The 55846-nt window shown below is 70.9% G+C and carries 52 protein-coding genes and 1 tRNA gene (1 of these 53 cut by a window edge); 23 read left to right on the top strand and 30 right to left on the bottom strand.

Features of this window, described 5'->3' with window-relative positions; genetic code table 11:
• Both RUR49_RS23160 and RUR49_RS23155 read left to right on the top strand, forming a co-directional pair.
• On the top strand, window positions 1–368 hold the end of the coding sequence (locus RUR49_RS23160; protein ID WP_409148817.1) for an ABC transporter ATP-binding protein. 1450 nt of this gene lie to the left of the window's left edge; only the last 368 of its 1818 coding nucleotides appear in the window; its start codon lies off the left edge, out of view; it ends in the stop codon at window positions 366–368.
• Between the two features lie 309 nt (window positions 369–677).
• Complete coding sequence (locus tag RUR49_RS23155) at window positions 678–2105, top strand: NAD-dependent succinate-semialdehyde dehydrogenase (RefSeq protein ID WP_409148816.1); 1428 nt, start codon at window positions 678–680, stop codon at window positions 2103–2105.
• A 48-nt stretch (window positions 2106–2153) separates the two neighbouring features.
• Here RUR49_RS23155 and RUR49_RS23150 read toward each other — a convergent pair whose 3' ends face one another.
• Window positions 2154–3167: a LysR family transcriptional regulator gene (locus RUR49_RS23150; RefSeq protein WP_409148815.1), complete on the bottom strand. Its 1014-nt coding sequence runs from the start codon at window positions 3165–3167 to the stop codon at window positions 2154–2156.
• Between the two features lie 158 nt (window positions 3168–3325).
• On the opposite strand from RUR49_RS23150, the gene RUR49_RS23145 reads away from it, so the two are divergent.
• Genes RUR49_RS23145 through RUR49_RS23135 form a run of 3 tightly spaced genes read left to right on the top strand, consistent with a single transcriptional unit; the run spans window position 3326 to window position 5919 of the window.
• Window positions 3326–3994, top strand: coding sequence for a cysteine hydrolase family protein (locus RUR49_RS23145; protein ID WP_409148814.1), 669 nt, complete (start codon window positions 3326–3328; stop codon window positions 3992–3994).
• 21 nt (window positions 3995–4015) lie between these two features.
• Window positions 4016–4987 carry a carbohydrate kinase family protein gene (locus RUR49_RS23140; RefSeq protein ID WP_409148813.1) on the top strand — a complete coding sequence of 324 codons (972 nt, stop codon included), beginning with the start codon at window positions 4016–4018 and terminating at the stop codon, window positions 4985–4987.
• Window positions 4984–5919 (top strand): pseudouridine-5'-phosphate glycosidase, encoded by a 936-nt coding sequence (locus RUR49_RS23135; protein WP_409148812.1) that lies wholly within the window; start codon window positions 4984–4986, stop codon window positions 5917–5919. Before RUR49_RS23140 ends, RUR49_RS23135 begins: the two co-directional genes overlap by 4 nt.
• Window positions 5920–5927: 8 nt before the next feature.
• Here RUR49_RS23135 and RUR49_RS23130 read toward each other — a convergent pair whose 3' ends face one another.
• Entirely contained in the window at window positions 5928–6761 is an 834-nt protein-coding gene (locus RUR49_RS23130) for a sulfite exporter TauE/SafE family protein (protein ID WP_409148811.1), read from the bottom strand.
• A 138-nt stretch (window positions 6762–6899) separates the two neighbouring features.
• Between RUR49_RS23130 and RUR49_RS23125 the strand changes: the two genes are divergently transcribed.
• From RUR49_RS23125 to RUR49_RS23110, 4 genes are all read left to right on the top strand, one after another.
• Window positions 6900–7307 carry a carboxymuconolactone decarboxylase family protein gene (locus RUR49_RS23125; protein WP_409148810.1) on the top strand — a complete coding sequence of 136 codons (408 nt, stop codon included), beginning with the start codon at window positions 6900–6902 and terminating at the stop codon, window positions 7305–7307.
• A gap of 418 nt (window positions 7308–7725) precedes the next feature.
• Window positions 7726–7881 (top strand): DUF5993 family protein, encoded by a 156-nt coding sequence (locus RUR49_RS23120; protein WP_409148809.1) that lies wholly within the window; start codon window positions 7726–7728, stop codon window positions 7879–7881.
• Between the two features lie 8 nt (window positions 7882–7889).
• Window positions 7890–8453, top strand: coding sequence for a disulfide bond formation protein B (locus tag RUR49_RS23115; RefSeq protein ID WP_409148808.1), 564 nt, complete (start codon window positions 7890–7892; stop codon window positions 8451–8453).
• Window positions 8454–8541: 88 nt separating this feature from the next.
• Window positions 8542–9393, top strand: a complete 852-nt coding sequence (locus tag RUR49_RS23110) for a glycosyltransferase family 92 protein (protein ID WP_409148807.1) — start codon at window positions 8542–8544, stop codon at window positions 9391–9393.
• A gap of 28 nt (window positions 9394–9421) precedes the next feature.
• Here the strand turns inward: RUR49_RS23110 and atzF are convergent, their stop codons facing one another.
• Window positions 9422–11224: an allophanate hydrolase gene (atzF, locus tag RUR49_RS23105; protein ID WP_409148806.1), complete on the bottom strand. Its 1803-nt coding sequence runs from the start codon at window positions 11222–11224 to the stop codon at window positions 9422–9424.
• Window positions 11225–11551: 327 nt separating this feature from the next.
• On the opposite strand from atzF, the gene RUR49_RS23100 reads away from it, so the two are divergent.
• The 8 genes from RUR49_RS23100 (at window position 11552) to RUR49_RS23065 (ending at window position 20735) form a co-directional block, all read left to right on the top strand.
• Window positions 11552–12865, top strand: a complete 1314-nt coding sequence (locus RUR49_RS23100; RefSeq protein ID WP_409148805.1) for a hypothetical protein — start codon at window positions 11552–11554, stop codon at window positions 12863–12865.
• A 73-nt stretch (window positions 12866–12938) separates the two neighbouring features.
• A complete protein-coding gene (locus RUR49_RS23095) occupies window positions 12939–14018 on the top strand; it encodes a PotD/PotF family extracellular solute-binding protein (RefSeq protein WP_409148804.1) in 1080 nt (359 codons plus the stop codon).
• An 89-nt stretch (window positions 14019–14107) separates the two neighbouring features.
• Window positions 14108–14998 carry an ABC transporter permease gene (locus tag RUR49_RS23090; RefSeq protein WP_409148803.1) on the top strand — a complete coding sequence of 297 codons (891 nt, stop codon included), beginning with the start codon at window positions 14108–14110 and terminating at the stop codon, window positions 14996–14998.
• Window positions 14999–15005: 7 nt separating this feature from the next.
• On the top strand, window positions 15006–15785 hold the full coding sequence (locus RUR49_RS23085; protein WP_409148802.1) for an ABC transporter permease: 780 nt from the start codon (window positions 15006–15008) through the stop codon (window positions 15783–15785).
• Complete coding sequence (locus RUR49_RS23080) at window positions 15772–16833, top strand: ABC transporter ATP-binding protein (RefSeq protein ID WP_409148801.1); 1062 nt, start codon at window positions 15772–15774, stop codon at window positions 16831–16833. The genes RUR49_RS23085 and RUR49_RS23080 overlap by 14 nt, the downstream gene beginning before the upstream one ends.
• A 3-nt stretch (window positions 16834–16836) precedes the next feature.
• Window positions 16837–17436 (top strand): cysteine hydrolase family protein, encoded by a 600-nt coding sequence (locus RUR49_RS23075; protein ID WP_409148800.1) that lies wholly within the window; start codon window positions 16837–16839, stop codon window positions 17434–17436.
• Between the two features lie 51 nt (window positions 17437–17487).
• Entirely contained in the window at window positions 17488–19782 is a 2295-nt protein-coding gene (locus RUR49_RS23070) for an MGH1-like glycoside hydrolase domain-containing protein (RefSeq protein WP_409148799.1), read from the top strand.
• Window positions 19779–20735: a PfkB family carbohydrate kinase gene (locus RUR49_RS23065; RefSeq protein ID WP_409148798.1), complete on the top strand. Its 957-nt coding sequence runs from the start codon at window positions 19779–19781 to the stop codon at window positions 20733–20735. The genes RUR49_RS23070 and RUR49_RS23065 overlap by 4 nt, the downstream gene beginning before the upstream one ends.
• A 5-nt stretch (window positions 20736–20740) precedes the next feature.
• Here RUR49_RS23065 and RUR49_RS23060 read toward each other — a convergent pair whose 3' ends face one another.
• The 6 genes from RUR49_RS23060 to RUR49_RS23035 all read right to left on the bottom strand — a co-directional run bounded on the left by RUR49_RS23060 (window position 20741) and on the right by RUR49_RS23035 (window position 27099).
• Window positions 20741–21673 carry a nucleoside hydrolase gene (locus RUR49_RS23060; RefSeq protein WP_409148797.1) on the bottom strand — a complete coding sequence of 311 codons (933 nt, stop codon included), beginning with the start codon at window positions 21671–21673 and terminating at the stop codon, window positions 20741–20743.
• A 270-nt stretch (window positions 21674–21943) separates the two neighbouring features.
• Window positions 21944–22939: a branched-chain amino acid ABC transporter permease gene (locus RUR49_RS23055; protein WP_409148796.1), complete on the bottom strand. Its 996-nt coding sequence runs from the start codon at window positions 22937–22939 to the stop codon at window positions 21944–21946.
• A complete protein-coding gene (locus tag RUR49_RS23050; protein WP_409148795.1) occupies window positions 22936–23787 on the bottom strand; it encodes a branched-chain amino acid ABC transporter permease in 852 nt (283 codons plus the stop codon). Before RUR49_RS23050 ends, RUR49_RS23055 begins: the two co-directional genes overlap by 4 nt.
• Before the next feature lie 10 nt (window positions 23788–23797).
• Window positions 23798–24511: an ABC transporter ATP-binding protein gene (locus RUR49_RS23045; RefSeq protein WP_409148794.1), complete on the bottom strand. Its 714-nt coding sequence runs from the start codon at window positions 24509–24511 to the stop codon at window positions 23798–23800.
• 478 nt (window positions 24512–24989) lie between these two features.
• A complete protein-coding gene (locus tag RUR49_RS23040) occupies window positions 24990–25832 on the bottom strand; it encodes a sugar phosphate isomerase/epimerase family protein (RefSeq protein ID WP_409148793.1) in 843 nt (280 codons plus the stop codon).
• 277 nt (window positions 25833–26109) lie between these two features.
• A complete protein-coding gene (locus tag RUR49_RS23035; protein ID WP_409148792.1) occupies window positions 26110–27099 on the bottom strand; it encodes a fatty acid desaturase in 990 nt (329 codons plus the stop codon).
• A 291-nt stretch (window positions 27100–27390) separates the two neighbouring features.
• Here RUR49_RS23035 and RUR49_RS23030 point away from each other — a divergent pair, with 291 nt between their 5' ends.
• Together RUR49_RS23030 and RUR49_RS23025 are read left to right on the top strand one after the other, a co-directional pair.
• Complete coding sequence (locus RUR49_RS23030; protein ID WP_409148791.1) at window positions 27391–28743, top strand: HdeD family acid-resistance protein; 1353 nt, start codon at window positions 27391–27393, stop codon at window positions 28741–28743.
• 48 nt (window positions 28744–28791) lie between these two features.
• Window positions 28792–29946 carry an MFS transporter gene (locus RUR49_RS23025; protein ID WP_409148790.1) on the top strand — a complete coding sequence of 385 codons (1155 nt, stop codon included), beginning with the start codon at window positions 28792–28794 and terminating at the stop codon, window positions 29944–29946.
• A 22-nt stretch (window positions 29947–29968) separates the two neighbouring features.
• Here RUR49_RS23025 and RUR49_RS23020 read toward each other — a convergent pair whose 3' ends face one another.
• Window positions 29969–30394: a VOC family protein gene (locus RUR49_RS23020; protein ID WP_409148789.1), complete on the bottom strand. Its 426-nt coding sequence runs from the start codon at window positions 30392–30394 to the stop codon at window positions 29969–29971.
• 68 nt (window positions 30395–30462) lie between these two features.
• Here RUR49_RS23020 and RUR49_RS23015 point away from each other — a divergent pair, with 68 nt between their 5' ends.
• Window positions 30463–31134, top strand: coding sequence for a helix-turn-helix domain-containing protein (locus RUR49_RS23015; protein ID WP_409148788.1), 672 nt, complete (start codon window positions 30463–30465; stop codon window positions 31132–31134).
• Window positions 31135–31183: 49 nt separating this feature from the next.
• Here the strand turns inward: RUR49_RS23015 and RUR49_RS23010 are convergent, their stop codons facing one another.
• The 7 genes from RUR49_RS23010 to RUR49_RS22980 form a co-directional block, all read right to left on the bottom strand.
• Complete coding sequence (locus tag RUR49_RS23010) at window positions 31184–33925, bottom strand: tetratricopeptide repeat protein (RefSeq protein WP_409148787.1); 2742 nt, start codon at window positions 33923–33925, stop codon at window positions 31184–31186.
• A 150-nt stretch (window positions 33926–34075) separates the two neighbouring features.
• Window positions 34076–34966, bottom strand: coding sequence for a Hint domain-containing protein (locus RUR49_RS23005; protein WP_409148786.1), 891 nt, complete (start codon window positions 34964–34966; stop codon window positions 34076–34078).
• A gap of 134 nt (window positions 34967–35100) precedes the next feature.
• A complete protein-coding gene (locus tag RUR49_RS23000; protein WP_409148785.1) occupies window positions 35101–36015 on the bottom strand; it encodes a Hint domain-containing protein in 915 nt (304 codons plus the stop codon).
• Between the two features lie 162 nt (window positions 36016–36177).
• Window positions 36178–36900 (bottom strand): ABC transporter permease, encoded by a 723-nt coding sequence (locus RUR49_RS22995; protein WP_409148784.1) that lies wholly within the window; start codon window positions 36898–36900, stop codon window positions 36178–36180.
• A 13-nt stretch (window positions 36901–36913) separates the two neighbouring features.
• The gene (locus RUR49_RS22990) at window positions 36914–37627 is read right to left on the bottom strand and encodes an ABC transporter permease (RefSeq protein WP_409148783.1); all 714 of its coding nucleotides are present in this window, start codon (window positions 37625–37627) and stop codon (window positions 36914–36916) included.
• Window positions 37628–37736: 109 nt separating this feature from the next.
• Entirely contained in the window at window positions 37737–38531 is a 795-nt protein-coding gene (locus tag RUR49_RS22985) for a transporter substrate-binding domain-containing protein (RefSeq protein ID WP_409148782.1), read from the bottom strand.
• Window positions 38532–38656: 125 nt separating this feature from the next.
• On the bottom strand, window positions 38657–39700 hold the full coding sequence (locus RUR49_RS22980) for a succinylglutamate desuccinylase/aspartoacylase family protein (RefSeq protein WP_409148781.1): 1044 nt from the start codon (window positions 39698–39700) through the stop codon (window positions 38657–38659).
• A gap of 168 nt (window positions 39701–39868) precedes the next feature.
• Here RUR49_RS22980 and RUR49_RS22975 point away from each other — a divergent pair, with 168 nt between their 5' ends.
• Both RUR49_RS22975 and RUR49_RS22970 read left to right on the top strand, forming a co-directional pair.
• A complete protein-coding gene (locus RUR49_RS22975) occupies window positions 39869–40426 on the top strand; it encodes a LemA family protein (protein ID WP_409148989.1) in 558 nt (185 codons plus the stop codon).
• 29 nt (window positions 40427–40455) lie between these two features.
• A complete protein-coding gene (locus tag RUR49_RS22970) occupies window positions 40456–42438 on the top strand; it encodes a DUF2207 domain-containing protein (RefSeq protein ID WP_409148780.1) in 1983 nt (660 codons plus the stop codon).
• Window positions 42439–42469: 31 nt separating this feature from the next.
• On the opposite strand, the gene RUR49_RS22965 is transcribed toward RUR49_RS22970, so the two are convergent.
• From RUR49_RS22965 to RUR49_RS22920, 10 genes are all read right to left on the bottom strand, one after another.
• Window positions 42470–42901 (bottom strand): tellurite resistance TerB family protein, encoded by a 432-nt coding sequence (locus RUR49_RS22965; RefSeq protein ID WP_409148779.1) that lies wholly within the window; start codon window positions 42899–42901, stop codon window positions 42470–42472.
• Window positions 42902–42972: 71 nt separating this feature from the next.
• Entirely contained in the window at window positions 42973–43620 is a 648-nt protein-coding gene (locus RUR49_RS22960) for a nicotinate-nucleotide adenylyltransferase (RefSeq protein WP_409148778.1), read from the bottom strand.
• On the bottom strand, window positions 43617–44924 hold the full coding sequence (locus tag RUR49_RS22955; protein ID WP_409148777.1) for a glutamate-5-semialdehyde dehydrogenase: 1308 nt from the start codon (window positions 44922–44924) through the stop codon (window positions 43617–43619). Before RUR49_RS22955 ends, RUR49_RS22960 begins: the two co-directional genes overlap by 4 nt.
• Window positions 44918–46126, bottom strand: coding sequence for a glutamate 5-kinase (gene proB, locus RUR49_RS22950; protein WP_409148988.1), 1209 nt, complete (start codon window positions 46124–46126; stop codon window positions 44918–44920). Before proB ends, RUR49_RS22955 begins: the two co-directional genes overlap by 7 nt.
• Window positions 46123–47166 (bottom strand): GTPase ObgE, encoded by a 1044-nt coding sequence (gene obgE, locus RUR49_RS22945; protein ID WP_409148776.1) that lies wholly within the window; start codon window positions 47164–47166, stop codon window positions 46123–46125. Before obgE ends, proB begins: the two co-directional genes overlap by 4 nt.
• A complete protein-coding gene (locus tag RUR49_RS22940; RefSeq protein ID WP_409148775.1) occupies window positions 47163–47747 on the bottom strand; it encodes a GNAT family N-acetyltransferase in 585 nt (194 codons plus the stop codon). Before RUR49_RS22940 ends, obgE begins: the two co-directional genes overlap by 4 nt.
• Complete coding sequence (locus RUR49_RS22935; protein WP_409148774.1) at window positions 47744–48394, bottom strand: GNAT family N-acetyltransferase; 651 nt, start codon at window positions 48392–48394, stop codon at window positions 47744–47746. Before RUR49_RS22935 ends, RUR49_RS22940 begins: the two co-directional genes overlap by 4 nt.
• Window positions 48395–48557: 163 nt before the next feature.
• Entirely contained in the window at window positions 48558–48827 is a 270-nt protein-coding gene (rpmA, locus tag RUR49_RS22930; RefSeq protein WP_409148773.1) for a 50S ribosomal protein L27, read from the bottom strand.
• 32 nt (window positions 48828–48859) lie between these two features.
• Entirely contained in the window at window positions 48860–49189 is a 330-nt protein-coding gene (rplU, locus tag RUR49_RS22925; RefSeq protein ID WP_409148772.1) for a 50S ribosomal protein L21, read from the bottom strand.
• Window positions 49190–49635: 446 nt separating this feature from the next.
• The gene (locus tag RUR49_RS22920) at window positions 49636–50238 is read right to left on the bottom strand and encodes a gamma-glutamylcyclotransferase family protein (protein ID WP_409148771.1); all 603 of its coding nucleotides are present in this window, start codon (window positions 50236–50238) and stop codon (window positions 49636–49638) included.
• 1072 nt (window positions 50239–51310) lie between these two features.
• On the opposite strand from RUR49_RS22920, the gene RUR49_RS22915 reads away from it, so the two are divergent.
• A tRNA-Ser gene (locus RUR49_RS22915) sits at window positions 51311–51400 on the top strand.
• A gap of 828 nt (window positions 51401–52228) precedes the next feature.
• Here RUR49_RS22915 and RUR49_RS22910 read toward each other — a convergent pair.
• Genes RUR49_RS22910 through RUR49_RS22900 form a run of 3 tightly spaced genes read right to left on the bottom strand, consistent with a single transcriptional unit; the run spans window position 52229 to window position 55475 of the window.
• Window positions 52229–52795 carry a hypothetical protein gene (locus RUR49_RS22910; protein WP_409148770.1) on the bottom strand — a complete coding sequence of 189 codons (567 nt, stop codon included), beginning with the start codon at window positions 52793–52795 and terminating at the stop codon, window positions 52229–52231.
• Complete coding sequence (locus RUR49_RS22905; RefSeq protein ID WP_409148769.1) at window positions 52795–55263, bottom strand: DUF3987 domain-containing protein; 2469 nt, start codon at window positions 55261–55263, stop codon at window positions 52795–52797. The genes RUR49_RS22910 and RUR49_RS22905 overlap by 1 nt, the downstream gene beginning before the upstream one ends.
• A 2-nt stretch (window positions 55264–55265) precedes the next feature.
• Window positions 55266–55475, bottom strand: a complete 210-nt coding sequence (locus RUR49_RS22900; RefSeq protein WP_409148768.1) for a helix-turn-helix domain-containing protein — start codon at window positions 55473–55475, stop codon at window positions 55266–55268.
• Window positions 55476–55846 lie beyond the last annotated feature (371 nt).

Below are 55846 nucleotides of genomic sequence, written 5' to 3'. Positions count from 1 at the left end.
TGTTCATCTCCCACGACCTCGCGATGGTGCGGAAGGTCTGCACGCGCATCGCGGTGATGTATCTCGGCGAGATCGTCGAGCTCGCCGACAACCACGACCTGTTCTTCGACCCGCAGCATCCCTACACGAAGGCGCTGCTCTCGGCCGCGCCGACGCTGGAGGAGAAGCCCTTCGACGCGACGAAGTACATTCTGGAGGGCGAGCCGCCGAGCCCGATCGACATCGCCCCCGGCTGCTCGTTCGCCTCCCGCTGCCCGTCGGCCTTCGGTCGCTGCCGGGTGGAGACGCCGAAGCCGATCCCGACGAGGAGCGGCTTCGCGGCGTGCCACCTGCTCGATCCGGCGGGGAACGTCGAGGCGGCGGCTTAGGCGACGGGCACGCCACGTCCTCCCCCTGCCAGGGGGGAGGACAGCCGCGCCGTAGGCGCGGCAGGTGGGGGCCCGTCAATCCTAACTGGCGCGCAGTTTGGATTGACGGGCCCCACCCTGACCGCTGCGCGGTCTGTCCCTCCCCCTGACAGGGGAGGGACGCGTCGCGCCAGGGGAGGACTTCGGCCCCCCGCCCCCTGGCAAGGCAGAGCCGCGTCGCGGCAGGGAGGACTTTCCGCCCCCGACGCGCTAAAAGAAGGGCACCGACGGCTTCCCGTCCCCCTCCTCCCCACCTGAACGAGTGATCCCATGACCGCGTCTCTCTTCATCGACGGCCGCTGGACGGCCGGGTCCGGCACGCGCCGCGGCACCGTCTTCGATCCGGCGACCGGTGCCGCCACCGGCGAGGTCGCCTTCGCCGAGAAGGCCGATCTCGATGCGGCGCTCGCCGCCGCCCAGAAGGGCTTCGAGGTGTGGCGGGCGACCTCGCCGTTCGAGCGCGGCAAGGTGCTGCGAAAGGCGGCCGACGCGCTGCGCGCCCACGCCGACGAGGCCGCCCAGGCGATCACCCGCGAGCAGGGCAAGCCGGTGGCCGAGGCGAAGGTCGAGGTGCTGATCTCCGCCGACCACATCGACTGGAACGCCGAGGAGGGCCGCCGCGCTTATGGGCGCCTGATCCCGGCCCGCGCGGCTTCGGTGACGCAGGCCGTGGTGATGGAGCCGGTCGGGCCGGTTGCCGCCTTCAGCCCGTGGAACTTCCCGGTCAGCCAGCTCGTCCGCAAGCTCGGCGGCGCGCTCGCCGCCGGCTGCTCGATCATCGCCAAGGCGCCGGAAGAGACGCCAACGTCGGCGATGATCCTGGTGAAGTGCTTCGAGGAGGCCGGCGTGCCGGCCGGTGTCATCAACCTCGTGTTCGGCGTGCCGGCGGAGATCTCCGAGTACCTGATCCCGTCGCGGGTGATCCGCAAGATGTCGTTCACCGGCTCGGTGCCGGTCGGCCGCCATCTCGCGGCGCTGACGGCGCAGCACCTGAAGCGGATGACGCTCGAGCTCGGTGGCCACGCGCCGCTGATCGTCTGCGACGACGTCGACGTGGCGCTCGCGGCCAAGACGAGCCTCGCCATGAAGTTCCGCAACGCCGGCCAGGTGTGCATCTCGCCGACGCGCTTCCTCGTCCAGGACGCCGTCTATGACCGCTTCGTCGATGCCTTCGCGGAAGGTGCGGCGGCGCTGAAGGTGGGCGCCGGCATGGCCGAGGGCACGCAGATGGGCCCGCTCGCCAACAGCCGCCGCGTCGACGCCATCGAGGGCTTCGTGCGCGACGCCGTCGAGCACGGCGCCACCGTCCGGACCGGCGGCGAGCGCATCGGCAACCAGGGCTACTTCTTCCAGCCGACGGTTCTGACCGACGTGCCGCTGTCGGCGCGCATCCAGAACGAGGAGCCGTTCGGGCCGGTCGCGGTGGTGTCGCGCTTCGGCGACCTCGACGCCGCCGTGAAGGAGGCGAACCGCCTCGACTTCGGCCTCGCCGCCTACGCCTTCACGACGCGCGCCGACCGGGTGAACAAGCTGTCGCGCGAGGTGGAGAGCGGCATGGTGTCGATCAATCACGCCGGCCTCGCCATGCCCGAGACGCCGTTCGGCGGCATCAAGGACTCCGGCCAGGGCAGCGAAGGCGGCATCGAGGGCCTCAACGCCTACCTGCAGCCGAAGTTCGTCAGCGTCCAGACCGGCTGAGGCGCGTCTCGCCCGCCCCTCCCCAGGGGCGGGCGCCGTCGCCATTGGCTACCGCTCGTCCGCCTCGCCGAAGGCGGCCTGGAAGGCCGCCTGCATGTCGCGCCTGAGAGCACGGGCGGCGGCCGCGTGCGGAGCGGCGCGGCGGGCGATGAGGCGGAACTCGTTCTCGGTGCGGAAGAGATCCGGGCGCACGGCGGCGAGTTCGCCGCGCGCCACCCAAGCCCCGGCGTAGTGCGGCGGCAGGAAGCCGAGATAAGCGCCGGAGAGCACGAGCAGGACGCGAGCGTCGAGATTGCTCGCCGACGCCCTGAGCGGGAAACCGTCGACCATCGCCGCGAAGACCGGGTCGTCGGTGACGGCCGGCTTCACCAGCGCGTGCGTGCGGACGAGGTCGGCGGGCGCGTCGGCCAGCGCAAACAGCGGGTGGTCGCGGCCGCAATAGAGCACGAGCTCCTCGCGGAACAGCGGCACCGTCTCGAGTTCGGCCAGCGCCCGCGGCAGCACCGAGATGCCGAAGTCGGCGCGCCCGTCCAGCACCGCCGCCTCGACGCCGCCCGGCGTCGCCGATTCGAGCGTCAGCGCGACGCGCGGGTGGCGGCGGGCGAAGGCGCCGAGTGCGGTGGCGATCGGTTCTGCGGCGACCGAGACGATGTTGTCGACGAGGAAGACGGTGACGGCGCCCCCGAGCCGGCCGGTCGCCGTGGCGACGCGGTCGCCGAAGGCGGCGAGGTCGTCGAAGAGCTGGCGCGCCGCCGCGTAGACCGCCTGGCCTTCCGCGGTGAGGGCGAAGCCGCCGCGGCCGCGGGTGCAGAGCGTCGCGCCGAGCCGCTGCTCGAGACCGGAGATGTCGAGGCTGATCGCCGACTTCGACTTGTCGAGCACCACCTCGGCCGGGCCGAAGCCGCCGTGCTCGACGACGACGCGGAAGACCTTCAAGAGGCGCAGGTCGACGTCGGAGACGGCGCCGCGGAAGCCACGGCCCGGCGCGACGGGGCCTGCGGCCGCATTGTCGCTGCGCTCATCCACCGGCAGGGCCGCCTCCGCATCACTGGTCGCCGGCAACGACAGTCCACCACCGGCTGCCACGCGGCAAGAGCGGTTGCCGGCCCGTCGCCGGCTCATCCGGCAGGACCTCGAAGCTGCCCCTTGCCAGGACGGCGCGCCGCATGCTTCTCGTCTCGGCCCGCCGGCATCGGCGGAGGGATAGGGAGCGGCACGACATGCAGATCGCTTGCGAGGATGGTCGCGTGTTCCTCGCGCCGGCCGGGCGCACGGCGCTCGTCGCCATCGACATGCAGCGCGACTTCCTCGAGGACGGCGGCTTCTGCGCCGCGGCGGGCGACGACGTGGCGCTGCTGCGCACGGCGATCCCGAAGGTCGCGGCGCTGTCGGCCGCCGCGCGGCGGGCCGGCTGGACGCTGATCCACACCCGCGAGGGCTACGCGCCCGACATGTCCGACGCCTCGGCGATGAAGCGGGAGCGCAAGGTCGCCGGGCGGGACGGCCCGCTCGGCCGCTTCCTCATCCGCGGCGAGGCCGGCCACGACTTCATCCCGGAGCTCATGCCGCACCAGGGCGAGATCGTCGTCGATAAGCCCGGCTTCGGCGCCTTCCACCGCACCGACCTGCAGGCGAAGCTCACCGCGCTCGGCATCGACCGGCTGATCCTCTGCGGCATCACCACCCAGTGCTGTGTGCAGTCGACGATGCGCGAGGCGGTCGATCGCGGCTTCTACTGCCTGACGGTCGCGGACGCCTGCGCCGCCTTCGAGCCGGCGGTGCACGCGGCGGCGCTGACGCTGATCCGCGCCGAGAACAACCTGTTCGGCTGGATCGCCGACACCGAGGCGGTGGTGGCCGCAGCGGGCAGCTCGTCCGCCGCGGCCTGAGCCCCTCCCCCGTCGCCCCCCGTGCCCCCGCCCTCCCGGATCGTCTGCCTTGGCGGCGCCGCCGTCGATCGCGTCTACCGTCTCGCGGGGCCGGCGGTGGCGGGCACGTCGAACCCGGCGACCGTCGGCGGCAGCCCCGGCGGGGTGGCGCGCAACGTCGCCGAACTGCTGGCGCGGCTCGAGACGCCGGTGTCGCTCGTCTCGGTCATCGGCGACGACGAGGGCGGCCGGTCGCTGCTCGCAGATCTCGCCGCCCTCGGCGTCGACACGGCGGGGACAGTGGCGATCGCCGGCGCGGCGACGGCGGAGTACGCGGCCGTCACCGATCCCGATGGCGACCTCGTGATCGGGGTCGCGGCGATGGCCGTGCTCGACCGGCTGGATGCGGCACTGGTGACGGCAAACACGGACCGCCTCCGGGCCGCCGACTGGGTGTTCGCCGATTGCAACGCCGCCGCCGACGGGCTGGCCGCTCTGATCGCGCTGAGACGAGGAGCCGGTTTCCGCCTCGCCGTCGATGCGGTGTCGACGCCGAAGGTGCGGCGCCTGCCGGCGGATCTCGCCGGCGTCGACGTCTTGTTCCTGAACGCCGACGAGGCGCGCGCCCTGATCGGTATGGGGGAATCAGAGGCCATGACGGCCGGGCCGGCCGCCCTCGCGGATGCCGTGCTGGCGCGGGGCGCAGGGGCGGTCGTGCTGACCCTCGGAGCGGATGGGGCGCTGGTCACGGACTCTGCCGGGACCGTGGCGGTGCCGGCGGCGCCGGCGACCATCGCCGAGGTGACCGGCGCCGGCGACAGCCTGATCGCCGCGACGCTGTGGCGGCTCGCGGCCGGTGACGAGCTTGACGCCGCCGTGCGCTTCGGCTCGGCTCTCGCGGCCCTGACGCTGGAGGCGACCGGCAGCGTCCGCCGCGATCTGCCGCGTGAGGCGCTTGCAGCGACGGTGGCGGCACGGGCGGCGAGCCTGCCGCCGAACACGAGGATCGCATGACGACGCCGAACGATTTGCTGCCGAACGACTTGCTGGCCGTGCATCCCGAGGTCGCCGAGGCGCTGGCCGCCGGCCGGGCCGTGGTGGCGCTGGAATCGACCATCGTCACCCACGGCATGCCGTTCCCGCAGAACCTCGAGACGGCGCGGGCAGTGGAGGCGGTAGTTCGGGCGGGTGGCGCCGTGCCGGCGACGATCGCGGTATTCGACGGCCGCATCGTGGTCGGGCTCGACGAGGCGGCGCTGACGCGGGTGGCCGAAGCCGGGGCGACCGCGGCGAAGGCCTCCCGCCGCGACCTCGCGGTGCTGCTCGCATCCCGCCGCCTCGCCGGCACGACGGTCGCCACCACGATGATGGCGGCGGCGATGGCCGGCATCCGCGTCTTCGCCACAGGCGGTATCGGCGGCGTCCACCGCGGCGCCGAGGCGAGCTTCGACGTCTCGGCGGACCTGCGCGAGCTCGGTCGGACGCCGGTGGCGGTCGTCTGCGCCGGCGCGAAGTCGATTCTCGACATCCCGAAGACACTGGAGGTTCTGGAGACCGAGGGCGTGCCGGTGATCGGCTATCGCACCGACGCCTTCCCGGCCTTCTTCGCCCGCGACAGCGGCGAGCGCGTGCCGCACCGCCTCGACGGGGCGGGCGAGATCGCGGCTGCCGCGGCCCTGCACTGGCGGCTCGGCGGCGGCGGCGTGCTCGTCGCCAACCCGATCCCGGAGGCGGATGCGCTCTCCGGCTCGGAGATCGACGCCGAGATCGCCCGCGCGGTGGCCGAGGCGCAGACGGCCGGCGTCGCTGGCAAGGACGTGACCCCGTTCCTGCTCGATCGCCTCAACGCGCTCACCGCCGGCCGCAGCCTGACGGCGAACATCGCGCTCGTGAAGAACAACGCCACGCTGGCGGCCGAGATCGCCGCGGGGCTCGCCGGCGGCTGAGGCCTCGCCTACTTCCCGAACACGATCCCCCAGCCCATGCGGACGGCGGTGACGAACAGGAAGGCGGCGAACAGCAGCTTCAGCGAGCGCTGCGGGATCATGTGCGCGACCCGCGCACCCACGGACGGCAGCAGCAGGCCGGCCGGCAGCAGCAGCGCGAAGGCGACCAGGTTGACGTAGCCGATCGAGAACGGCGGCCGGCCCGCCACGTCGAGGCCGTTCACCACGAAGCCGATGGCGCCGGGGATGGCGATGATCGGACCGAGCGCCGACGCGGTGCCGACAGCGTTGCGGATCTGGTAGCCGACGGCGGTCAGGATCGGCACGCTGAGCGTGCCGCCGCCGATGCCCATCAGGGTCGAGAAGCCGCCGATGAAGAAGCCGATCACGTGCTTCACGACGGCGTTCGGGAAGCCGTCCGTGACCTGGCCGCCGTTGCGACGGAGGAACATGTCGAGGGCGACGATGAGGGCGATCACCGCGAAGACGCCCGACAGCACCTTGCCGTCGACATGGCGGGCGATGACGACGGCGACGAGCACGCCGGCAAAGGCGAGCGGGCCCCAGCTGCGGATGAGCTTCCAGTCGACCGCGCCGCGCTTCGAATGGCTGCGGGCGGACATGAAGCCGGTCGGGATGATCGTCATCAGCGAGGTGCCGACCGCCATCTGCATGGCGAGTGACGGCGGCAGGCCCATGAAGGTGAACATCTGAAACATCACCGGCACCGTGATGATGCCGCCGCCGACGCCGAGCAGGCCGGCGGCGAAGCCGGCGACGGCGCTCGCCGCCGCGAGCGCACCAATCCACAGGGCGAGCGACGCCGGATCGAGGGCTTCCATAGACACGGCTCCGGGTTAGCTTGGGCGCACGGGGGGAGGACCCGGGCGCTCTTCGGGCAGATGCGGGATGGACCCGCTGGGAGGGCGACGGCACGCCGGTGCGGTTTCGCCGCCCCTTGGGAGAAGGACGGGAATTCAATGTTGACCGGGCGGCTCATCGAGTATGACGAGGCGGGCGAGGACGTACGCCGGATTTACGACGACATCAAGCAGTCTCGTGGCGTCAAGGACGTCAACAACTTCTGGAAGGCTCTTGCGAACCATCCGCCGACATTGGTTCGCACTTGGGAGAGCCTGAAGGAGGTGATGGCTCCCGGGGCGCTCGATGCTCGCACGAAGGAGATGATCTACCTTGCGGTCTCGATCAGCAATGCCTGCGAGTACTGTATCCGCTCGCACGCCCGCGGCGCGGCGAAGCAGGGCATGACGGCGGAGATGTTCGCCGAGCTCGTCGCCGTCGTCGGCATGGCGAACGAGACGAACCGCCTCGTCGCTGCCTGGCAGGTGCCGGTCGACGAGGCCTTCGCGGGCACGCTGCAGTTCTGAGGCGGGGTGTGGAGCAAGGGTGGTGGGCGGGAGGGCATGGCTGCCGCTGAACTCGGACCTTGCGGATTTGCAGAGGCAGAGGCTGGGAAAATGGCGAGCGTCCGTGCACCACACCTTCCTGCTCGTCCCTCTCCGTAGTCATTCCCGGCCTTGTGCCGGGAACCCATGCGACGCCGGCCCACCCCCCCCTTCGCGAGGCCCTTCCCTGCCGAAGCGAATGGGTTCCCGGCACAAGGCCGGGAATGACCCCGATAGAGGGAGGGAGTGTGAGGCGGCCCGCGGCTTCGGGATGGGTGAGGGGCGATGTACAGTGCCGGCATGGCGGCCGGCGATTCGGCCCAGGATGCAAGCGGCCGGTCGCAGGCGCGACGGGGGACGGCCGGGGCGAGTTGAACGGTCCCAAGGGGAGACACGAGCCATGATGAGCGTGCCGTTCTTCGGGTGCGCCTTGGCGATGCTGGCGGTCTGGGCGGGCCGGCGCTGGATCGCCGTCGGGCTGTGGGCGATCTCGCTGATCGCGCTCGGCGTGCTGTTCCGCCTGCACGTCACCGACAGCCTGCCGCTCGACTTCTGAGGCGCGCCATGTCCCCCGACATCTCCCGCGCCCTCAACATCGCCGGGCTGTTCGCGGTCTCGGCGATCCTGCTGGTCGCCTTCTGGGACCAGTTCGCCAATGCCGAACTCCCCTGCCCGCTCTGCCTGCTGCAGCGGGCGGGCTTCGTCTGCGCGGCAATGGGGCTCGCCCTCAACATCCGCTTCGGTCCGCGGCCGAGCCACTACGCGATCGTCGTGCTGTCCTCGCTCGTCGGGGCGACGGCGGCGGTCCGGCAGGTGCTGCTGCACGTCGCCCCGAACACCGGCGCCTACGGCGAGGCCCTGTTCGGGCTGCATTTCTACACCTGGGCCTTCGTGGTGTTCGTCGCGATGGTCGCCGGCAGCGCGGTGATGCTGCTGTTCGACCGGCAGTTCGAACCGCCGCGGCCGGCGGGCCTGCCGAAGCTCGGCGCTGCGGCGCTGGCGCTCGCCGGCCTGCTGGCGCTCGGCAACGGCCTGTCGACCGTGCTCGAATGCGGCGGCGGCCTCTGCCCGGACAACCCCGCCGGCTACCAGTTGCTCGATCCCGCGGCGCCGGCTCCGCCCGGCTGACCCAAGGCCTGCGGACGGCCGCGCGGTTGCCACCCGCGGGGCGGTCCGCTATACGCCGTCGATCCCCACGAACCCCCGAGTCCGACCGATGAAGAGCGATACCATCGCCGTCTGCGCGATCGCCAAGAACGAGGGGCCCTACCTCCTCGAGTGGATCGCCCACAGCAAGGTCATCGGGTTCGAGAAGATCATCATCTACGACAACGAGAGCACCGACCACGGTCCGGCGATGCTGAGGGCGCTCGCCGCCGCGGGCGAGATCGACCTCAACACCTGGGTCTGGCCGAAGGACGCCGAGACGGGCCCGCAGGTGCCCTGCTACACCGCCGCCGTCGAGAAGTACCGAGACGAGATCGAGTGGATCGGCTTCATCGACATCGACGAGTTCCTCGTCCTCAAGAACCACGACAACGTCCGCCACTTCGTCGAGGACTACAGCGAGGCGAACGGCATCGCCATCCACTGGAAGCTGTTCGGCTCCGACGGGCACAAGAAGCGCAACGACGACATGCTGGTGTCGGAGCGCTTCACGCGCTGCGAGGACGTCGCGCGCAATCCGCTGTTCGGCCGCTCGGCGAAGAGCATCTGCCGCATCGACAAGATCGTGCGGGTGAAGCCGCACTTCTGCATCCTGTCGGAAGGGCTCTACTTCAACGAGAAGAAGCGGGCGATCCAGCCGAAGCGGCAGCCCTTCGGCACCCACGAGATCGCGCAGATCAACCACTACTTCACGAAGAGCTACGAGGAGTGGCTGGTGAAGGCGGAGCGCGGCCGGCCGAGCCGCTCGCTGTCGGCGGAGGACAAGTTCCGCGCCATCGAGGAATTCCGCAAGTTCGACCGCAGCCACGTCGTCGACACCTCGATCGAGAAGTATCGCGAGGCGACGAAGGCCGAGATGGCGCGGCTGAAGGCCGTGATCGCCGCCGTCCCGGCCGCCTGAGGGCGGCCATCCTCCCGGCCGGCCTTGACTAGCCTGCTGCGCGGAACGCCCGCCAGCCGCCGAAGTCGGTGATCTCGCGGGCCGCCTCGAGGCCGCCCGGCTCGCACAGGAAGCCCGGCGCCTCGCTGCCGTCGTCGAGCCGGACCTTGCCGATGCCGAGCGGCGCCGGGATCGCCGCCACGAACGGTCCGAAGGCCTCGGCCGGCAGCGACCACAGCTCCACCGCGATCCCCGGCCCCGCGAAGCCCGGCGCCCGCACCAGCCCGGGCTTCGGCGGCACGGTGCCGTCGAGGGCGTAGAGACGGTAGTCCGGCGCCGTCCGGCAGGCACGCTCCAGCACCCCGCCCCGCGCCACGAGATCGCCGTTCAGCGGCTCGCCGGTGAGATGCGCGCCGACGACGACGATCGGCAGCCTTGCCGCCGCAGCGGTGATGCCCGATGCGGCTGCGGGCGCCTGCGGCGGCGCCAGGCTGCCGATGGCGTCGATGCCCGGACCACAGCCACCGTTGCGGTGCAGGCGGTCGGCGAGCGCCACGAGCGCGTCGTCGTGGAAGGCCGGCGCCACCAGCATCACGCCGACGGGCAGGCCGTTCGCACGGAAGCCCGCCGGCACTGCGACGGAGCAGCAATCGAGAAGGTTGGCGAAGTTGGTGTAGATGCCGAGGTTGGCGTTGAGGCGGATCGGGTCGGCCAGCACGTCGGCGACCCGGTAGGTGGTGGGCGTCGTCGGCAGGAGCAGCACGTCCATCCGCGCCCACTCGGCCTCGGCGCGCCGGCGCAATTCGGCGAGGCGGTAGAGGCCGCGGAAGGCGTCGGCCGCGCTCATCGTCAGCGCCCAGCCGAGGATGGTGTGGACGGTCGGATCCATCGCCGCGCCGTGCTCGCGGTAGAACGGCTCGATGGCGGCGAGCCGCTCGGCGACCCACGGGCCGGCGTAGAGGTAGTCGGCCGTCTCGCGGAAGGGGCGGTAGTCGATGGCAACAGTGCGGTGGCCGGCGGCGGTCATCCGGGCGATGGCCGCGTCGTAGGCGGCCTCGGCCTCGGCGTCGCCGAAGAATTCGCGGTCGGCGCCGGCGAGCACGCCGACGCGCAGCGGCCCGCCCGGCAGCGCCTGCTGCGTCGCCTCCCGGCAATAGGCGTCGCCGGCGTCGAGGCCCTCGGCGAGGCGGCGGACCGCCGTGGCGTCGTCGATCGTGGTGGCGAACACCGAGACGCAATCGAGGGTACGGCAGGCCGGCAGCACGCCGGTGGTGGGCAGCAGCCCGAGCGAGGGTTTCACGCCGACGATGTTGTTGAAGGCGGCCGGCACGCGGCCGGAGCCGGCGGTGTCGGTGCCGAGCGAGAACGGCACCTGGCCGGAGGCGACGGCGACGGCCGAGCCCGAGCTCGAGCCGCCGGAGACGTAGTCGGCGTCGAACACCGAGCGCGGCGCGCCGTGTGGCGAGCGGACGCCGACGAGGCCGGTGGCGAACTGGTCGAGGTTGGTCTTGCCGATCGGGATAGCGCCCGCCGCCCGGAGCCGGGCGACGACGGTGGCGTCGCGCTCCGGGGTGAAGGCGAAGGCCGGGCAGGCGGCGGTGGTCGGCACGCCGGCGACGTCGATGTTGTCCTTCACCGCGAACGGCACGCCCCAGAGCGGCCGGCCGTCGCGGGGTCCGAGTTCCGCCACTTCGGCGAGGAGGTCGGCGCGGTCGCGCACAGCAATCCAGGCGGCCGGGTCGCCGGCGGCGATGCGGGCGAGCACGAGGTCGATCGCATCCGCGGGCGTCAGCCGGCCGCTCGCGAAGGCGTCGAGGAAGTCGAGGATCGACGGCACGCGCGGCAGCGTCACGGCCGCGCCCCGGTGCTGCGGGGAGGCGGGTTCGGCACGACGGCGGTCGTGGCGGGATCGACGGAAACGGGACGCAAGACGGTCTCCCCACAGCGGCGACGCGGCGAAGCGCCAGACGTGTTGTACACAATAGGCGGAAAAGAGATCAGAAAATAGTCACGCACAAGGGTTCAGCGACATCAGGCATCCGGGGGCACCGGCGTGATGCTCCGCAGCCCGCTTTCGTGGCTCGACCGCCATCCCGCGGCCGGTAGCGGTTGAAACTCCACGGGAAGTGGGGCACGGATCGTGCGCCGACGTTTGCGGCGAGACGGGAGGAGCCCCGCCATGCGACAGACCGACCTCCCCGCCCGCGACCAGCTGAAGTCCGACATCGCCCGACGCAGCGACGCCTACTTCCTCAAGACGGCGGCGATCGTTGCGGCGCACGGCGACTGCCGCGCCACCTATGCGGTGTTCCTGCGCACCGACTGCATCGTCGCGGTCGACCGTGCCGTCGAGCTGCTGCACGAGCTCTACCCGGCCGACGCCACCTGGCCGATCGAGGTGCGGCGCACTGCACCGGAAGGCACCATCCTCGCGTCCGGCCGGCCGCTCCTCTACGTCAGCGGCAGCATGACGGCGCTGGCGCCGCTCGAGACGCTGCTCCTGCAGCGCATCGGCTTTGCCTGCGTCTCGGCGATGAACGCCTTCACCATGTGCCAGGCGATGCCCAAGGCCTCGTTCATCGCGATGGAAGCGCGCCACTGCACCGGCGACGACATGCACCTCGCCTGCGCCTACGGGGCGAGCGTCGGCTCGCGCACCGCGCAGCTGATGGGCGCCGTCGCCTTCATCGGCACCTCGACGGCGATCGCCGCGCCGCTGTTCGGCGCCACTGAAGGGCTCGGCACCATGCCGCACGCCCTGATCGGCTACGCCAAGGCGCGCATCCTCGCCCGCGGCGGCGATCCGGATGTGGAAAGCGCCACGCTCGAGGCGGCGAAGCTCTATGCCGAGACCTTCCCCGACGAGACGACCTACACGGTTCTGGTCGACTATGACGGGCGCGAGATCACCGACGCGCTGGCGGTGTGCCACTGGTTCTACAGCGAGGCGCAGCTGCAGGATCGCGGCAAGAAGCTCGCCTTCCGCATCGACACCCACGCCGGCCGCCACCTCGAGGGCCTCGACTGGGGCGGCTCGGTGGAGACGCTTTTGCGCTGGACCCACAAGGGCACGCCGGGTGAGGTCGCCAAGCTCGCGCTCCAGGGCTTCATGATCGACGACCTCGACGGGCTGTCGTCCGACGAGATCCGCGACAAGTGCCTGTTCGGCACGGGCGTCACGGCGGCGAGCATCGTGCGGTTCCGCAAGGCGCTCGACGATGCCGGCTACAAGACGCCGACGATCGTCGCCTCCAGCGGCTTCGACGTCCTGAAGTGCCGCGTCTTCGGCAATCTCGGCATCCCGGTCGATGTCGTCGGCACCGGCAGCTTCATCCCGGCGAAGATCAACCGCACCCACGCCACCGCCGACATCGTGCGCTACGAGATGCCGGACGCCGACGGAAACCTGGTGCCGTTCGACCTCGTCAAGGTCGGCCGCGAGCATCTCCTGATGGGCGTCGGCCGGCTTTCGCCGGAGCCCCGCGAGCGCTGACCACATCGGCGTTGACAGAGCCGGGGCCCCGGCCTCAAACTGTTCGTATACAAACAATCGGAGGGGTCCGATCATGCGCACTCTCGTCGATCGCCGTCGCTTCAACCTCCTGCTCGGGGCCGGCGTCGCCGCCGGTGCGCTGGGCGCCCGCATGCCGCGCGCCCGCGCCGCCGGCAAGATCACTGTGCTGAACTGGCAGGGCTACGGCACCGACGAAAGCTGGGCCCTGAAGCTGTTCGCGGAGCAGACGGGCATCGAGGTGGTGCACGACTACTTCAACTCCGAGCAGGAGATGTTCACCAAGCTGCGCACCAACCCCGGCGCCTACGACGTCGCGCTGATCAACAGCGCCTGGACGAGCCGCATCGCCGAGGAAGGCCTGCTCAACCCGATCGACTTCGCCACCGTGCCGAACTCCGCCGACCTCGACCCGCTGCTGCGTGACAGCTCGAACTTCGCCTTCGACGGCAAGTCCTACGGCGTCGCCTGGGTGTGGGGCATGAACGGCCTCGGCGTCCGCAAGGACAAGGCCGCCGGCGCGCAGTCGCTCGAGGTGCTGTGGTCGCCTGAGGCGGTCGGCCGCGTCGCGCTCTATGACGACGCCATCACCGAGGTCGGCATCGCCGCCCTCCTCTTCGGCGAGAGCATCAACGACCCGAAGGACATGAAGGCGGTCGTCGAGAAGCTCAAGGCGATGAAGCCGAACGTCAAGCTGATCTGGTCGAGCGAGGACCAGTGGAACAAGGCGTTCTCCGCCGGCGAGTTCGACTACTCGATCTACTGGTCGGGTGCGGCCGGCCGCTCGCAGAAGACGTTCAAGCTGCCGGTCGACTTCATCGTGCCGAAGGAAGGCGCGATCGGCTGGCTCGACGGCCTGTCCGTGCCCGCCTCGGCGCCGAACAAGGCGGAGGCGGTGTCGTTCATCAACTACATGATCGACCCGAAGTTCTACGTGCAGTGGGCGACCGAGGTCGGCGCGCCGGCGTCCGCGAACGCCAAGGCGATGGAGCAGCTGCCGGCGGACGACCCGCAGAAGCTCATCCACAAGACCGAGTACCTGAAGAACCTGCAGTTCATGTCGCCGATGCCCGACGACCGCCGCCAGGCCTTCGTCGACGCCTGGGAAGAGGTGAAGGCGTTCTACGCCACCTGAGGCGCGAGCGCGCTCAAAGGCACAGACATCCGACAGGGCGCCGGCTGACAGGCCGGCGCCACACTCCCCCGGCGGCAGGCGAGGCAGGCATGAGCGAGCCGCAGAGCGGCGCGCCGGCACGGCGCGGCCTATCCCCCGGCGCCGTCACGGCGGCGCTGGTGACACCGGCCTATCTGTGGCTGACGGTGGCGATCTTCCTGCCGCTCGTCGCCATGCTGGTGTTCTCGTTCCTCACCGCCGCGCCGTTCGGCAACCGCGCCGTCTCGTTCACCGGCGCCCACTATCTCGTCTTCTACAACCGGCCCTACCTCGTCGAGGTGGCGCTGCGCTCGCTGGCGCTCGGCGCCTGGACGACCGGCATCTGTGCCCTGATCGGCCTGCCGGCGGCGCTCGCCTTGTCGCGGGCCTTCCGCGGCCGCACCCGCGAGGTGCTGTTCTTCCTGGTCATCCTGCCGTTCTGGACGAACGGACTTGTGCGAGTGTTCTCGTGGACCATGGTGCTGCGCGAAAACGGCATCCTCGACGACCTGATCCGTACGGTCTGGGCGGGGGCGCCGTCGATCGGCATCCTCTACAGCTATCCGGCGATCGTCGTCGGGCTGGTGCACGCCTACCTGCCCTACATGATCCTCACCTGCTACCTCTCGGTCGTCGCCATCGACGACGAGATCCTGGAAGCAGCGCGCAGCCTCGGTGCCCGCGCCCCGGTGGTGTTCGGCAAGATCGTGCTGCCGCTCGCCGCCCCCGGCCTGATCGCCGGCTCGGTGCTGATCTTCGTGCCGGTGATCGGCTCGTTCATGGAACCACGCATCCTCGGCGGCACGGCGGGCGTCACCATCGGCACCGTCATCGAGGACCAGTTCACCCAGGCCTTCAACTGGCCGCTCGGCTCGGCGCTCTCCTTCATCATGCTGGCGGTCGTGCTCGTCGTCTTCGCCGTGTTCTCGCGCGCCCTGCGCGGCCGCCTGACGCTGTCGTGAGGGCGGCATGACGGCCCTGGGCAAGCTCTTCCTGTTCGCGGTGCTGGGCTTCCTCTACCTGCCGGTGGCGGTGCTGGTGGCGATGGCCTTCAACGCCTCGCCGCTCTATGCCCTGCCCTTCGAGTTCACCACGCACTGGTTTCAGGAGCTGTCCGGCAACGACAAGCTTCTCGCCGCCACCCGCAATTCGGTGCTCATTGCCATCCTGACGACGGTGCTCGCCACCATCATCGGCTCGCTCGCGGCGATCGCGCTGTCGCGCCGGCGCTTCCGCGGCCGCACGCTGCTGCAACTGCTGCTGCTGCCGCCGATCGCCATTCCCTGGCTGATCATCGGCACGGCGATGCTCGTCTTCTTCTTCTGGACGGGCATCGGCCGCGGCCTGCACGCGATGGTGCTCGGCCACGTCGCGCTTGCCATCCCCTATGTCGTGCTCGTCGTCGGCGCCGGCCTCAACAACACCCGCATCGACCTCGAGGAGGCGGCCATGAGCCTCGGCTCGACGCCGCTGCACGCCTTCTTCGCGGTGACGCTGCCGCTTTTGATGCCGAGCCTGATCGCCGCGGCGCTGTTCGCCTTCGCGGTGTCGCTCGACCAGTTCGTCATCTCCTACTTCCTGGCGACGCCGGGCGTCTCGACGCTGCCGGTGGAGATCTACACCTCGATCCGCAAGGGCTTCACCCCGGAGGTGAACGCGGTGTCCTCGCTGCTCCTCGCCGCCTCGATGATCCTCATCATCATCTTCGCGCGGCTCACCAAGGTTGGAGGCGTCAGTGGCCGCCGTTGACGCTCAGACGATCGGCAAGAGCTACGGCGCCACGGCGGTGCTCGACGACGTGTCGCTCACCTTCGAGGACGGCCGCTTCACCAGCCTGCTCGGCCCCTCCGGCTCCGGCAAGACGACGCTTCTGCGGATCGTCGCCGGCTTCGTCACCGCCGACCGCGGCCGCATCCTGATCGGCGGCGAGGACGTGACGCACGTGCCGGTGTGGAAGCGCGCCATCGGCATGGTGTTCCAGTCCTACGCGCTGTTCCCGCACATGAGCGTCGACGACAACGTCGCCTTCGGCCTCGCCCGCCGCGGCGTGCGCGGCGCGGAGGCGAGCCGGCGCGTCGGCGAGGCGCTGGAGATGGTGCGGCTTTCGGGCTTCGGCGCCCGGCGGCCGAAGGAGCTCTCTGGCGGCCAGCAGCAGCGTGTTGCGCTGGCGCGTGCGATCGTCACGCGTCCGCGGGTGCTGCTGCTCGACGAGCCGCTGTCGGCCCTCGACCGGCGGCTCCGCCAGGAGATGCAGGTGGAGCTCAAGCGCATCCAGCGCGAGGTCGGCATCACCACGATCTTCGTCACCCACGACCAGGAGGAGGCGCTCGCGCTCTCCGACCACGTCGCCATCCTCGATCGCGGCCGGATCGTCCAGGCGGGGTCGCCCGGCGAGGTCTACGAGCGGCCGGCAACGCGCTTCGCGGCGAGTTTCCTCGGCGACGCGAACTTCCTCGAGGGCGTGGTGGCGGACGGCGGCGTCATCGTCGGCGGCGTGCTGGTGCGCACCGACGATGCCCTGCCGGCGTCGGGCGCCAAGGCGCTGCTCGCCGTACGGCCGGAGAAGATCGCTCTGGTGCCGGCGTGGGGCGCGGCTCCGGCCGGCGCCAACGCCGTGCCGGCGACGGTGCGGCAGGTGGTCTACGCCGGCGCCGCCTCGACCTATCTCCTCGACGGGCCCGGCGGGGTGGCGCTGACGGTTTTCGCCCAGAACCGCACCGGCGGGCCGGTGGCGGAAGCGGGCGCCGCGGTGACGCTCGCCTTCCCGCCGAAGCAGACGATCCTGATCAAGGACTGAGGCATGCTCCCCTTCGGCCCCCTCGGACCCGGCACCGTGCACGTCGCGGTCGACCTGCAGCGCATCTTCGCCGAGGACACCGCCTGGCAGTGCACGGCGATCCCGGCGATCCTGCCGAATGTGCTCAAGCTCGCCCACGCCAAGCCTGGCCGGACGGTGTGGACGCGCTTCGTCGTGCCCCACCACGCCGACGACGCGCCGGGCATGTGGCGCGACTACTACCGGCACTGGGATCAGTTCACAGGCCGCAACATGGAGGCCGGCCTCGTCGACCTCGTGCCCGACCTGGTGCCGCATGCCGACCCGGAGCTCGTCATCGACAAGCTTACCTATTCGGCCTTCGAGGTGCCGGCCTTCGCCGAACTGCTCGACCGGCTCGGCGCCGACACGCTGGTCTTCACTGGCGTCGAGACCGACGTCTGCGTGCTCGGCACGCTGCTGCCGGCGATCGACCGCGGCTACCGCGTCATCGCGGTGTCGGATGCGCTCGCGTCGTCGTCGGAAGCGGGCCACCGGGCGACGCTCGACGCCGTGCTGCCGCGCTTCGACCGGCAGGTCGAGATCGCCACCACCGACGACGTCCTGAAGGCCTGGCAGGGCTGACCCGCCCGCCGTTCTTCCCGTGTAAGTCTCGCCCGTGAAAGTCTGGGGACCATGAGCGCCGATTCCGACCTGCCGCCGCGCGGCGCCTTCGCACCAACCGCCGTGCCGGGCACGACGACGATCCCGCTCGCCCGCGCCTGGAACACCTGGGGCCGGCGGCCGGCGGAGATGATGTTCCTGCCGATCGGGGTGCGGCTGACGCCGGTCGCCTATGCGGCGAGCACCCGCCAGGCGACAGATTTCCCGCCCGGCGGCGGCGCCCGCTATGGCCGCCACGCCGTCGACGGCTCGCTGGTCGAGATCGGCCTCGACCACGCCGGCACCCACGTCGACCTCACCTGGACGAAGCCCGACCCCTATGCCGTCGTCGGCTCCTGGACGGCGCCGACGCTCGGCGAGTGGGGCCTCCGCTTCTGGTTCTGCCTGTGCGTTTCCGCCGACGGCGGCGAGATCGTCCGGCATGACGCGGCGAGCGGCGCCACCGTGGTGCGCGTCGGCCACCGCTTCGTCGCCGTCGTCTCCGCCGACGCGCCCTCGCTCGTCAGCGGCCACGCGACGATCGCCGACCTGAAGAGCGAGTACGAGCGGCACGGCTACTGGCACCTCTCCGCCCGGTCCGACGCAGCACCGGTGCTGGCGTTGCGCTTCAACTTCGAGATGATGCGCACCTCCCGCATCGCCGCCGCCGTCGCCGACCGTGAGGACCTCGCGGTCGCGCGGGCCAAGGCGGCGCTCGCCAGCGAGGCGGCGCCGGTGGCGCCGGCGCAGGAGGGGGCGAACGCCGGCTCGCTCGACGCGGTGCGCGACGTCATCGCCTGGAACACCGTCTGGGACGGCATCAACGCCCGCCCCTACACGGCGATCAGCCGCAACTGGGACGTGGCCAAGTTCGGCGGCTTCGGCGTCTGGCTCGACGACCAGCTCTATGCCGCGATGGCCGCCGCCATGCTCGACCCCGAGCTCGCGCGGGAAAACCTCGCGGTCTCGCTGTCGAATGCCACGCCGGAGGGCAACCTCGCCTGCCTGATCACCGCGATGGACGGCTGGGTCGACCGCACGCAGATCCCCGTCGCCTCCTTCGTCGCCTGGTCGATCTTCGCCCGCACCGGCAGCCGCTCGATGCTGTCGCTCACCTATGACGCCTTGGCGCGGAACCAGCGCTGGTGGTGGCGGGTGCGCGACCCGGGCGGCCGCAGCCTCGTCTCCTACGGTACCTCGGACGTCGGCGAGGGCCTCTACAAGGGCACCCACTTCGGGGCGCGCAACGAGTCCAGCATGGACAACGCGCCGATCCACGACGAGACGAGCTACGACCCGGCGACGCGCACGCTCGACTGCCTGGACGTCGGCCTCAACAGCCTCGTGGCGCTGGACGCCGAGATGCTGGCGCTGATCGCGGCCGAGCTCGGCGACGCCGAGGGGGCGGCGGAGTTCGCCGCCCGCGCCGAAACGACGCGCCGGCTGATCCGCGAGGAGCTTTGGGACGAGAGCCGCGGCATCTTCGCCAACCGCCTGTGGGACGGGCGCTTCGTCCGGAGCGTCGGACCGACGAGCTTTTATCCGCTTGTCGCCGGCGCGGCCTCGCCGGAGCAGGTGGAAAAGCTCCTCGTCCACCTCGACGACCCCGACCTGTTCGGGGGTCGCTTCGGCCTGCCGGGGGTCGCGCGGAACGATCCGGCCTTCCCCGACAACACCTACTGGCGCGGCCGCATCTGGCCGCCGCTCAACTTCCTCACCTGGCACGGGCTGAAGCGCGTCGGCCGCCACGCGGAGGCGTCCAAGCTCGCGAGCAAGAGCCTCGCCCTGTTCGCCCAGTCGTGGGACGAGCTGCGGCTCTGCCCGGAAAACTTCAACGCCGACAGCGGCGAGGCCCTCGACCAGCCCGACACCGAGGGCTTCTACGGCTGGGGCGTGCTGATGCCGGCGATGGGCGTCGGCGAGATCTGCGACGTGACGCCGTGGGAGGGGTTCGCGCTCGTCCACGACGGCCGGCCGGTGCGGCTCGGGCCACTGGAGACGCCGGCCGGGCGGCTGACGATCGAGAGCGACGGGGCGGTGCTGTCGCTGCAGCGCGGCGGCGCGACGGTGCTCGCGACCGACGTGCGCGGCCGCCTCACCCACCTGCGCCTCGACGCCGGCGGGCTGTCGGTGACGCTGCCGGCAGGCTCCGAGGGCGGCATCCTCCGCTTGCCGGGCGTCCCCGCTACCGCCATCGTGGCGGCGACGATCGGCGGCGAGCCGGCGACGTGGCGGGCGGACGGTGATGGCATCGTCGTCGACGTGCCGGGCGGGCGGTCCGCACCGGTCCGGCTCGTGGTCGCCGTCGACCGGGAGGGGGCACGATGACCGACGCGACTGGCACGCTCGACCTCGTCGTCGTCGGCTCGATCAACGTCGACCTCGTCGTCCACGCCGACGCGCTGCCGCGGCCGGGCGAGACCGTCTCGGGCTCGCGCTTCGAGCGCTTCTTCGGCGGCAAGGGGGCGAACCAGGCGGTCGCCGCCGCCCGTGCCGGCGCCAAGGTGGGCTTTGCCGGCGCCGTCGGCGATGATGCCTTCGGCACCGAGGCGCGCGCCGATCTCGCGGCCGAGGGCATCGACGTCGCGGCGGTGCGCACGCTGCCGGGCGTCGCCACCGGCATCGCGGCGATCGTCGTCGACGCCAAGGGCGAGAACCAGATCGCGCTCGCCGCCGGCGCCAACGCGCTGGTCGACGAGGCATCGGCCGAGGCGGCCCTGAAACGGCTGAAGCCGGGCGGCTTCGTCGCGCTGAGCTTCGAGGTGCCCGACGCGCCGCTCGCGGCCGCCGCGCGGCTCGCCGCCAGGGCGGGCGCCCGCGTCGTCGCCTCCCCGGCCCCGGTGCGGAAGCTCGCCGACGACATCCTCGCGGCCCATCCGCTGCTCGTGCTGAACGGCGACGAGGCGGCGACGCTGGTCGACCTGCACCTCCTCGAGATGTCCAGCGCCGCCGACAGCCACGGCCGCGCCACCGGCGCGGCGCTGGCGCTCTCCGCCCTCTGCGGGGCGCCCGTGGTGATCACCATCGGCGCGGACGGGGCGATCGTCACCGACGGCACCACCGTCACCCACGTGCCCGGCCGCCGCGTCACCGTCGTCGACACCACCGGCGCCGGCGACACACTGGCCGGCGTTCTCGCCGCTGGACTGGCGCAGGGGTTGCCGCTCGACGTCGCCGCCGCCCGCGCGGTGGCGGCGGCGGCGCTGTCGGTCGGCGCGGCCGGGGCGCGGACGGGGATGCCGACGGGCGACGCGATCGACCGGGTGTTCGGCGAGGGTTAACCGGGTTAACCGGCCGCCAGCGCCACCGTCAGCCGCGACCGCCAGCGCGACTGGTCTACCGAGCGGACCACTGTCGCGTTCGGCGGGCGGCCGGTGAGGCCGCGGTGGTCCACCACCGTCGCGCCGCGGCTGAACTCGGCGCGGACTTCCACCGCGACATTGAGGAACTCCGCCTTCGTCACCAGCGTCGCGTCCAGCGCCACGGCCATCGCCAGCGGGTCGGGCAGGTCGAAGACGTCGGTGTTGCGCCGGGAGCGGACAAAGCGGCGGAGGCCCGCGGTGGCGTCGATGGCGAGGGCCGCGCGATCGGTGCCGAGCGCCCGCCAGGCCGCAACGTCCGTGTCGTCGAAGGGGGCGTCGCGGCGGGAGGCGTCGCAGCCGACCATGGTGATCGGCAGGCCGCTGGTGAACACGGCCCGCGCCGCTTCCGGGTCGACCCAGATGTTGTACTCGGCCACCGGCGTGACGTTGCCGACGCCGTCGCCGGTGCCGCCCATGACGACGCAGCGGGCGATCTTGTCGACGAGGTCGGGGTCGCGGGCGAGCGCCAGCGCGAGGTTCGTCAGCGGGCCGAGCATGACGAGCGTCAGCGCGCCGGCGTGTCGGTCGGCCATCTCGAGGATGACGTCGATCGCGTCGCCCGCCGCCGGCGCGCGGCCGCCGATCGGCAGGCCGGCATCGCCCATGCCGTCGGCGCCGTGCACCATCTCGGCCGTGGCGAGCGGGCCCGCCAGCGGCCGCGCGGCGCCGACGTAGATGGGCACGGCGGCGCCGCAGACCTCGGCGACGTAGAGGGCGTTCTGCACAGCCTGCTCGACCCGGCAATTGCCGGCGACCGCGGTGATGGCGACGATCTCCGCCGACGGCTCGGCGAAGGCGAGCAATAGCGCGATGGCGTCGTCGGCGGCGGTGTCGGTATCGATCAGGAGGGGGGTCATGTGGCGGGCTGGACTGTCGCGAGGGAGCCGCCGACGGACGAACGAGCGCCCACCCTCCCCTTGAGGGGGAGGGTCGACGCGCGAAGCGCGGCGGGGTGGGGTGACCGCGGGCGGGAGCCCGCGCACGAACCGCTTCGTCGCTGGTGCTGCGCGCTTTTTCCGCCGCCTGCCGGCGGCGCCACCCCACCCCGTCGGCCTTCGGCCGCCGACCCTCCCCCTCGAGGGGAGGGTGCTTCGCAGGGTGCGGCGCGGGGCATCTTCATCAGGACCTCACCCATCCTTCCGCCCCCTCCCCCACCGCGCATCCAGCCGCGCCAGCAGTTCGCCGACGACGCCGCGGGGCAGGAGTACCACGCAGGCGACGAACAGCAGGCCGAGGGCGAGGAGCCATGACGCACCCAGCGCCTCCGACAGGCGCGCTTCGGCGCTCTTCACCAGGATCGCGCCGAGGAAGGCGGCGATGAGGGCGCCACGGCCGCCGACGGCGACCCAGATCAGGGCCTCGGTCGACAGCGCGAAGCCGATCAGCGGCGGCGAGACGAAGGCGAACTGCGCCGAGAACAGCGCTCCGGCGAAGCCGGCGACGGCCGCCGACAGCGTGAAGGCGGAGAGCTTCGTGCCCGCCGTGTCGTAGCCGAAGGCGGCCGTGCGCTCCTCGCTGCCGGCGATCGCCCGCAGCACGCTGCCGAACGGCGAGCGAACGACGGCCTCCAGCACCAGCCAGACGAGGGCGGCGGCGGCGAGCATTGCCGCATAGAGCGGCACCGGCTCCCACAGCTCATAGGACCAGCCGGCGAGGCCGAGATCGAGCGGTGGGACGTTCATCAGACCGTTGAGGCCACCGACGAAGCCCCAGTTGATGAACAGCCGCTCGACGACCACGGCGATCGCCAAGGTCGCGATGCCGAAATAGGCGCCGCGCAGGCCGCGGCCGTAGAACAGGAAGCGGCCGACCACGTTTGCCGCCACCGCCGGCACGGCCATCGCGGCGGCGAGACCCGCCCAGGTGGCGGTGACGGCTGACAGCCCCGGCACCATGCCGAGCGTCACGAGGCTCATGGCGTAGGCGCCGAGGCCGAAGAACACCGCCTGGCCGAAGCAGAGCAGCCCCGCCTGCCCCCAGATCAGCGCGAGGCTCATGGCGAGGATGCCGTAGGCGAGGAACTGCGAGAGCTCGCCGAGGCGCCAGTCGTCGAGCGTGAGCGGCGCGAGCGCCAGCAAGGCGAACACCAGCGGCCCGGCGAGCGTGGAAGGCTTCACGCTCATCGCCGCTCGCGCCCGCCGACGATGCCGCGCGGGAACAGCCGGATGACGATGATCGCGAGCGTAAAGACGACGATCTGAGCCACCACCGGCGACCACAGGCGGGCGATCACCGTGTCGGTGCCGCCGACGAGCACGCTGCCGGCGAGCACGCCGGCGAGGTGGCCGGTGCCGCCGACGAGGATCGCCAGGAACGCCGGTACCAGGAAGCCGAGGCCCATCTGCGGGTCGACGCTCATCAGGGGCGCCATCACCGCCCCGGCGAGCCCGGCGAGCGCGGCTCCGAAAGCAAACGTCAGGCGGTCGAGGCGGCGGGTATCGATGCCGAGGCAGGAGGCCATGCGGCGGTTGGCGATGACGGCGCGTGCCGTCAGCCCGAAGCGGGTGCGGAAGAACAGCAGGAACGTGCCGGCGATCACCGCCACCGAGACCGCCATGACGAACAGCCGGTAGGCCGGATAGGGCGCCCCGAAGATCTCGACCGCGAAGTCGAACGGCGGTGAGGCGGTGCGCGACTGCGGCCCGAAGGCGAGCACCACCGCCTGCTTGATGGCGATCGACAGCCCCCAGGTGGCGAGGATGGTGTCGAGGAAGCGGTGGTAGACGTGGCGGACCACCAGTTCCTCGATGGCGAGCCCGACGAGGGCGAGGATGAGCGGCGCGAGCACGATGCCGAGCCAGAACGAGCCGCCGAGCATCTCGGTGATCGACAGCGTGTAGGCGCCGAGCAGGAACAGCTCGCCGTGCGCCATGTTGATGACGTTCATCAGCCCGAAGACGACGACGAGCCCCATCGCGACCAGCGCGATGACGAGCACGTAGTTGAGGCCGTCGAGGGCGGCGAACAGCACCGGCGGGGTCCTACAAGGCGAGGTGGCGGGTGACGAGATCGGGCGCGGCGCGCACCGCCGCGATCGGATGGTCGGCGGTGATGCGGCCGTTCTCGATCATCGCGCAGCGGGCCGCCATGCGCATCACCATGTCGAGGTTCTGCTCGGCGATCAGGATGGCGAGACCGGTCTCGGCCGCATGGGCGGCGAGCCGCTCGGCGATCTCAGCGACGATCGAGGGCTGGATGCCCTCCGAGGGCTCGTCGAGCAGCAGGAGGCGCGGCCGCGAGACCAGCGCCCGGGCGATGGCGAGCTGCTGCTGTTGGCCGCCGGAGAACGTGCCGGCCTTCTGACTGATGCGCTCCTTCAGGATCGGGAACAGCGCCAGCACCGCGTCAGCGAAGCCCGGCCGCGGACGCTCGTGGCCGAGCACGCCGAGTTCGAGGTTCTCCATCACCGTGAAGTCGGCGAAGAGGTCGCGGCCCTGCGGCACGAAGGCGACGCCGAGGCGGGCGATCGTGAACGGGGCGAGGCCGGCGGTGTCGCGGCCGGCCACCGCGACGCGGCCGGCGGTGCGCGGGACGACGCCCATGACCGCGCGCATCAGCGTCGACTTGCCCATGCCGTTGCGGCCCATCAGCCCGACCACCTCGCCCGCCGTCACCGCGAGGTCGAGCCCGTCCAGCACCCGGCTGCCGCCATAGCCGGCGACGAGACCATCGATGGCGAGCGCTGGCGCGGTCATGGGGTGGGGGTCATGCGGCGAGGGTCATGGAGTGGGTTCATGGCATGGCCGGCGTTGGAGAACGCGGGCGTTGTCGAGCCGCGACCGCGCTCCCCTCCCGTCGCAGATCGCTACCGAGAAGACAGCGCGGCGGCGCGGCCGGTCAAGCGGGTTTCCGTGCCTCGGCTGCGGCGTTGCCGCCAGAGGGCATGCCAACCGCACACGCCGGGAGCCACCCGCCCCTTGAGGGGGCGGGTCGACGCGCCGGAGGCGCGGCGGGGCGGGGTGGCGGCGCCGGGAGGCGCCCGAAAGGACTGCGATATCGGCCAGGGGAGAGTCGCGCGCGGGCTCCCGCCCGCGGTCACCCCACCCCGCCGCGCTGCGCGCGACGACCCTCCCCCTCAAGGGGAGGGTGCGCGTTTGCGTTTTGGAACAATGGGTTGTGGCCGATGAGGCGGCTCATCAAAGCTCCGGAACGAGCCGCGCCCTCCGCCGCCCCCTACGCCGCCGCCAGCGCGTCCCACCGTTCCGTCACCAGGCGGCGCAGTTCCAGCGCCTCGGTCCACCGGTCGGACATTTCCTGCCCGTCCGGCCCGGTCATGGCGTAGTCGCGGGGGCCGAGTTCGTTGAGGAAGATCATCGCGTCGTCGACGCCCGAGCGCTCGCGCCACATCCGCATGCCGTCGGTCCACCACTGGAGGTGGGTGTCGAGCCATTTGCGGTTCTGCGGCCAGCCGATCGGCACCTGGATCTGGTTGCGCGTCGCCACCCGCCCCTGCAGCGAATCCGAGCGGGCGAGGATCGCCTGGATGTGTGCCTCGAGGAACTCCGGGATCGGGTGCGGCATCTCGCGGTCGACGACATAGTGAGAGAGGTCGGCCGAGAGCCGCACCTCGGGGATGCGCTGGGTGAGGAGCAGCGTCGAGAACAGGTCGTTCGTCAGGCAGTTGCGGTGCGTCTCGAGCTCGATCGGCACGCCCTCCTCCGCCGCGACCTTCAGCCAGCCGCGCACCGGTGCCTCCATTTCGTCGACCGACAGCGGCATCACCTGGCCGATGACGAAGACGACGGGGGCGCCGATGTCCTTGGCGAGGTGCAGCGCCGGCCGCAGGTCCTCGACCGACTTCGGGAACGCCGTCAAAAGGCCGCCGAGGCCGGTGCGGGCATAGAGCGGCACCAGCGTCTTCGCCGTATCGAGGTCCAGCGCTCCGAGGTCGATCCCCATGCCGTAATAGCCGGCGTCCCTGACGCGCTCGAAGCGCTCCTCGACCGGCCGCTCGGGCACTCCCGGCCGCCGCTCCTCGGTGGCCCACAGCGACTGGTAGAAGCGGAGGGTCTGCATGGCGGCTCCGGGGGGAGGTGGGGGATGGGGAGTGAGGGGGGACTCTGGTGCAACACCCCTCCGCTGGTCATTCTCGGGCTTGTCCCGAGAACCCATTCAGCGCCGCGAACGCCGAGAGGGATGGGTTCCCGGCACAAGGCCGGGAATGACTACGGAGGGGGTAGCGAAAAAGAGATGACGACGGAGGTGAATGCGGAGGACAAGGTTGGGGCAGCGACGGTCCGGCGGCGGCAAGTCCTCCTGTCGCAACCGTCGTGACCTGCGTCTCCCGTCTCCCTTAGGCCGCCTTCGCCGACGCCCGCGCCTTGGCGGCGTGGTCGGAGATCCACATCTCCTCGTCGGGGAAGTCGGCCTCGGTGCGGCCGCCGGCAAACGCCTTCAGCACCTCCCACTGGAAGGCGAGGTAGCTCATCGTGTGGGGCTCGCGGCCCTTCTCGGTGAACAGCGCCTTGTGCAGCTCCGGCAACTGGTGGAAGGGCACGCCGGGGAAGGCGTGGTGGGCGGTGTGGTACTGCATGTTCCACGCCATCCAGCGCATGACGGCGTTGGTGCGGGTGGAGCGGGTGTTTTCGAGGATGTTCGGCTCATGGGCGAGGCCGAGGTGCTCGATGGTGTTCTGCAACTGGTGGACCACCTTGGTCACCATCATCGGGGCGAGCCAGAGGATCACCGCCGCCCACGTCTGGAAGACGACCGACAGCACCGCGATGGCGATGTAGCCGGCGGCGTGCCAGCGCCCCTCGCGGACCACCTCTGCCTTTCGGCCCTCGGGGATGTAGGGCTCGGTGACGATGCCGAGCGAGAAGCGGACGATGCGGCGGACGCGGTAGTACCAGTAGGTCGGCCCGAGCACGTAGAGCACGTAGGACGTGAACGTGTAGGGCGGGCGGACCAGCTCGCCGTCGCGGTTCCAGTCCTGGGTATAGCGGTGGTGGGCGAAGTGCTGCAGCTGGTCGAAGTCGCGCGGGAAGATGACGATGAAGCCGAACAGCCGGCCGAACCACTCGTTCAGCGCCCGCGTCTTGAACACCGTCCAGTGGCTGAGCTCGTGCTGGCCGGCATAGAGGAAGTTCAAGAGCACGCCGTGGACGATGAAGAGCGGCACCGCCCACCAGGTGCCCCAGGTGAGCCACAGCGCGGTGCCGGTGACGGCAATCGCCCCGAGGTGGCTGCCGACCTGCAGGAAGCCGGCAAGGTCCGACTTGCCGCTGAGCGCCCTGAGCCGTGCCGGCTCGATCATGTCGCGACGCGCAAAAACCTCGTCCATCGGCAGCCTTCCTCCCCACTCACGAACAATGACGATGCGGGAGCGGCCGCGGTCCCGCAATGGCGGCGTGAGAAAGGTCGCTTGAGTGATAGCTCAAGTGACGGGGACGGTGATGTGCCGTCCCTCCCCCTGGCAGGGGAGGGACGCGCCGCCGCCGTTGCGCCAACCGCTGCTTGTTGCTAGCGCTTGGTGGTCGCTTGCGCTGCACGTCTGCCGTCAGGTCGCGCAGGCCACTGCACCGGAGCGCCCACCGCCGATGCCGCGTCTGCCGTATATCGTGTCCGCCGCCCGATGATCCGCCTCGCCGTGCTGCTCGTCGGCGCCGATGCGATGCGACGCAAGTGGAAGCTGCTCGCCGCCATCGGCATCCTCTGGATGGTGCTCGCCGTCGTCGTCGCCGCCGACATGGTCGACGGCGCGAGCCGCACGGCGTCGTGGGTGTTCGGCTACTTCCTCGTCATCGAGGGCGCCGTGGCGCTCCTGATGATGATCGGCGCCGGCGGCACCAACTGGGTGCTGCTCGCCCGCGCCGGCGGGCTCGTCGTGCTCGGCTGTCTCATTCTCGACTTCCCGTTCGAGAACTCCATCGCCAACAGCGTGCTGTTCGGCCTCGCCTTCCTCGCCGACGGGTTCGTGCGGGTGGCGACCGCGTGGGTGATCCGCTACCGGCGCTGGCAGGTGGTGGCGATCGGCGGGTTGCTCGAGATGGCGCTCGCCGTCATCTGCTTCTCGAGCTGGCCGATCCCCTATTACAAGACCGTGCCGTTCTGCGTCGCGGTCGCCATGCTGATCACCGGCTGGAACTGCCTGCGGATCGGGTTGCTGCTGCGCCATGTCGGCCGCGACGCCTCGCTGTCGGCGCTGCCGATGTTCACGCTGCGCTCCTGGCGCGGCCATTCCCCGGAGGCGCCGACGCCGGTGGCGCGCGCGGCGCGCATTCCGCTGATCGTGCACGTCTGGACGCCGGTCGGTTCGGCCGAGGACGCCGAGCGGCGCCTGCTGGTCGACCGCTACATCGCCGCTGTCGACGGCAAGGGCGTGATCTCGACCGGCCATGCCTCGCTGGAGCTGCAGCCCGACATCTATGTCAGCCACTATCCGGGGGTGGAGATCGACCATTCGCCGGACGATTTCGGCGCGCTCCTGAAGGCTTCTGCCGACAACGACGTGAAGGGGCGGTTCCAGCCGTCCTATGAATACGAGGTCTCGCAGTGGTGCGAGGCGGACGCCAACGTCAAGTTCCGCCGCTACGACGCCGCCAAGCTCGCCGCCTGGTGGGAGGTCTACCGCCGCGACGACACCTACAACCTCACCGACCGCAACTGCTCGATCGCGGTGGCGCTGGCGCTCGACGCAGCACTGGAGGGGGCGCTCTATTCGCGCTTCGTCTGGAGCCGCTTCTTCCTGCTGCTGCTCAACCCGGATCTTTGGTTTGCGGCGACGCTGCGCTTCCGGGCCGAATCGATGACGTGGACGCCGGGGCTGGTGCTCGATTATGCGCGCGCCATCCGCCGCGTCGTCGAGCCGCTCGACCGCGGCTATATCGGCCGCCTGCGGGACACCATCCGCCGCTGGCACGAGGCGCGCGAGCTCGCGAAGCTGCGCCGCGAGATCGAGGCCGCCAGCAAGGACGGCCTCGTCTGATCATGGCAACCAACGAAGCATGACGCCAACCGACAGGAACACGCAGCGATGACGGCCGACCTCGTCCTGGCGCCGCGGGTGCGCTTCGTCTCCATGGCGGCGGTGATTTCCGTCGCGATGATCTTCGGCCTCACCTATTCGCTGTCGGCGGCGCTGATCGCGCTCGACCTCGCCGAGCGCGGCTTCGGCGAGACGATGATCGGCCTCAACGCCGCCATGCACGCGCTCGGCACGCTGCTGGTGGCGCCGATCCTGCCGCGGCTCGTCGGCAAGATCGGGCCGCGCCGGATCGTGATGATCGCGCTCGCGGTCGCCGCTCTGACGCTGGCGCTGTTCCCGGCCTCACCGCTGCTCTGGCTGTGGTTCCCGCTGCGCTTCGTGCTGGGGGCGGCGAGCGAGGTGCTGTTCGTGCTGTCGGAGACGTGGACGAACTCGCTCGCCCAGGAGAAGACCCGCGCCCGCTCGATGGCCGCCTACATGATCGCGATGTCGCTCGGTATGGCGCTCGGGCCGCTGATCCTGTCGATCGTCGGCTCGCAGGGGGCGCTCCCCTACCTGATCGGCACGGTGCTCTGCATCGGCGCGCTGGTACTCGTCGCCGTGCCGATGGTGAAGGCGCCGCACTTCGAGGAGCCGGAGATCTCCAACCCGCTGCACTATGTGCGGCTGGCGCCGCTCGCCATCGCCACGACCATCCTGATCGCGGCGCTGGAATCCTCCGGGCTGTCGTTCCTCGCCCTCTATGCGATGGGCCAGGGCTGGGACGAGTCCGGCGCGGCGAGCCTGATTTCGACGATGATGTTCGGCGCCATCGTCTGCCAGGTGCCTGTCGGCTATCTCGGCGACGTCATGGACCGGAGGAAGCTCGTGGTGCTGCTGGCGATCATCGCCACCATCGGCGCAGCGGCGTGGCCTTTCGTGCTGCACGACCCGCTGATCGCCTACCCGCTGCTGTTCCTGTGGGGCGGCGCCTTTGTCGGCATCTACACGATCATGCTGACGGTGGTCGGCAGCCGCTTCCACGGCAGCGACCTCGTCGGCGTCTATGCGGTGATGGGGCTTTCGTGGGGCGGCGGGCTGCTCATCGGCCCGGCGCTCGCCGGCTTCGCGATGGATCGCCTCGAGCACGGCCTGCCGATCTTCGCGGCCGCCGCCTGCCTCGCCTACGCCCTCTATGCGATGCGGACACGCTCGCAGACGTGAGGCGGCCGATGGGCCGGCGTCCTCAGCGCGGCAGCGCCGCCGGCAGGTACTGATCGACGAACGCCCCGGTCGGCGGGATCGGCGTGATGACGTCGATCAGCACGCCGTTCGGGTCGGCGGTGATGAAGTGGCGCTGGCCGAAGGCTTCGTCGCGGAGCGCCAGCAGCACCGGCAGGCCGGCCGCCTCGACGCGGGCGAATTCGGCGTCGACGTCCGCCACCTCGAAGTTGAGGATGACGCCGGAGGCGCGGCCGCGGCCGGCGGCCGGGATCGTCTCGTGCGAACCGTCGAGGATGGCGAGGTTGACCGAGGCGTCCTCAAGCGACTGCAGATGGACGTACCAGTCGCTCGTGAACAGCGCCGTGAAGTGGAAATGGTCGACATAGAAGGCGGCCGACGCGGCCACGTCGTCCACCATCAGCACCGGGTAGTAGCTCGTCGCGCGCATCGCTTTCCTCCTTCGCGCCATTCGCATACAGTTTGCATGCTTTTGTCATTAACAAACAGGCAGACTGTATGCAAGTGCCGAGCGAGCGTCGCAGCAATCCAGAGCGCACGGCCGAGATGCGCCGGCGGCTGCTCGCGGCGGCCCGGTCGCTGTTCGTCGAGCGGGGCTACGCCGACACCGGGACGCCGGAGATCGTCACGGCCGCCGGCGTGACGCGGGGCGCGCTCTACCATCACTTCGCGGACAAGCAGGCGCTGTTCCAAGCCGTGGTGGAGGCCGAGGCCGCGGCGGTGGCGGCGGCGATCGAGGCCGCCGCCGCGGGGGACGGCGACGAGGGCCACGACGGCGACGGCCCTGCAGCGCCCAGCGCGGCGATCCGGCGCCTCGTCGCCGGGGCCCGGGCCTATCTCGCGGCGATGTCGGTGTCGGGCCGGACGCGGCTGCTGCTGGTGGAGGCCCCGGCGGTGCTGGGGGCGGCGGCGGTTCGCGAGATCGACGGCGGCCACGCCGAGCGTACCCTGCGCGAGGGGCTAGCGGAGGCGATGGCGGCTGGAGACCTTCCTCTACTGCCACTGCCGGCGCTGACCTCGCTGCTGTCGGCGCTGTTCGACCGGGCCGCCCTCGATGCCTCGGCGGACGGGGGTGGGGACGGGGGTGGTGAGGCGGCGATCACGGTGATCGAGGCCCTGCTTGCCGGGCTCGCGCGAACAGCGCCGCGAGAGGGCACGGGCAACGCCTGACCGGGCCCCGCGCTGGTGCAGCTCGACCGCCGGCCGGCGCCCGGTGCCGTCACACCGCCTGGCCGAACTCCTCCTTCGACCAGTGGCGGGTGGTGGTCTTGTAGGCGACCTTGCAGTTCGGCGAGCAGAAGCGGCGGAGTTCGAAGCGCTCCAGCACGACCACGTCCCGTCCGAGAGCGTCCCGGCTCGTCTCCGAGGCGGCGAGGTCGACGGCCATCGTCCGCGTCAGCAGACCCGGCCCGGTCGATAGCCAGATCGTGTCAGCGTCGCCGCGCAGCATCGCGGTGACGGCGAGCTCCAGCGCCGCACCGATCAGCGGGTGGCCGGGCACCGCGGCGATGAAGTTGTTGCCGATCGACCCCCGCCCCTCCTGCGCCACCACCAGGGTGCGGCCGGCCAGATGCGGCTCGAGCGGCGCCGTACAGCGGTCGTCCGCATCGGCGTAGACCCCGCCCTCGTGGAAGAGCAGGGCCAGGCGCAACAGGTCCGCCTTCTGCGCCGGCTTGCGGGCGGCGCGGTAGGCGCGGCGGATGCGCGGGTCCGGCAGGCTCTCGAGGAAGGCCCGGGCCGTGCGGTCGGTGTGGCGGACGTGGTCCCAGCCGGGATTCTCCGCCCGCCAGCTCGCCATCAGCTCGACCACGTCGTCGGCGAGCGCGTCGGTGTCCCAGAACTGCAGGATGCGGCGCGGCATCGCGGGGACGTCCTGCCGCGGCGCGCGCACGCGGAGCAGCCCCTTGCGACGGAGGAAGACGAGGAAGGCAATGGCGCCGGGGGTGTAGTCGGGCTCCTCGGTGACGAGGGTCAGGAACGCGTCCAGCCGGTCGGCCGCGATCGCGGCGGATCCGAGCTGCATGGCCGCCCGGTTGCTCCAGCACTCGCTCATCAGCTGGCCGACGAGGCTCTGCGACGGGTTCAGCGAGCGACCGCGCGCCAGCTGGCCCTCGCGCGACAACTGCTTCGCCTCGGACAGGTGGCGGCGGGCCTCGAGCGGGCGCAGCAGCCCGACGAGCACGCGGGCGGCAGCGGAGTGGGCCGGGGCGTTGGCCGGGTCGAGGGCGATCGCCTGGTTGAAGGCATCGAGGGCCTCCGGCAGCTGCCAGCGGGCCTCGGCGAGACGGCCAGCCGCCATGGTGGCGGCGAGCCGTTCACGCGCCGTCTGAACCGGCATCGCCGCAACGGCGGCGGCGACCGCATCGAAGCGGCCGTGGTCGAGGTCGAAGGTGGCCTGTCGGCTCCGCAGGCTGGCGTCGGCAGGCATGCGGTCACGAAGGGCGTCGAGACTCTGCCCGGCCTCGTTGTCGAGGCCGATCTGGCGCAGGAGGTCGAACTCGGCGACCTCGATCGGCGAGGTGTCGTCCGCTACCGCCCTGGCCTGTCGCAGGATTTGCCGTGCCCGGGCGGCCGAGGCCGTTCGCCTGGCGATGCCCGCGAGCGCGATCCAGGCGGCGACCCGGCCCGGCGCCGCGGCGATGGCGCGCTCGTAGGCGGCGCAGGCGGCGTCGATGTCGCCAGCCTCCTCGTGGGCGGCGGCCAGACGCTCCAGCACGTCCGGGCCAGGGTCCGCGGCGGCGGCTCGGGACAACAGGGCGAGGGCGTCGCGCTTGCGACCCGCGCGCGACAGGGCGTCGGACACGCCCACGGCGGCTGCGCCGGAAGGGTCGAGCGCCAGGGCCCGCGTCAGATATTCCGTCACGATCTCCGGCCGGCCGTCGGCGCGAGCGGCCGCGGCCGCGGCGACCTGCGCCTCGATGTCGTCCGGGAAGTCATCCGCCATCGCGATGGCCGCGGCCGAGGCGGTCGCGTCGCCGGCGTGGCGCAGTGCCGCGACCAGGCGCCGGCGCAGCGCCGCATCGCCCGGATGGTGGGCGACGGCGGCGGCGAAGTGGGCGGCGGCAGCCCGGCCGTCGCCACGGCGGCGGGCGTTTTCGGCAAGCCCCACATGCGCGGAGACGCGGGCGGGGTCGACGGCCAGAATGCGCCGCAGCGCCTCGTCGGCCTCGTCCAGGCGGCCGAGGGCGCGCAGGCCCGCCGCGAGGTCGCGCCAGAGCGGCAGCCGCTCGGGAACGAGGTCCGCCGCCTGCCGCAGCAGCGCCACCGCACCCTCGAGATCACCCGCCGATCGTGCCTGCCCCGCCCGGCGCTCGAGCTCGGCCGCTTCGGGCGGTGGCTGAGCTGTCGGGGGCCGAGCGGCAGGCGCCGAGGCTGTGGGCGCCGGGCCTTCGCGAAGCTCGGCGATCTGCGGTGGCGCGAACGCCGCAGAAGAGGCCGGCGGCATGGCGGCGGTCGCCGGCATGCCCGGAGCCGCATGGTCGCTCCCGTCGCCGGCATGGCTCAACCGCCGGCGGTCCTCGGCGCGTCGGCGCAACGCCGCGTTCTGCTCGAGGCCGCGGAGCGCCGAGGCCCGGTCCGGCTCACGGGCGAGCACCTGCCGGAGAGCCGCGTCGGAGGCGTCGAGGCGCCCGGCCCGCCGGTAGAGCTTCGCGAGCTCGGCGTGGGTGGCGAGCCGGTCGGGCGCCAGCGCGGCGACGCTCCCGAGGATCTGGACGGCGCGATCGAGGTTTCCGGTTGTCGCGGCGATGCGGGCAGCGAGCACCAGGAGCCCGACGGTGTCAGGATGAGCGGCGAGCGCTCGCTCGACGCGCTGGGACGCCTCGTCGAGTTGCCCAGCGTCCAGCAGGGTCTCGACCTCCCGCAAGGCGGCCTTGACGGCTGCGCCGGCGGAGGGCGCTGGGCTCGACGGGGCTGCGGGATGCGCCGGCGTGGCGTCAGCTTCCGAACCGGGAGACGCCACGTGCGCTTCACCTTTCCCCACGCCTCGCTTCCGAAGCCCATGCCCCGGACGGTCGGCCGGCAGGATAGCGCAGGCCCATGACTTTTCCACCATGACGCGAGCTTCTCGGCATGCGGTGGCAGCCCGGAACGATGCCGGCGAGCCGGGGGCTCAGGCCGCCGCGGACCGGCCGCCCGCCGCGGCCGCGAGTCGCCGGCGCAGCGTCCGCGGCACCTGCCGGGCCGACTTGATGCGCGGCAGCGCCATCTCGGCGATCGTGGGCGTGCCTTCGCCGTAGAGCGCCACGTAGTCGGCATAGTTGTCGAAGCGGCGGCGGGTGACGTTGTTGACGAAGGTCTCGGCCGGGACGCCCTCGGCGAGGATCAGCGCATGGTCCGCGAGCTCGACGTGGAAGTAGGTGAAGCGCTCGGGCAGGTCGAGCATCGGCGCGATGGTCGTACCGTTGACGAGGGCGCCCGCCTGCACCAGCACGCCGTCGACGAGCAGGGCGTGGTCCGGCGAGACGCAGAGATCGCGCAGCGGCAGGCCTTCTCCGAGCGCTCCGGCGGCGATGCGGATCGGCCGGGTGCGCCGCGGGTCGGCGAACAGGGTGGCGAAGGTCTGGCGGCCGACGAAGCGCACCGGCCGCACGCCCCCGTCCGCCGTGAGGACGAGGTCGCCGACGGCAAGGTCCTCGATCGGCCGGTCGCCACCCGGGCAGGCGATGGCCGTGCCGGCGAGGAAACAGACGGTGAAGTCAACGGCCTGGACCTGGATGATGTCGTTTTCAGCCAGCGACCCGTCCGTCGAGAAGAGATAGGTGATTGTAAAGCCACCGAGATTTGTCGAACCGACCCAGCCGTCGCCGAAATAGCCGATGTACTCCGCCTCGATCTCTCCGGCGTCATCGAGATAGGAAATCTGCTCGGATATCTCGAAGGTCTGGCTATCCGGGTCGCTGTCCTCCGCAATCCCGTCGATCACCTGCTTTCCGGCAACCGTATAGTTGGCTCCGGCGCCCGGGACGATGTAATAAAGAAAGCTCGATGCAAACGTGGCCATGAGGCCCCCCAGATCCCGAACCCGCCCGCGCCTGATGACGGGTCCCCTCGCCGGCACCTTCACGCTGCGGGGCGCCGCCGGCAAGCCGGCGCCTGACGCGATCCGAGAGGGGCGCCGCTCCGGACGCCCGGCCGTCAGGCTGCGAGCGAGCCGCTCCCGCCGCTCATCCCCGCCGCGAGCCGCCGGCGCAATGCATGCGGCAGCTGGCGTGCCGACTTGATGCGCGGGATGGCCATCTCGGCGATCATGGGCTTGGTCTCGCCATAGAGAGCCAGGTAATCGGCGTGGTTGTCGAAGCGGCGGCGGGTGACGTTGTCGACGAACGTCTCGGCCGGGACGCCCTCGGCGAGGATCAGGGCGTGGTCCTCGAGTTCGACGTGGAAGTAGGTGAAGCGCTCGGGCAGATCGAGCATCGGTGCGATGGTCGTGCCGTTGACGAGGGCGCCCACCTGCACCAGCACGCCGTCGACGAGCAGCGCGTGGTCGGGCGAGACGCAGAGGTCGCGAACCGGAAGCCCCTCCCCCAGCGCTCCGGCGGCGATGCGGATCGGACGGGTGCGGCGCGGGTCGGCGAACAGGGTGGCGAAGGTCTGGCGGCCGACGAAGCGTACCGGCCGCACGCCTCCATCTGCCGTGAGGACGAGGTCGCCGACGGCGAGGTCCTCGATCGGGCGGTCGCCACCCGGGCAGGCGATGGCCGTGCCGGCGAGGAAGCAGACGGTGAAATTCTCTTCGACGACCGTGATCAAATCACCCGGCTCGAGCGTCCCGTCGTTCGTGATCAGGTAGTAATCATATTCGCCACAGCCGCATTCTTCCCGGCCGACCCATCCGCCCTCGGAAAAGCCGAAATATTCGAGGTCGATCGGACCGAGGCTGTCTTCATACGTGATGATGTCACCGATCGAGAAGGTTTCCTCGTCGCCGCCGACGGAAAGACCCAGGTCGTCGAAGCCGGCAATGACATAAAATCCAGCCACGGGACCGAAATCGCCCGTGCCGTCGTCATAGACGAGAAAATAGATGAACGACGAGCTGTACTCGGCCATGAATCCCCCCGCGCTCACACCTTTGGCGTGAAACACCACTTGCTTGCCGTTTGCAGGGGAAAACGGCGTGAAGCCACAACGGGGCGGCTTCGTCGGAGCGGGACACTAATTTGGCGGGGAGACGTTGTCGAGACGGATTCGGAGTGAATTTCGGCCTATGTCTCAACGCATGCCGGCGAGCAGCTCCGTCACCGTTGCCCGTCTCCGGTGCACGTTCAGGCGCCGCTCCAGCAGCGAAAAGCCCTGCACGATCAGGAAGGTGAGCACGAGGTAGAGGAGGGCGGCCGAGATCAGCGGCTCGAGGGTGCGGAAGGTCTGCGAGCGGATGATCACCGCCTCGCCCATGATGTCCCGGATGGTGATGGTGAAGACGATGGCGCTCGCCTTCAGGAGCAGCACCGATTCGTTGGCGAAGGTCGGCAGGCTCTGGCGGAAGGCGAGCGGCAGGGTGACGAGGAACATCACCTTGGCGCGCGTCATGCCGAGCGCCGTGCCCGCCTCCTTCAGGCCCTTCGGCACCGCCGTGATGGCGCCGCGCAGCACCTCGCCCGAATAGCCGGCGGTGTTGAGGCTGAGGGCGAGGATGGCGCAGACGAGGGCATCGCGCAGCAATGGCCAGAGGAAGCTCTGGCGCACCGCCGGGAACTGCCCGAGGCCGTAGTAGATCATGAACATCTGCACGATCAGCGGCGTACCGCGGATGAACAGGATGTAGGCCGCCGCCGGATAGCGCAGCCACCAGCGCTCCGAGACGCGGGCGAGCGCGACGGGGATCGCCAGCAGATTGCCGAGGATCATGGAGGCGATGACGATGAAGATCGTCATCCACAGGCCGTCGATGAGCCGGCCGAAGATGCGGGCAGCGAACTCGAGATCCATCGTCATGGCTTCGCCTCCCTCAATGGTTCGCCTGGCCGCGCCCGAGGCGCCGCTCGGCGAGATGGAAGGCGACCATCGAGATGGTCGAGATGACGAGGAAGACGAGGGCGACCGTCGTGTAGAAGGTGAAGGGCTGGCGCGTCGACAGCGCCGCCGTCGCGCCGACGCCGAGGAGGTCGCGGATGCCGACCACCGAGATCAGCGCGCTGTCCTTCAGCACCACGAGCCAGAGGTTGCCGAAGGCGGGCACGGCGAGCCTGAGCGCCTGCGGCAGCACGATCAGCAGGAACACCTGGTAGGGGCGCAGCGACAGCGCCTTGCCGGCCTCGCGCTGGCCGGGGTCGATGGCGAGCAGGCTGCCGCGGAAGATCTCGGTCGCATAGGCGCCGGCGATGAAGCCGAGGGCGCCGACCGCAGCCGGGAAGGCGGCGATCTCGACATTGACGCCCGGCATCACCAGCCCGGTCAGGGCGCGGATGCCGGATGTGCCGCCGTAGTAGATGAGGAAGATGACGAGGATCTCGGGGACGCCGCGCACCACCGAGGTGTAGCCGGCGCCGATCGCCCGCACCCAGCGGGGGCCGGATATCTTGCCCCAGGCCCCGAGGAGCCCGAGGCCGATGCCGACGATGTAGGAGGCGAAGGCGATCTGGATGGTGACGAGTGCACCGCCGAGCAGCGCCCATCCCCACGCGCCCTCGCCGAACCCGATGAGCGCCAATGTCTCCGCCACGCGCCGGCCGCCCCCTCGCTACGACAAGTCCCGAATCCGGAAAGGCGCGGCGGGCGGGGACGCCTCAGCGCCCCACCCGCCGCGATCCTCGAGCCGGCCGAGGCGGCCCTCAGCCGCCGTAGATGTCGAAGGAGAAGTACTTGTCGGCGATCGTCTTGTAGGTGCCGTTCGCGCGGATGGCGGCGATCGCGGCGGTGAGTTTGTCGCGCAGCGCGGTGTCGCTCTTGCGCACGGCGAAGCCGACGCCGTCGCCCATCAGCTTGTCGGTGAAGGCCTCGCCCTTCACCTCGAAGTCGGCGCCTTCCGTGGTCTTCAGGAGGCCGTCCTCGAGCGCGATCGAGTCCGCCAGCACGAGGTCGACGCGGCCGGCGATCAGGTCGAGATTGGCGTTCTCCTGGGTGTCGTAGGACTTGATCGTCACGACGTCCTTGAACTTGTTCTCCACGTAGTTGGCATGCACCGTGGAGACCTGCACCGCCACGGTCTTGCCGTTCAGGCCCTCGGCCGTGATGTCGATGTCCTGGTCCTTGCGGCCGACGAACATCGCCGGCGAGTCGTAGTACTTGCCGGTGAAGTCGACGACCTGCTTGCGCTCCTCGGTGATGGACATCGAGGCGACGATGGCGTCGAACTTGTTCTCGAGCAGGGCCGGGATGATGCCCTCCCACGCCTGCAGCACCCACTCGCACTTCACCTTCGCCTCGGCGCAGACCGCCTCGGCGATCTCGATCTCGAAGCCGGAGAGCTTGCCATTGGCGTCGATGTTGATGAAGGGCGGATAGGGCTCCGGCGTCGTGCCGAGGCGGACGACCTCCTGGGCGGCGGCCGGCTGCAGCAGCGCGGGCTGCAGGAGGGCTCCGGCGGCGACGAGCGCCGTGGCGGCGAGGGTTGCGAACAGCTTCATGGCAGGGATGCTCCTCTGGGAATTATCGTTGTGCGGCCGACCCCTGGCCGCAGATGACGAATTGTTCGCCGGTCTTTCGACGCTTGTCGAGCCCGTGCGGAGCGGATTCGGCGGAGAGCGAGCCGTCAGCTCTCGAGCGGCCCGGGTCGCGCGGTGGCGCTCGGGGCGTTGGCGACGATCTTCATGACGTCCTCGCCGGGCCGCAGGATGCGCTGGTCGCGTCGCGACAGCACGAGGCCCGCCTGCGGCGCGAGGATGTCGACGGCGCCGTCGTCCGCCGCCGGATCGAACAGGATGGTGGCCACCCGGTCACCGCTCGCGACGCGGTCGCCGATGTCGCAGTGGTAGAGCACGATGCCGCCGCGCGGGGCGCGGACCATCTCGACATTGTCGAGCGGGGCGACCGGGCCGTCCCACTCCGCCGGCCCCTCCCCCGCGACGACGCCGCGGCCGGCGAGGAAGCGCAACAGCCCCGCCGCATCCGCCTCCGCATAGGTCGGCGACACGTCGGCGCGGCCGCGCAGCTCGACGGTGGCGACGGTGCGGCCGGAGAGGTCGGCGCCGCTGCCGAGCCAGGGGGCGAGCGCCGCCTCCTCGAAGGCGCCGCCGCCATCGTCCTTCCAGAGCAGCGCGACGTCGGAGGGCATCGCGGCGAGAAGGTCGCGGCAGGCCGGCCACAGCGCCTCGTGCAGGTAGACGTAGGGCAGCGATTGCTCGTCGCAGTGCAGGTCGAGGACGAGCTCAGCCGGCAGCATGAGCCGGACGAGCCGCGCCTTCAGGCGCATCGAGGCGGTGACCGGCGCGTCGTCGGGCAAGAGCGTGGACGGGTCCGGCCCCGCGAGAAGCGGGAAGTCGCGGTTGAAGTTCATGCGGTTGGAGAGGTCGTAGCGGCCGGTCGGCTCGCCGGCGAGGCTCTGCGACAGGCCGATCGGGTTCGCAACGGGCACGATGACGATGTCGCCGTAGACGTCGCCGCGGGCCGCGAGTGCCCGCAGCCGGGCGGCGAGCACGTGCAGGGTCGCCACCCCCGGCACCTCGTCGCCATGCAGCGCCGCCTGCAGGTAGGCGGTGGGGGCGCCGTCGGCGCGCGTACCGCGAAGGCGCAGCACCTTGATGCGCCAGTCGGAGCCCGGCAGGTCGCCGCGGATCGTTTCGAAGGTGAGGTCCATGTTTCACGTCAGGTTGTGGCGGTTGCAGAGCGCACGCTAGCAGGGCGCGCGGCCGGCGCAAGCGGCCGGACGACGAGCATGACAGCCGCCCGCCAGCCCCGTACAGTCCGCCCTCGTTTTCGGGCGCGTCCCCAGACGGGCTTCATGCGGAGGGGTTCTATGGAGACGCTGATCGTCCTCGCCGTCGTCGTGCTGGTCGGCCTCTACGGGGTGAAGATCTACAACGGCCTGGTGTCGCTGCGCACCCGCGTCGAGGAGGCGTGGTCGGACATCCAGGTGCAGATGAAGCGCCGCTACGACCTCATCCCCAACCTCGTCGAGACGGTGAAGGGCTATGCCTCGCACGAGCGCGAGACGCTGGAGGCGGTGGTGAAGGCGCGCAACATCGCCGTCGCGCAGACCGGCACGCCGGAGCAGCAGGCGGCCGCGGACCGCGCCGTCACCGGCGCTCTCGGCAAGCTGTTCGCGCTAGCCGAGGCCTACCCGGAGCTGAAGGCCGACCAGAACTTCCGCGCGCTGCAGGACGAACTCGTCGCGACCGAGGAGAAGCTCGGCGCCTCGCGGCGGTTCTACAACGGCTCGGTGCGCGACCTGAACGTCATGGTCGAGCAGTTCCCCTCGAACCTGATTGCCGGCGTCTTCAAGTTCTCCAAGGCGCAGTTCTTCGAGCTCGACGAGGACGAGCGCGCCGCCGCCTCGAAGCCGGTGAAGGTGTCGTTCAACTGATCGTGTGGCGGATCGTGGGGCAGGCGGGCATGGGCGGAATCACGGCCGGCTGGCGGGCCTTTGTCGCGACGGTCGTGGGACTGGCGCTGCTGGCGCTCGTCGCCGCGGCACCCGCCGCCGTCATCGACGATCCGGGCGGGCCGGAGCGCATCCTCGCCTTCGACGCGAAGATCCAGGTCGAGACGGACGGCAGTGCCGAGGTGGTCGAGACGATCGCCGTGGTGGCGCGCGGCGACCAGATCCGCCGCGGCATCTTCCGCGACATCGAGATGGCCGTCGACAGCGGGTTCGGCCGATCCATCGCGAGCCTCGACGTCGAGGGCGTGATGCGCGACGGCGAGGACGAGCCCTATTCGGTCGAGTGGGACGGCAACACGCGCCGCATCCGCATCGGCAGCGGCGATGTCTTCCTCGAGAGCGGCGTCCACGTCTACGAGATCCACTACCGCTTCTCCGACGCGGTCGGCTTCTTTCCCGACCACGACGAGATCGACTGGAACGCCACCGGACCAAACTGGGATTTTCCGATCGAGCGCGTGCAGGCGACCGTGACGCTGCCGGCGGGCGCGACGGTGCTGCAGAGCCGCGCCTATACCGGCTCGTTCGGCTCGGACGACGAGAACGCCACCAGCGCGCGACCCTCGCCGGGCACAATCGTGTTCACGACGACCGCGCCGCTCGCCCCTCGCGAAGGGCTGACAGTCGCCGTCGGCTTCCCGAAGGGCTTCGTCGCAGAGCCGACGGCGACAGACAGGTTCCTCGCCCAGGCGATGCCGGCCTTCGTCGCCGGCGGCGGGCTGTTCCTCGTGCTCGGCTACTTCCTGTGGGCGTGGCTGCGCGTCGGCATCGACCCGCCGGGTGGACCCATCATCCCGGTCTACACGCCGAGCCTGCCGCCGGCGGCGATGCGCTTCCTCGAGAAGCGGCGAGCCGACGGCACCGGCCTCGCGGCCGCCCTCCTCGACCTCGCGGTGAAGGGCCACCTGACGATCGCCGAGGCGGACGGCGGCGGGCTGACGTTGACGCGTCGAACCGACGGGGCGCAGCGCGAGCCCGCGGCGAGCGAGGCGGCGGTTCTCGCCGCGCTGTTTCCGGGGGGCGCCGGGACGATCACCCTCGGCAGCACAAGCGAGGACAAGCGGCTCGCCCAGACCGAGGGGGCGATGGGCAAGTTCCTCAATAACAAGCTGCTCGGCGAGCACATCCGCGGCAATCTCGGCTGGTACGCGATCGGCGCGGTGCTGACGATCCTCACCTGGGTCGCAGTGGTGGCGGTGTCGCAAGCGAGCGAGGAGCTGATCGGCTTCGGCATCGCCGGTATCGTCACGACGGTGATGACGGCGATCTTCGGCGCCAAGGCGGTGGCGCTGTGGGGCGACGTGCGGGCGGGACGCTGGCTGTCTCTGCTCCCCGCGGTGTTCTGGTCGCTGGTGCTGGTGCCCCTCGCGGTCGGCTTCCTGGTGGTGCTGTGGGGCCTCGTCGGCACGATCGGCCTCGTGCCGGCGCTCCTGCTCGTCGCCACCGTCGTCGTCAACGTAGTGTTCTTCCGGCTGCTGCCGGCCCCGACGGAGCGCGGGCGGGCGGCGCTCGACGAGATCGAGGGGACGCGGCTCTATCTGTCGGTGGCCGAAGCCGACCGGCTGAAGTTCCACAATCCGCCGGACCGCACCCTCGCCCACTTCGAGGCGATGCTGCCCTATGCCGTGGCGCTGGACCTCGCGACACCGTGGACGGAGCGCTTCAAGGACCTCATCGCCGCCTCCGCCGTCACCGCGGCGGCCGCCGGTGCGGTCGGCAGCGGCGGCTGGCATCCGGGCTGGTACAGCGGTGGCCGGGGTGGCGGCATTCCGACCGACTTCGGACGCTCGTTCGAGAGCCGCATCCGCACCTCGAGCCAGGCCGGTGCGCGGGCGATCGCAGCGGCGGCGGCCCGCGCCTCCGGGCGCTCGAGCTCGTCCGGCGGCGGCTTCTCCGGCGGCGGGCGCGGCGGCGGCGGAGGAGGCGGCTGGTAGGCTCAGCGGACCAGTGCGCTCAGTGCGCTTTTCAGTGCGCTTCGGGCTGGGCGATCTTGCGGTGACGGACGCGGGCGGAGTGCTCGATCGCCGCGACGACCAGCGGGGCGACCTCGAGACGGTCGCGCAGCATCTGCAGGAAGCGCAGTTCCTCCTGCTCGACCATCACGTCGGCGGCAGCGACATCAACCGCGAGCGCGTAGGCGGTCTCATAGAGCGACTCGGGTAGCGCGTCGCGGATGAGGTCGAGCATCAGGTCGAGCCCGTCCTCGTCGGCGAGGATCTCGCTGCACGCCTCGCCCGCCATGGCGATCCGGTGCGGCTCGAAATCCTTGAACATCGGCAGCGTCTTGACGACGTCGGCGATCCGCCGGAGTTCGGCGTCGGTCATCGTCCGATCGGCCGCCGACGTCGTCACCATCGTGTAGATGAGGGCGTCCTGGGAGGTGATCGCGCTCTGCATGGGCTTCCTGGGGATGGGCGGCGGTGCCGCGAAAGGACGAGGCGTCTAGCTAGAGGCTTCCAGGCCCGGGTTCAACGGGACGCGGCGCCGCGCAGGGCCGTCGAGGAGATCGGATCGCGCGGGCCGTGCAGGAACACCCACGCCGGCGGCCGGCGGTCGGGGAGGCTTGCGGCCTCCGCTTCCGGCACGCGCCAGCGGGCGAGTGCGATCGCCGCCCGCGCCGACAAGGGCGCGAAGGTGGCCCCCGGCCGGTCGACGAAGGCGATCGGCAGCAGCCCGGCGATGAACCGCCAGCGCTCCCAGCGGTGGAGGCCGGCGAGGTTGTCGGCGCCCATCAGGAAGACGAAGCGGACGCCGGGCCGGCGCGCCTTCAGGAAGGCGACGGTGTCGGCGGTGTAGGTGTAGTGGCGGGCCGCCTCGAAGGCGGTGACGACGATGCGCGGATCGTGCGCCAGGGCCTTTGCGGCCGCGACCCGCTTTGCCAGCGGCGCTAAGCCGTCGTGGGTCTTCAACGGGTTGCCGGGGGTGACCATCCACCAGACCCGGTCGACACCGAGACGCTTCAGCGCCGTCTCGGCGACGGCGAGGTGGGCGCGGTGCGCCGGATTGAAGGAGCCGCCATAGAGGGCGATGCGCATGCCGGGCGCCGAGGGCGGCACCCGTAGCCAGTCGGCCTCGGGCGTCTGGCGCCCCTCCCCTGCCCCAGCAGCGTCGTTCACGGACGCGTCTGGCCGTGCCCGCGGACGCGATACTTGAAGCTCGTCAGCTGCTCGACACCGACCGGCCCGCGCGCGTGCATGCGGCCGGTGGCGATGCCGATCTCAGCCCCCATGCCGAACTCGCCGCCGTCGGCGAACTGCGTCGAGGCGTTGTGCAGCACGATGGCCGAATCGACCTCGGCCATGAACCGCTCGGCGGCGGCCCCGTCATCGGTGAGGATCGCGTCGGTGTGGTGCGAGCCGTTCGTCTCGATGTGAGCGATCGCCGCGTCGAGGCCGTCGACCACCGCCACCGAGACGATGGCGTCGAGATATTCGGTGGTCCAGTCGGCCTCGCTCGCCGGCATTGCCGCCGGATAGAGCGCGCGCACCGCGGCGTCGCCACGGATCTCGCAGCCCGCCGCGGCGAGCGCATCGAGCACGGGTCCGATGTGCGTACCAGCGAGCGCGCGGTCGAACAGCAGCGTCTCGGCGGCGCCGCAGACGCCGGTCCGGCGCATCTTGGCGTTGACGACGACGCGCTTCACCATCTCGAGGTCGGCCGGCGCGTGCACGTAGACGTGAACGAGGCCCTCGAGGTGGGCGAATACCGGCACCCGCGCCTCGGTCTGCACGCGGGCGACGAGGCTCTTGCCGCCGCGCGGCACGATGACGTCGAGATTGCCGTCGAGGCCTGCGAGCATGGCGCCGACGGCGGCGCGGTCCGGCGTCGGCACCAGTTGGATCGCGTCGGCCGGCAGGCCGGCGGCTTCCAGTCCGCGGGCGAGGCAGGCGTGGATGGCGAGCGAGGTACCGAGGGCATCGGAGCCGCCGCGCAGCACGACGGCGTTGCCCGCCTTCAGGCAGAGCGCGCCGGCGTCCGCCGTGACGTTCGGCCGGCTCTCGTAGATGACGCCGACGACGCCGAGCGGCGTGCGGACGCGCTCGATCGAAAGCCCGTTCGGCCGCTCCCAGGCGGCGATGACGGCGCCGACCGGATCGGGCAGGTCGGCGACCTCCTCCAGCGAGCGGGCGATCGCCTCGATGCGGCCGTCGTCGAGTGTCGAGCGGTCGATGAAGGACCCGGCCTGTCCGGTCTCGCGCATGGCGGCGACGTCGCGGAGGTTCGCCGCCAGGATCGCCTCGCGGTCAGCCCTGACCGCAGCAGCCATGGCGCGCAGCGCGGCGTTCTTGGTCTCGCTCGGTGCCAGCGCCAGCGTGCGGGCGGCGGCGCGGGCGCGACGGCCGATGTCGGCCATGATGGCGGCGACGTCGTCGCCCGCCACGTTGGTGCCGGTCTCGACCGGACGGAGCGATGTCAGCATGTCTCGTCCTCCTGCCCGCGGTGGCGGCCGTGCAGCGCCATGTCGTCCCGGTGGATCATCTCGCCGCGTCCGGCATAGCCGAGAATCGCCTCGATCTCCGCCGTCTTGCGGCGGACAACGCGCTCCGCCTCGGCACGGTCGTAGGCGACGAGCCCGCGGCCGAGCTCATGGCCGGCCTCGTCGAGAATGCGCACGCAATCGCCGCGCTCGAAGGCGCCGTCGACGGCGGCGACACCGGCCGGCAGCAGGCTGCGGCCGGCCTTCAGCGCCGTCACCGCCCCGGCATCGACGACGAGGGCACCGCGGGGGTCGAGCGAGCCGGCGATCCAGGTCTTGCGGGCGGTGGCGGGCGAGCGGGCGGCGAGGAACCAGGTGCAGCGGCCGCCGTCGTCGACGGCGGCGAGCGGGTGCTGGCGCTTGCCGGAGGCGATCACCATGGCCGTGCCGGCGGCGACCGCGATCTTGGCGGCGTCGACCTTCGTCTTCATGCCACCGCGCGACAGCTCGGAGCCGGCGGCCCCCGCCATCGCCTCGATCGCCGGGGTGATCACGTCCACGACGGGAAGATGCGTGGCAGTCGGGTCCTGTGCCGGCGGTGCCGTGTAGAGGCCGTCGATGTCGGAGAGCAGCACCAGCGTGTCGGCGCTCGCCATCGTGGCGACGCGGGCGGCGAGGCGGTCGTTGTCGCCGTAGCGGATCTCGGTGGTGGCGACCGTGTCGTTCTCGTTGATCACCGGCACGGCGCCGAGGCGGGCGAGGGTCGCGAAGGTCGAGCGGGCGTTGAGGTAGCGGCGCCGCTCCTCGGTGTCGCCGAGGGTCAAAAGCACCTGCGCGGCCGTGACGCCGTGGCGGCCGAAGGCCTCCGACCACGCGCGGGCGAGCGCGATCTGGCCCACCGACGCCGCCGCCTGGCTCTCCTCGAGCTTCAGCGCCCGCCGCGGCAGACCCAGCACGCCGCGGCCGAGCGCGATGGCGCCGGAGGAGACGACGATCACCTCCGTGCCGCCGGCGCGCAGCGCCACGAGGTCTTCCACCAGGCTGTCGAGCCACGTCGACTTCAGCCGCCCGGTCGTGCCCTCGACGAGCAGCGCCGAGCCGACCTTGACGACGAGGCGGCGCGAGGCGGCGAGCCGGCGACCGTCCGCAACCGCCGTCGCGACGGGCTGCGCCGTCGGAACGGCGCTCGCGGCGACCGTGCTCACGGCCGCCACCGCTCGGCGGGCTCCGCCGGCAGGTCGCTCGGGTCGGGCTCGTTGGCGCCGTCGATGGTTCGCAGCAGCGCCCGGAGCGCGCGCTCGACGCCCTCGCCGGAGGCAGACGACAGCGCCAGCGGCGTCTTCTTCGCCGCCCGCCCGAGCGCCTTCAGGCGCTTGTCACGCGTCGCGTCGTCGAGGGCGTCCACCTTCGACAGCGCGACGATCTCCGGCTTGTCGGCGAGTTCGTCACCATAGGCGGCGAGTTCGCGGCGGACGACCTTGTAGGCAGCGGCGGGGTTCTCGTCGGTGCCGTCGACGAGGTGCAGCAGCACCCGGCAGCGCTCGACGTGGCCGAGGAAGCGGTCGCCGAGGCCGACGCCCTCGTGGGCGCCCTCGATCAGGCCCGGGATGTCGGCGAGCACGAACTCGCGCGCGTCGACGCGGACGACGCCGAGGCCGGGATGGAGCGTGGTGAAGGGATAGTCGGCGATCTTCGGCTTCGCCGCCGTGACGGTGGCGAGGAAGGTCGACTTGCCGGCGTTGGGCAGCCCGACCAGGCCGGCGTCGGCGATCAGCTTCAGCCGGAGCCAGAGCCACTTCTCCTCGGCTTCCTGGCCGGGGTTGGCCCGGCGCGGCGCCTGGTTGGTCGACGACTTGAAGTGGGTGTTGCCGAAGCCGCCATTGCCGCCCTTCATCAGGCGGAAGCGCTCGCCGACGCGCGTCATGTCGGCGATCAGCGTCTCGCCGTCCTCCTCGAGGATCTCGGTGCCGGCGGGCACCTTCAGGACGACGTCGGCGCCCTTGGCGCCGGAGCGGTTGCGGCCCATGCCGTGGCCGCCGGTGCCGGCCTTGAAGTGCTGCTGGTAGCGGTAGTCGATCAGCGTGTTGAGGCCGTCGACGCACTCGATCCAGACGTCGCCACCGCGGCCGCCATCGCCGCCGTCCGGCCCGCCGAACTCGATGAACTTCTCACGGCGAAACGACACCGCTCCCGCGCCGCCGGCGCCGGAGCGCACGCATACTTTCGCCTGGTCTAGGAACTTCATGACTGGATCGTCTCGCGCGACGCCATAGCGAGCGCGGAAAAGCGCTCGTGGGTCAACAGGGTGTCCGTATGCGGGAGGTCGGCGCCCCGCGCAAGGCAGAACACGCGGCTCTCGCCCGTCACCGCGAAGCCAAGCCGGCTCTGGACGGCGAGCGAGGCGCGGTTGCCGACGAAGACGCCGGAGCGGACGCGCTCGGCGCCGAGCGTGCCGAAGGCGTGGGCGAGCACGGCGCGGCCGGCCTCCGTCGCATAGCCGCGGCCCCAGCGGGACGGCGTCAGCCAGTAGCCGAACTCCGGCGCCGGGCCGATCTCGTCGAGGCCGATGCCGCCGGCGAGGCCATCGTGATCAAAGATCATCAGCGGCAGGCCAGCACCGCGCGCGAGGTCGCCGCCGGCGAGGCCGAGGAAGGCGTCGGCATCCTCGCGCCGGTATGGGAACGGCACGCGCGCCAGCCAGCGTACCACCGGCCAGTGGCCGATGGCCGTGACGATCGCGTCGCGGTCGGCCGCCGTCGGCGGCCGCAGCAGCAGGCGCGGCGTCTCGAGGCGGACGGCGGCGAGCCCAGTGGCCGCGTCGCTCATCGCCACACCCCGTCGTCGCGGGGACCCGGACCCGGCGCCGCCGTCTTCTCGCCGGTCGCTGCCCGGTGGTCGCCCCAGGCGCGCAGGGCCTGCCAGCATTTGCGGTCGAGGCGGTAACGCTCGACCGACATCATGCCGCGCAGCGCCTTCGAGTGGCGCAGGCCCGTGCCGACCCACTGGAAGCCGCATTTGACGATGACCCGCCGCGACGCCTCGTTGGTCATCCGGCAGGACGCCCACACCTCGTCGAGCGGGCTCGAGCGGAAGGCGTGGTCGATCACCGCCTGCGCCGCCTCGGTGGCGTAGCCCTGGTTCCAGAACGGCTCGCCGATCCAGTAGCCGACCTCGGTGTCGCCGGTCGCGGGCTGCGGGCCGAAGCCGACGGCACCGATCACCGGCATGCCGGGACGGCGCAGCCGCACCAGCAGCCCGCGCCCCGGCGAGGGCGTCGTCACGCGGGCGATCCACGCCTCAGCGTCGGCACGCTCGTACGGATGCGGCATCGTGGCGAGATTGGTCGCGATCTTCGGATTGTCGGCGAGCGCTGCCAGCGCAGCCGCATCCTCCCGGCGTGGCGCGACCAGCACGAGGCGCCGGGTGGTCAGACATTCGTCGTCGTCTTCGAGACTCTCGTCTTCCGCGAACATGGGAACTCTCCGGTCCGAAACGCACGAGGGGAGGCGTTCGACCGCCTCCCCTCCGCGCTCACCGGAGAGTGACGGTCATCCCGTCAGCCCCCGCGGTCTTTAGGACCGTCCTCGCACCGGGGTCTGAAGAGACACCGGCGCGGGAACTTCCCAAGGCCGGCTTCTACTCGGCGGCTTCCGCCGTCGGAAGTACAGAAATGTACGTGCGGCCGTTGGCTTTGGCCTGGAACTTCACCTTGCCCTCGACGACGGCGAAGATGGTGTGGTCGACGCCCATGCCGACGCCGGTGCCCGGATGCCACTTCGTGCCGCGCTGGCGGACGATGATGTTGCCGGAGATGACGGCCTCGCCGCCGAACTTCTTGACGCCGAGACGTCGGCCGGCCGTATCACGACCGTTACGCGACGAACCGCCTGCTTTCTTGTGAGCCATGGAGCTCTCCTATTCCGACCCGTTTTCCGACTTCAGGCGTTCGCCGCGGCGCCCGGCACGATGCCGGTGATGCGCACGACGGTGAGCCGCTGGCGATGACCGTTGCGGCGGCGCGAATTCTTGCGGCGCCGCTTCTTGAAGACGATCACCTTGTCGCCGCGGGTCTGCTCCACCACTTCGCCGGCAACGGAGGCACCCTCGATCATCGGCGCGCCGACGACGGTGCCGGCCTCGCCGCCGACCATGAGGACCTCGCCGAAGGTCACGATCTCGCCCGCCTCGGCGACGAGCTTCTCGATCTTCAGCTGGTCACCTTCGGCGACGCGGTATTGCTTGCCGCCGGTTTTGATCACTGCAAACATCGTCCGTCACGTCCTGCATTCTCGGCCGATCGGCCGGCGGGAGCCGGTCGCGCTCGACACACATTGCGCGCCCTTCGGTGCCGCGGGCGTTGGCCGGGCTGGTCGGACGGGCCGACGGGCCTGGCGCGGTTTCCGCGGACTTGCAAGGGACGAGCCCGACAGCCCAGGATCTGGACAGCGGCTTCGTCGGAACCTCGGGCAGCGCGTTTGGCGGGATTCCCCCGCCTTTTCGCCCGGGCGGTCTATACGCTCGCGCCCCGTGCGTCAACGCCGGGCGGCGACCGGAGGACCCGGGAAAGCGCGCTGCGGGGCGCCAGCGCCGTGGTTTCCCGATGGCGTGGCCGAGCCGCATCACCCGGGCGTGGCGACAATACGGTCACCACTGTCGCATCGGCTCCGCCAGACCGGGGGTCACCGCCGCTGCTTCGATGAACTCGACACTCCCGTCACGGCGACGGGTGAAGCCCCCCTCGCCTCGATCTCGGCCGCGCGCTCGCAGCGAGCCGGGCGGCGGTCTCCTGCTCGATCTCGGGCCAGAGTGCGTCGAAAGCCGCGGCGTCGACGCGGCCATAGTGCTGGAACGCGAGGCCCGCCGCAACGACGACGCGGGCGCCATGGCGGCGACGCCACGCGGCGAGACGCCACCGCTCGCCGGAGACCGGCAGCCGGCCCGTCGGCAGGAAGGCGCGCGCCTCCGCCGCACACCCGGCGACGGTGAGGCGGACGCGGGCGAGCCGGTAGCCGGTCGATTCGTAGAACACGGCACGGGCGACCTCCTCGGCGGCCAGCCCCGCGACGAGGAGCCCCGGCTGCCGGCAGGCCGGAGCGGCGATGAGGACCGGGAAGTCGGCGCCGTCGACACGCACGGCGACGTGGCCGGGCAAGAGCGCCGGCCGGCAGGCGAGCGCCTGCTGCGGCCGCCCGAACACCACCTCGAACAGGGCCGGGTCGCGCAGGGTGCCGAACAGGAACAGGGGAAGGTCGTCGCCGTCCGGCCGGGCAACCGGGGAAAGGCCCGCCGCATCGGTCACCACCATCACGGTCGCCACCGCCGCGGCCGGCCGCGAAACATCCGCCGGGACAGCCGGACAGGCGAAGCGTGGCGAGGCGGGATCATCGGGTCGCACATGACGGTCTGTGCCGGATGGTCGAGGCCAGCCGACGGCCTGGCGCCAACACTCTACGGCACCCCGGCACGGATTCTCCAGCCATCCCGAAGCCCGCATCTCCCACCGCCAGGACTTGGCTCGGAGACTTGGACCGGAGACTTGGCTCAAGGGCTTGGCTCGAGGACTGGGCTCGAGGACTGGGCTCGGCGACCTGGGCCACGGCCGCGCGATCGGGAAGAGGTCACCGGTGAACCCCGGCCGTCGGCGACCACGGGCGCGCGGCCCCACTGAAGGGCCGCTTTGCACCCTTGTCGGCTGGACGACGAGGACCCGGCGGGCTCGCGGCCGACGGCCATACCGCGGAGGAATGGCCAACTCCAGCGGGCAGCCCCGCGGCCGAGGTCGAACGGCCACCCGCGTCCGGTCGCGGGTGCTTCTGACCGGCGAACGGAACGAACCAGGCATGGGACGCCGGCTCTGCGCATTGCGACAGCCGCAGCCAGAGCGGACGCCAAGAGGTGGCGAAGCAGTGGACCCTGCGCCCCGAGCCAGGCGGAACGGTGGGTCTGCGCCCTGACCAGCAGAGACGGCCTTCCCGAGCGCTCATGAGCGGAGCGGCGACATCGCCGAGTTGTCCGGTGCCAGGGCGCACGCACCGCACCTGGAGGGAGTGGGATGGTTCGCAGTCATCGCGGCCGAAGCGCCGCTGCAAAGAAGCGCCGCTGCAAAAGAGTCGGTTTGCTCGGCATCGGAGTGGCCGAAGCGGAGATGCGGGGTACCCGAGGCCGTGCTGCGAAACGCAGGGCTTTGCCGGCGGCCTCCGCCAGCGGCGCGGCGGCGCCAAGAAACGTACCTAGCGCGGCTCCAAGGGGGAACGCGACAAGCGCGGCGCCGTGTCGCCGGAAGTTCGTATCGGGAGACCGCTTGTCCGCCCGGCCGGGCCTGTGTATGGTCCGCGCCGCTCGTCGACCGGCGGCCCGCAGACCTTTTGGCGGGCCGTGGACACGTTCTCGGAGAGGTGCCGGAGCGGTCGAACGGGGCGGTCTCGAAAACCGTTGGGCGCGCAAGCGTCCCCAGGGTTCGAATCCCTGCCTCTCCGCCATTCCAGATCATAAGCAACTGAAGTTAAAAGATATTTTTTGGGCGCGTCGTCGACACCCCAACATTTACCCCAACTAATTCCGCGTCTGCAGGCGAATGCCGGCGAGCTTTAGCGGACGGCCTTCGGCGCTCCGGGGTTCGATCTGCACACTCGGTAAAAGACTGTTGCGACGCATCGGAAGCCCCGGGTCGCACCGCAAGGGGCGCCTCTGAGCGCCAATCTGGAAGGTGTTGAGCGGGCCGACTTGGCGGTCGTTCCAAACAGCGTTTGACCGAACCATGACCGGCCGACAGGCCCACTGCGGCCGCGATCATCGCCGTCGAACCCTCAGCAATCAGCCCGATAAGGTTGACATACCGCTGGTCCGCGAAACCGGAGCGGTGGAGCACCTCTCCACGCGGCTGCGATGACGCACGGCTCACGATGGCGCGCTCGGCCCCCGGAATGCTTCAGTGCCGGCTTCAGAGCGTTGCAATGTCGTTGCTGACCCGCCACCGACCCCGCTGGATGCATACCATGACCCGGTGGAGCACTCCCGCGGTCAACAACCTTTAATTGGTGGAATAGGTCAACTTCCGGCGCGGACCTTCGCAAAGGTCAACATTTGACAACATCCACCACTTGGCAGCGCTCCTGAAGGGAACTCAGAAATGCTGCATTTCGCTACGATTCCAGCTACTTAACTACGGTCCCGCTGGCGGTGCGGTCCCGGGGAGCCCGTACGGGTGAACGACTGAAATTCGCATCCGACGTCGGAAACATCCGAACTTTGCGGATATAATTGGGAGAAACCGCACATCGAGACAACATTCTCGAACACGCAAATACTTACCTTAGGTTGTACCGACTGTATCGCCCGTCGTCGCCGCGGGCGTCGGCGCCGTGCTCGTCGATGGACACCACTCTCATCCCCGCCAGCCGGTCGAGAGGGCCGCCGATGCCGAGCAGCTCGCTCGCGGGCCAGCCGCACGCCAGAGCTTCGGCGCCCCATTCGTCAGCGAGGATGGAGGCTGCCTCGAGTCTGGCTTGCCGCGATTGCCCTGCCCGCCAAGGAGGCGGGTTCCAGGTACGGATGGCGACGAGCTCCTCTGAGATTTCGCGGGGAAGCCCACCTTCGAACTCGTGGATCGCCGCCGCTTCGTCGAGTTCGGATTGCAGCCGTTCTCGTAGTGCGACAAGAGCCGGCGACAGTACAGGCGTGTCGCTTGCGCCAAGTGCGCCGATTGCTCGGCGGTCTTGCCGACCGGCGCACTCCCGGCGCGATATCGCACCGGGAGTGCCATTTGTGCCGTTTGAGCCGATAGCGTCCCGACCGGTAGATTTTTCGGGAAGCTCGGCTTCGTCGGTCGGCGGCATCTCGCGCAGAGCCCGCGCGAGATCGCCCCACTTACCCATCAGGCCACCTCCCCGAGGGCCGGGTTGATCTCATAGTCTGCCTTCTGTCGGCCTTTGGTGCCGCCCGCCCGCGACGGGCACTTGCGGATGAGCCCTCCCTCTTCGAGGACGTCGCAGGCCGCGGACATCACCTTCGCCTCCCGAAACGGACCGCCGATCTTCCGACGGAGGTCGCGGGCATTGAAAGTGAGTTTGCCCTCCGACCGCGCGATCTCACGCAGCCGGCGCCCGAGCGTCATCGCGTCGCGCTCCGCGTCCGGCAGAACCGCGTCCCCGAGCACCCGTTCCGCCATCGGCAGGAAGTACTCGTCCAGTATGGCGCAGGCGGTGACGACCGCCGGGAGCGAGATGGCGGTCGGCGGCGGAGCTTCGGGCGGGCCAGACGCCCACCAGAGGAACTCGATGATGCAGGAGAGCCTCAGCGCGTGTCCGCGCGCCTTGCCGAGCGTGCCGGCGTACAGCCCCGACACGTTGTTGGCCCGCTCCACGACTTCCCGGCCGAACCGCTCGAGCGCGTCGATGGCCGCGGACGTCAGCGGCACGACGACGGGCTGCGGCTCACCGATCTCGTTCAAGCCCATTTCGAGGTCTGCCAGCCTCGTGATGATCGGCTCTGCCTTGTCCTTGAACGGAAGTCCGCGCGCGATCCGCAACTCGGGGAGCACGTCCGGCCACGCCCACAGGAAGCGCGCGATGAACCCGTCCTCCGCCCCCCTGAGTGCCTCGTTCAACTTGTCGGGCTGGATGCCGCCGAGGACGCCGATCGACAGGCGGCGGATGACGATCGGGACCGGGTGCTTCACACGATCGACGGTGTAGAAGCGCCCCCCGTAGCTTTCGAGCGCGAACGAGAGGTCGGCGTCCCGGCTGCCGTAGCGGCCGAAGCTCGCGAGCCAGCCGCTGAGCTCGTCGCGGTGCATGAGGAGCCCGCGCGGGTTCCCGGCAGCGAGGAGGGCCTGTTTCTCGATCGTCGCGTCTCCGAGGATGACGCGCTGGCGCTCCGGCAAGTCGGGGTCCTCAGCCTCGGCCGGCTTGGGCGGGACCGCATCCATCTTCCCCTCCTCGGAGGCCTTCCGGACCTCGGCCTCCCACTTCTCGCGAGCCGAAGTCGCGACCAGGCGCCGAACTTCGAAGTCCCGCAGCCGATCCTCGTGGTCCGCTCCTAGCTTCGCTTCCGCCTCGCGCACGAGTTCGACCACGGACGACATCGCGGGGGACTTCCCGCTCGACGGATGTCCGACGATCGCAGCCCACAGGAGCGGCGGCTCCTTCCAGCCGGAGCCTGCGAGCGGCCACCGGACGTTGGCGAGCATGGCCCCGGCGAGTGCGAGCAGCGGCACCACGACGTAGTCGATGGCCGTCGACGAACCCTCCGCCTTGATGATCGCCCATTCGCCGAGGACGTCCCCGAGCCAGCGCACGTCGAACTGCGGGGACGAGCGACGGCCGCCGGTCAGGACGGTGAGGTCGGGGGCATCCCAGTCCGCCGTGGCAGAGGGCACGGACGTCGAGCAGGAGTTGCTCAAAGGCTCGTGCGGCACCGCCATGCCGGACTCCAGGCCGCTCTGCAGCGTCCGGACCACGGTCGAGTAACCGTCTTCCGCGATGAGACCGTTCTCGGTGCAAGCGCCCATGAACGCGCCCTCCACGACGGCACGATCGATCCAGCCGGCACGAACCATCCGCCCCATGCGGTAGGACACCGCGTTGAGCAAGTCGTTGCGGTGGCCACCGGAGCAGGCGGCCAATTCCGTCCGGTTCCCCTGCAGCGCCGCGTCCGCGAAAGCGATTTCGCGCGCACCCGCTTCGCCGGGCCGGGGTGCCGGCATCACGGCCGCGGGCTCCGGCACCGTGGCTCCGTGGTGGAGTTCCGTCGCTGCGGGCGGTCGCACGCACTCGCCGAGCAGTTCGTCCACGGCGACGAGGAAGTCCGCGATCATGCTCTCGGTGACGAGCGTGAGGGCGGCGAGCGCCGTGGTCTCGGGCGATCCGCCGCGCCATTCGTACTGCGCGCCGGCCGGGTGGGCACCGTCAGCCAGGAACTGCTGCCCTCGGCCGAGCACCTCGATCCGCTTGCAGGCGCTGGCTCGCTTCTTCGGCTCCCCTTCTGCGGCGCGGTAGAGGATCAGCATCCGCGGGCTGTCGGCCCGGTAGCGGGTCGGGCCGCCGCCGAGGACGCGGTGCGCGATTGCCTCGACCGCGGCCGCCGTCACGGGGTCGTCGATGTCGATGTCGATGGCCTGCAGCCCATCCGCGAGGATCCCCGTGGAGAGGGCGCGCGGGGAGACGATGAAGCCCTCGCCCACGCACTCGGGCGGGGTCTGGCGAGCGCGCTCCGGCCAACGCACGCCGTGCGGAGCCTTGCTTGCGGATTTGACGGGGACGGGGCGGTAGCCGTTGGCCCAGAGGGCGTGACGGAGCGCGCACACGCGCGCTGCGTCGTCGCCGAACTTGCTCTGCTGATTCATCTTCACTGCGCCAGCCGCGGGTCGATCTGGAAGTGCGGCAGGCTGTCGAGGTAGTCGTAGAGATCCTGTTCGAGGATCACCGTCCTGGAGCCGAGCTTGCGGGCCTTGAGCCGGCCCGCGTTCAGTTCCTGGTAGAGGTGCGTGCGGCCGCACCCGATGACGCTGAGCGCCTCATTGATGGAGTACGCGCGGGGAGCTTTAGGAAACGTCATGTTGTGCCTCGCTTTCAGATGCACACGGGCGGATGTGTGCGGCGAGGACTGAATTAGACCGAGGTTCGGCGGAGGTGGTGAAGCAAACAGGTCATGGCGTGTTTGGCTTATCTGACTTATCTGGCGCTGCCGGAGACTGGCTGGAGCGCCTCGAGCGGAGCGTCGGCTGAAGGGTTGGAGTGCGCAGCCCCATCTCCTCCAGAGCTCGCCGGACAGAGGACTCGGACACAGTGAGACCGCCGATTTTGTACAGGTCAATCGCTACGCTCTTGACCGGCAGCGCAGCGGGCACTCCTTCGGGATAAATCTCACTCAGCTTCTCAGCGATCGCGTTCTGCGCTCGCCGCACGGACTTCCGTGAGCGCGCACCA

It is taken from the genome of Pseudoxanthobacter sp. M-2, from assembly GCF_046156265.1.
In the GTDB taxonomy this organism is placed as follows: Bacteria; Pseudomonadota; Alphaproteobacteria; order Rhizobiales; family Segnochrobactraceae; genus CAMDHY01.
Note: the sequence above shows the minus strand (reverse complement) of the source record. Positions and strands in the feature narration are given on the sequence as shown.

What these genes read in the sequence shown, in the direction of transcription:
- RUR49_RS23065 (WP_409148798.1), top strand. Translation starts at nt 19,779, where the DNA reads ATGACCGACGCGACTGGCACGCTCGACCTCGTCGTCGTCGGCTCGATC.
- RUR49_RS23145 (WP_409148814.1), top strand. Translation starts at nt 3,326, where the DNA reads ATGCAGATCGCTTGCGAGGATGGTCGCGTGTTCCTCGCGCCGGCCGGG.
- RUR49_RS23130 (WP_409148811.1), bottom strand. Translation starts at nt 6,761, where the DNA reads ATGGAAGCCCTCGATCCGGCGTCGCTCGCCCTGTGGATTGGTGCGCTC.
- RUR49_RS23035 (WP_409148792.1), bottom strand. Translation starts at nt 27,099, where the DNA reads ATGGACGAGGTTTTTGCGCGTCGCGACATGATCGAGCCGGCACGGCTC.
- RUR49_RS22900 (WP_409148768.1), bottom strand. Translation starts at nt 55,475, where the DNA reads ATGACGTTTCCTAAAGCTCCCCGCGCGTACTCCATCAATGAGGCGCTC.
- RUR49_RS22940 (WP_409148775.1), bottom strand. Translation starts at nt 47,747, where the DNA reads ATGAGCGACGCGGCCACTGGGCTCGCCGCCGTCCGCCTCGAGACGCCG.
- RUR49_RS23155 (WP_409148816.1), top strand. Translation starts at nt 678, where the DNA reads ATGACCGCGTCTCTCTTCATCGACGGCCGCTGGACGGCCGGGTCCGGC.
- RUR49_RS23115 (WP_409148808.1), top strand. Translation starts at nt 7,890, where the DNA reads ATGTCCCCCGACATCTCCCGCGCCCTCAACATCGCCGGGCTGTTCGCG.
- RUR49_RS22980 (WP_409148781.1), bottom strand. Translation starts at nt 39,700, where the DNA reads ATGGACCTCACCTTCGAAACGATCCGCGGCGACCTGCCGGGCTCCGAC.
- RUR49_RS22970 (WP_409148780.1), top strand. Translation starts at nt 40,456, where the DNA reads ATGGGCGGAATCACGGCCGGCTGGCGGGCCTTTGTCGCGACGGTCGTG.
- obgE (WP_409148776.1), bottom strand. Translation starts at nt 47,166, where the DNA reads ATGAAGTTCCTAGACCAGGCGAAAGTATGCGTGCGCTCCGGCGCCGGC.
- RUR49_RS23000 (WP_409148785.1), bottom strand. Translation starts at nt 36,015, where the DNA reads ATGGCCGAGTACAGCTCGTCGTTCATCTATTTTCTCGTCTATGACGAC.
- RUR49_RS23020 (WP_409148789.1), bottom strand. Translation starts at nt 30,394, where the DNA reads ATGCGCGCGACGAGCTACTACCCGGTGCTGATGGTGGACGACGTGGCC.
- RUR49_RS23025 (WP_409148790.1), top strand. Translation starts at nt 28,792, where the DNA reads ATGACGGCCGACCTCGTCCTGGCGCCGCGGGTGCGCTTCGTCTCCATG.
- RUR49_RS23070 (WP_409148799.1), top strand. Translation starts at nt 17,488, where the DNA reads ATGAGCGCCGATTCCGACCTGCCGCCGCGCGGCGCCTTCGCACCAACC.
- rpmA (WP_409148773.1), bottom strand. Translation starts at nt 48,827, where the DNA reads ATGGCTCACAAGAAAGCAGGCGGTTCGTCGCGTAACGGTCGTGATACG.
- RUR49_RS23085 (WP_409148802.1), top strand. Translation starts at nt 15,006, where the DNA reads ATGACGGCCCTGGGCAAGCTCTTCCTGTTCGCGGTGCTGGGCTTCCTC.
- RUR49_RS22965 (WP_409148779.1), bottom strand. Translation starts at nt 42,901, where the DNA reads ATGCAGAGCGCGATCACCTCCCAGGACGCCCTCATCTACACGATGGTG.
- RUR49_RS23125 (WP_409148810.1), top strand. Translation starts at nt 6,900, where the DNA reads ATGTTGACCGGGCGGCTCATCGAGTATGACGAGGCGGGCGAGGACGTA.
- RUR49_RS22955 (WP_409148777.1), bottom strand. Translation starts at nt 44,924, where the DNA reads ATGCTGACATCGCTCCGTCCGGTCGAGACCGGCACCAACGTGGCGGGC.
- RUR49_RS23015 (WP_409148788.1), top strand. Translation starts at nt 30,463, where the DNA reads ATGCAAGTGCCGAGCGAGCGTCGCAGCAATCCAGAGCGCACGGCCGAG.
- RUR49_RS22935 (WP_409148774.1), bottom strand. Translation starts at nt 48,394, where the DNA reads ATGTTCGCGGAAGACGAGAGTCTCGAAGACGACGACGAATGTCTGACC.
- RUR49_RS22910 (WP_409148770.1), bottom strand. Translation starts at nt 52,795, where the DNA reads ATGGGTAAGTGGGGCGATCTCGCGCGGGCTCTGCGCGAGATGCCGCCG.
- RUR49_RS23110 (WP_409148807.1), top strand. Translation starts at nt 8,542, where the DNA reads ATGAAGAGCGATACCATCGCCGTCTGCGCGATCGCCAAGAACGAGGGG.
- RUR49_RS22995 (WP_409148784.1), bottom strand. Translation starts at nt 36,900, where the DNA reads ATGACGATGGATCTCGAGTTCGCTGCCCGCATCTTCGGCCGGCTCATC.
- RUR49_RS23045 (WP_409148794.1), bottom strand. Translation starts at nt 24,511, where the DNA reads ATGACCGCGCCAGCGCTCGCCATCGATGGTCTCGTCGCCGGCTATGGC.
- RUR49_RS23005 (WP_409148786.1), bottom strand. Translation starts at nt 34,966, where the DNA reads ATGGCCACGTTTGCATCGAGCTTTCTTTATTACATCGTCCCGGGCGCC.
- RUR49_RS23060 (WP_409148797.1), bottom strand. Translation starts at nt 21,673, where the DNA reads ATGACCCCCCTCCTGATCGATACCGACACCGCCGCCGACGACGCCATC.
- RUR49_RS23135 (WP_409148812.1), top strand. Translation starts at nt 4,984, where the DNA reads ATGACGACGCCGAACGATTTGCTGCCGAACGACTTGCTGGCCGTGCAT.
- rplU (WP_409148772.1), bottom strand. Translation starts at nt 49,189, where the DNA reads ATGTTTGCAGTGATCAAAACCGGCGGCAAGCAATACCGCGTCGCCGAA.
- RUR49_RS23075 (WP_409148800.1), top strand. Translation starts at nt 16,837, where the DNA reads ATGCTCCCCTTCGGCCCCCTCGGACCCGGCACCGTGCACGTCGCGGTC.
- RUR49_RS23030 (WP_409148791.1), top strand. Translation starts at nt 27,391, where the DNA reads ATGATCCGCCTCGCCGTGCTGCTCGTCGGCGCCGATGCGATGCGACGC.
- RUR49_RS23100 (WP_409148805.1), top strand. Translation starts at nt 11,552, where the DNA reads ATGCGACAGACCGACCTCCCCGCCCGCGACCAGCTGAAGTCCGACATC.
- RUR49_RS23040 (WP_409148793.1), bottom strand. Translation starts at nt 25,832, where the DNA reads ATGCAGACCCTCCGCTTCTACCAGTCGCTGTGGGCCACCGAGGAGCGG.
- RUR49_RS23055 (WP_409148796.1), bottom strand. Translation starts at nt 22,939, where the DNA reads ATGAGCGTGAAGCCTTCCACGCTCGCCGGGCCGCTGGTGTTCGCCTTG.
- RUR49_RS23120 (WP_409148809.1), top strand. Translation starts at nt 7,726, where the DNA reads ATGATGAGCGTGCCGTTCTTCGGGTGCGCCTTGGCGATGCTGGCGGTC.
- RUR49_RS22985 (WP_409148782.1), bottom strand. Translation starts at nt 38,531, where the DNA reads ATGAAGCTGTTCGCAACCCTCGCCGCCACGGCGCTCGTCGCCGCCGGA.
- RUR49_RS23090 (WP_409148803.1), top strand. Translation starts at nt 14,108, where the DNA reads ATGAGCGAGCCGCAGAGCGGCGCGCCGGCACGGCGCGGCCTATCCCCC.
- RUR49_RS23095 (WP_409148804.1), top strand. Translation starts at nt 12,939, where the DNA reads ATGCGCACTCTCGTCGATCGCCGTCGCTTCAACCTCCTGCTCGGGGCC.
- RUR49_RS22905 (WP_409148769.1), bottom strand. Translation starts at nt 55,263, where the DNA reads ATGAATCAGCAGAGCAAGTTCGGCGACGACGCAGCGCGCGTGTGCGCG.